Genomic DNA, 53283 nt, shown 5'->3' with positions numbered 1-53283 from the left:
TTTTTGTTCGCAGCGAAGATAGAGATTTCAATTATGAGCCAATTTTTGACTGCTTACATATCATTCCCATGTAAAACTTTTCCTAATGATATTTTTGAAAAGGCTGCACTAATCGTCAATATACCTAATAACAGATTAGCCAATAACGTAGTCCAATCATCCAAATGATACCCAGGCAAAGCATCAGCAAAATAGCAATATAAACCATAAATTAAAAACCAATAGCATATTTTCCCTTCTATAAACCATTTAATCTTACTCCAATTCAAAAACATCAATCCACCAAAAAGGAAAGCATATAAATAAGGAAAAATCGAAACTTCGATAAGTTTATCCAATATACTTTCTCCACTTTCACAAGCACTTGTCCACAAGAAATTGAACATTGCAGAAAACAAAAATAACGCGATAAACTTCACTTTTATTGATATGTGCTTAAGAAAAAGAAAAAAGACAGGTAATAAAATATAAAATTCTAATTCCACAGGAATCGTCCATAAACTACCATTAGGAGTACCAACTCCAAAATTTCTTAATAAATTAGGTGTGTAATATTGAAATATGGTTATCTGTCCAAAAAACCATGCCCACAAGTCTAAATTTAGAAAAGAAGTAAAACTGATAACTTTGAAAAGCAATAATAAAGCCATTGCTAAAATAAATGCAAACCATAATGCCGGAAAAATCCGAAGGCACCTATTTTTGATATGTTGTAAAATATATTTACCCCCCCCATAGACTTTTTAATACTACAATTAATATATGAACGGGTTATTAAAAAACCGCTTATTACAAAAAACACCATCACTCCTGGGAAAAACGATATAACATCCAAGATTTCGTCATATCCTAATATCTGTAAATGATTTATCCCATGACCCAACAAGACTTGTAATGCAGCAAAGAGCCTGATTAAATCAAAATTATTTTCACGAGAAATTTCATTCCCATTAATTAATTTCCATCCAATTTCACTATGACTATTTACACTTTTCATAAATTTCCAATAATTGTTCAGGAACTCGATTATCAATACTGATTCCTCCTTCGGAGGAATAATTAGAACCATTATAAAATCCTAAAACTTTTTCCTCCAAATCTTCGTAACTCCTATTTTTAAATAAAACAGCTTCACTAGGCCTTTTGCAAACGTCACTTGCTACAGCCGGAGTACCACAAAACAAAGCCTCCTTAACAGAAATACCTTCTATATCAGTATATGTAGGCCTAATAAACAAATCAGATAATTTCCAAATCTCAAATCCATTAGGTATTTCTCTTTGGACAACTAAAATATTATCGTCAATATTCATTTCTTTTATCGAAGAGAGGCATTTCTGATAATATTCCATATCTCCAATCATTGGTAAACAAAAAACAAGCCCTACATTAATTCCTTTCTCTTTCAAAGATTTCACTAACTGTATCAATAAATCAAAACCATATATATCAATGCCATTTTCATAACGTAGTTTATAAGCATTTGCTGAAAGTAAAAAAGAATGTTGTTTCCTAAAAAACAATATATCCTCACTCAATCCTATATATTCGGCTTGAGTTGGAGGTAAAAAAGCGGGCAATATATGAAAATTATTCCTCGAACAATGAAAATGTGAGCACAATTTCAACAAATAATTATCATCATTCAAAACAACAAAAGCTGCATGCCGAAGAAAGACTTGAATAATTTTCTTTTTTATGAAAGAAGTTTTTTTTATCAAATTTTGATTATGTAATGTAACACCGACTTTATGTCTTCCCCCAAACAATAAAAATAAAGCAAATGCAAAAATATTATTTGAATGAAGATGAATAATCCTTTTCTTTCTAAAAGGTAAAAGAAGAAACTCCATCCAAGGATAAGATACGTGTTTTACATAAGAAATATTAGACACCTGCTTTCCAAAATTACGCAATACAACAGAAGAATCTATTGTATGCAAACTATGAATTAATCTATATATATGAATAGAGACTCCTCCTATAGGAGGAGGATATGTTCCCCAAATTTCAATCTTCATATAACTCATCTAAATGCCCTTTCACGCAATAAATCTTTTTCTTTAGTAAAAATAGTATAATATGGATAATATTTTCTATATTCTGGTACACCTCGAAAAGATGTTGGTGTAAAATAAGAATTGATTGGTAGATATATAAAGATACATATTAAAAACAATAATAGCACTCCACGAAATTTTACAAAATAGCAATGCGATATTATTGCATAAATTGAATTTGTAAGCATCAATAAATAAACTAAAAGAATATAGTTATTAAAACGATAAAAAAATGGAATGCCAGTATTTAAAGTTTCAAATATGAAATACAAAATCCCCAATTGTATTTCCCATTTTCTACAACCATTATAATAACCTTTAATAACTGAAATCCAATAACTAACAGCCAAGACAAAAGAACTTTTAAACAAAAAAGATTTTTCCCATTCTACTTTGTATTTCTCACTCGCTAAGTACGAAGTTGCCTTTTCATCTAAAGCCGCCCATAATGATATATCCATATCTTTAAAAGTATCATGCAAATCGGGTAAAAAAAGAAAAGAGAAAAGAGATAATATGATTAAATATCCCCATATTGCTTTTTTATGAATCGGAAGTAATTTTAAAACAGGTAAGACCAATAAAAAAAAAGCAGATAAATGAAACAAAAAAGAGATACTTACTAATATATAATATTTAAACCACAAATTTCTTTTATACGCTTCTAAACTAAATAAGAAAAAACCAACAGCAAACGACTCTCTCATTACTTCAAAATTTAATTCTGTATACAAGTATACAAAATAAAACAAAGTGGCAGTAAAAATATATTTAGTGTTAAAAACGATTGTTCTACTTATTGCATAATTTATGAATATAGCCTGAACAAATTGAAATACAAAAAAATCATTTGAAAATGATTTTAAAATAGAAATTAAGAATATCCACCCAGGTTGTCTATTGGCATTATCAAATACATAGCTTACTGTCAATTTATTTAAAGGCAAATAATCACCATACTCCGACATATATACTAATATATCAGAACCAACTCTATACTTCAGAACCGAAACACAAGTCAGTAATATAAAAATATATGAAAAGACACCTAATTTGGCGTCAGTTCTACTCAAGAAATCATATCTATATATGCCACATAAAATAATGGCAAATATTATGATATAAACCATTTATTTATAGATTGACAAAAAATGTTCTTCTTGATTACTCCAATAATAATCTGTCGGAACAAAATTTTTCATGTTAAGTAAGGTAATTAGTCCTTTTCTGACTTCATCCACAGTAATACAATCACAACAAAAACCATTTTCTCCATGTTTAACAACCCTTGCAACACCTGCAGTATTATTCGTCAGTACTTTTACCCCTAAATTCAAGTATTCATACAATTTATTACTTGCACAAAAATAACTATTAAAATGTCTTTCATTATAAAAACACACACCAATATCAGAAGAATTTACTGCATGTAATACTTCCTTGTTAGGAATAGCTGGATACATAAAAACTTTTTTCTGAATTTTCAAATCCATTATCAAATTATTTAAGTGTTTTTTATAATTCTCTGTTCCGTTTCCTATAATAAAAAAAAGAATATTATCTATTTCCCTAACAGCCTTAAGAACAAGTTCTATCTCTCTTTCTGGCGTAATTGCACCAAGATATGTAACAACTTGTTTATGATTCACATCAATATTATATTTATTTTTAAAAAAATCTTTTGATAGATCCATCACTCTATTTGGGAAGTTTTCAATCAACATATATTTTGACAATGGTAATTTATATCGAAAATAAAAATAATACAATCTATCAATTTGAGGAACTATTACAAATTTTACTTTACGCAACAATGTCTTTTCTACAACGCTCCAAAAGGATTTGATTATTCCAGAGCGACTTTCTAAATACAATTCGTGAGCATCGTATACAATCTCTATATTTTGTGGTAAAGCATACGCAAACATTAAAGTATTTAAATCATTACAATGCAAAATATCCGGAGAAAGCCTTACAATTTCTTTCCTCATTTTGAAAAAATATATTAATGTAGAAAATAATTTCATTATAGGATTACTACTATAATTCCTACGCAATAATATTATATTAAAGTCATAATTTGATACATTATCATCTACATCAAAATCTGATAAGATCAAGGAAACCTTATATCCAGCCTTACATAACGTAGATATTTCTTTCAATACTCGACCATCATAACGAATATTGCCAATTAATAAAAATAATACATTTTTCATTTTATGCCCAATCTTACAAATAAAAAATTAACTATTGAGAGTCTATCCAAACTAATAAATCTATTTATCAAAATGATGTCCTTTTTATTGTAAACTAAACTTAATAGTACATATAGCAATAAGAATAAAATACCAATAATAACAAGCCCTATATATGAGTTTAATCGCATATAATGTATAAAAACTAATGGGGATAATATCAATGAAATAAATAAAGGAGTACTAAAACTCTTTATATACTGCGAACAAGAAATATTCAATAGAGGTTTGTAAATCAATAGAATTTCAGGAAAAAGATTTATAAAATTTAAGATAAAAATGACAAATACAAAAATTACAAAAGGACTCAAAGAAGCAAAATACAAAACTATCATAGTTACAATAATTCTATAAATTGTCCAATAAAATCCTATATCAGTTCTGCCTGTTGCAACAAGTAAAGCCCCTAGTGGATTTCCAATACTACATATTGAATAGTAAAGGCATAAGATACTGAATACTAATGAATACTCAACATATGAACTACCATATATTACACCCAATACATAAGACGAGCAATAACAAAGAAAAAAATAAATAGGCATATCAATAAAAGATAGCACCCTAATTACGTTAATATATTTTTCTCTAAGTAAAAACTGATTATCTTGGCATAATGCCAAACTAGGTGTTAGCACTTTAGTAACTATTGGATTTATGAATGAATAAACTTTAAATGCGAGTTGCTTACATACAGAATATACTCCCAATATTTCTAATGAATATGCTGTTCCTATAAGGAATATATCCATCTCTCTTGATAGATAATCCAATGTTGAAGAGCCAACTTGATATATCCCTATCTTTAAATAAGGCTTTGTTTCATAGAAATTAAAATGCAATCTTATTATTCTGTCCTTAAAAACAGAATACGACAGATAAATAATAGCTATAAAAAAACCATAAAATAAAGTGGAAAAAACAAGTGCATATACGCCCAAACCAATATACACTAAAACAATAGAAAATATGACCATTAAAACAGATGCAGTCATATCAATTTTTGCAATAACACTGAACTGCATTTGTTTTTGTTGAAAAGTACGTTGAAGTCGAGATATCGATGAAAAAATAACATTCAACGATAACAATGATATAATATTAACCAATTCCGGTTGGTTATAATATATAGCTACCCATGGTGCCAATATGCAAATAATTACAGATATTACAAATCCAGATATAATATTAAACCAATACAATGAACTATATTCATTTTTTGATATATCCTGTTTATGGAGTACTGCAGATGAAATACCCATATCCATAAATATCTCTGTAAATGAAATTACTAAAACAGCTATGGCAATAAGTCCAAAATCTTCTTTCCTCAAAAATCTTGTAAGAATAGATATTTGTCCCAATTTAGCACATGCATTTACTACAGCACTAAGCGAAGTCCATTTAACTCCATTTATTGCACTACCCATATTGACAGAGACAATCAGAAATTTGATTTTATCAAATAATATAAACGTTCCTTAGAATAAATATTATTTAATATTTTACGATTATTTGCAATTTCATTTGATGATAATTGATTAATTATACTACCTACGGTTAATTCATTCAATCCAAATATAACCAACCCTTTATCCTTATAAAATTTCAACAATGGATTCTTTTCATCCAAAAAGACTTTTCCGCCTATAAACAATGCTATAAGAATATTACCAACGGCTTCTTGTCTCCAATTTCCATATATAAAGACATCTGCAGATAGTAAAAATTTATTATATTCTTCCAATGGCATGAAATCACGAATTGCATTGAATTTTCGCCCAAAATATTGTTCTCCAACTTTGGATATATAATTAGCATAATTCATATTACCATAACTCAACGGAACAAATATTTTTTTATCATTCACACCTAACATTTTCAACCTTTCAAAAATTGATAAGTGATTTCCCGTCGGTGATGAAGAATTTCCAATAATAATATTATTTCCTTTCGTTATAGAACAATACAATTCATCAGATAAAATCTCATCAATTGGATAATAAAAGAAATCTTTATATTCTAGATGTGATAATTCCGGATAATACGATAACAATAGTGGATATTCATCATACATACTATCTGGAACAAAATAATGTACTTTCTTGACAGCATGCAATAGTTCGTGTGTTTTTTTGCATAACTTCATTTTATACAACAATTGATACAATCTATATGGAATCTTTTTCGTACTTATCCTCCATAATATTTTTCTGTCTGCATACAATTGATAACCTCTATTCTCTAATAAGCCACTATACAAATCTGCCCCCCATTCAATCCAGTATATTTTCGAATGATTTATTGAATTAACAAATCGAATACTATCTGTAGTGAAAAAATGGATTATTATAGCTGCATATTTATTTACATCACCAATAATATTCCAAAAAATACTACTACCAAATTTCACATAAAACACTTGATTTTTTTTTTGCACATATTGAGGTAAGGATTTCTCGTCATTAAGAAAAACGATAAAAACATTCTCATCAGGAAATACTGAATTAAATGCATCTATACACCTATTTATTACTTTTTCATCTGGAACAATGTGTAGCCGCATAAATTAAGAAAAAAAATCATGTATAAGAGTTATTATTTTAACAATATCATTATCTGTTAAAGAATAGTACAGAGGCAGTCTCAACAAACAATCTGTATACTTATCTGCCATTGGAAGATCAGGAATTTCTTTTGCATGTTTCTTATTAAACTCACTCTTATGAAGACTTAAATAATGAAATACCGCCTGAACATTGTTTTCTTTTAAAAACTCTATTAGTTGACTTCTTATCTCAAAAGAAGGACAGATCACATAAAACATATGTGCATTATTAGTTGCATATTGTGGTACAACAGGTAGCTTTAACTGATACACATTGCGCAAACCCTCATAATATTGATTCCATATATCAATTCTTCTTCTCTGGATTTTTTCTAATTCACACAATTGGGAATATAAAAAAGCAGCAGTATATTCAGATGGTAAAAAAGATGAACCTAAATCCACCCATCCATACTTATTTACTTCCCCTCTGTAAAATTCGGCTCGATTAGTTCCTTTTTCCCATATTATTTCAGAACGGCGGACAAGCCTTTCATTATTAATAATTAACAATCCTCCCTCACCACATTGTATATTCTTTGTTTCATGAAAAGAAAAAGCTGCCATATGAGCTATTCCTCCCAAACTAGTTTTTAAGCCAGTTTTGGGTGATGTAAAATATGAATCAATACCCTGAGCAGCATCTTCAACCACCAATAAATTATATTTACAAGCTATTCCCATAATAGCATCCATATCACAAGAAACTCCTGCATAATGTACAGGTACTATAACTTTTGTTTTCTTTGTTATCAATTTTTCTATAGTAGATGTATCAATATTGGGATTATCTGATTCACTATCAGCATATACTATTTTAGCTCCCTGCCTAACAAAAGCTAAAGCCGATGATACAAAAGTATAAGAAGGAACAATAACTTCATCTCCTTCTTTAATATTAGCTAATATTGCACACATTTCTAATGCATCTGTGCAAGACGATGTCAATAAACATTTTTTAAATCCAAACTTATTTTCAAAAAATTGTTGACATAAACGTGTATAATATCCATTACCACATATTTTTTTTGACTCTATTGCCAATTTTATATTGTGTAATTCCTTACCTGTACAATATGGGATATTAAAAGGTATCATTTTGTAAAAAATTTAGATAAATGCTATTATTCTTTCACAAGCCAATCCATCCCCATAAGGATTCACAGCTTTACTCATCTGGTTATAATAAACTCGATCGTCCAACAATGCAGAAACCTCATTTACAATCTTGTCACAATCTGTTCCTACCAATTTCACAGTTCCGGCTTCCAAAGCTTCTGGACGTTCTGTCGTATCACGCATCACAAGTACTGGTTTACCCAGTCCCGGAGCTTCCTCCTGAATACCACCACTATCAGTCAATACAATAGCAGACTTCTCCATCAGATAAACAAAAGAAAGATACTCTAAAGGCTCTATGAAGAACATATTCCCCAAATTAGACAAATCCTCACCAAATACTTCATGAATGGGTTTGCGAACATTAGGATTCAAATGCATCGGATAGACAAAGTCGACATCCGGATATTGTTTTGTAAGAGCCTGAATAGCCTTACACATAGACATGAATCCGTCACCGAAATTTTCACGACGATGACCTGTTATCAAAACTAATCTCTTTCCATCCTGCAAACGGTTAATGTCATAACCGGAAGTTCTCAAAACACCTTCCAATTCTTCATCAAGTTTTTTATCGCTCTTTATCTTATCCACAACCATGTAGAGTGCATCTATTACCGTATTTCCGGTCACAATAATAGAAGATTCCTTTACCCCTTCATCCAACAGATTCTGTCGGCTTAACGGTGTGGGAGAAAAATGATAAGTAGCAATGCGTCCTGTTATCAGCCGATTCATCTCCTCTGGCCAAGGACTATAAATATTATGAGTACGAAGTCCCGCCTCTACATGCCCCACCGGAATCTGCTGATAAAAAGCAGCCAATGCCGAAGCCGTAGAGGTGGTTGTATCACCATGAACCAAAACAACATCCGGCTGTGCCTCTTTCAAGACATCCCGCATCCCCGTCAAAACACGGGCTGTCACATCATATAAATCCTGCCCTTGTTTCATAATATTCAAATCATAGTCAGGAGTAATATCAAATATATGTAACACTTGATCAAGCATTTCGCGATGCTGACCGGTAACACATACGATTGTCTTGAACTCCTCCGGATATTTCTGAAATTCTTTCACCAGAGGAGCCATCTTTATGGCTTCGGGACGAGTCCCGAAAACCAACATAATCTTCTTCATGCTATAAGGTATTTATTATTTCTTGTAAATTCCGCAAAAGTCAAAAATTACTTTCCGATCATTATATGGCAGGGATTTAAATACAGAATGAGCAACCAGAAAAACGACGATATCAGCCTTCTCATAGGCTTCTTTATAATCTGTAAGTTTAAATACGTTGTGTTCCTGCACATTAGGTTCCACTACTAAAATATCTGCATTATTACAGCTTTGCATCACTTTAGTAGTAATATACTTGGCAGGAGCTTCACGCAAATCATCAATATCGGGTTTAAAAGCCAGCCCCATCATGGCGATAGTGGGCTTACGATGATGTTCCAACTCAAACTTCAACATGGCATTCTGCACCTTCTCTGTACACCAGAATGCTTTATAGTTGTTGATTTCACGGGCGGTAGATATAATCTTAGATTCCATGGGAAATTCTGCCGTAATGAAATAAGGGTCAACCGCGATACAGTGTCCTCCAACACCACAACCAGGTTGAAGGATATTAACACGAGGATGCTTGTTCGCCAATTTTATCAATTCCCAAACATTGATTCCTGCTTTATCACAAATCAAAGAAAGCTCATTAGCAAAAGCTATCTGTACATCACGGGAGGAATTTTCTGTCAATTTACACATTTCTGCCGTTTTGCAGTTGGTGCGATGAAGCATTCCCTGCACAAACCGGCTATAAAATTCGATAGCTTTATCTGTAGAAGCTTCATTCATACCGCCAATGACACGATCATTATGAACCAGTTCATAAATTACATTACCGGGAAGGACACGTTCAGGACAATAGGCTATATAAATTTTATCTTTTAATTCAGGACGTAAATCAAAAATCAACTCAGCCATCTTATCGGTAGTGCCAACTGGTGATGTAGATTCTATGACATACAAATCGCCTTCTTTCAACAAAGGTATCACAGCACGTGTAGCAGCCTCCACATAAGAGATATCGGGTTCATGATTCCCCTTAAAAGGAGTAGGTACAACCATAAAATAGGCATCACTCACTTCTGGAGTAATAGAAGCCTTCAACTGACCGGTAGTAACGACTTCTTGAAGAAGCTCCTGCATACCCGGTTCAATGATATGCAACTTACCTTGATTAGTCATTTCTACAACTTTGGGATTAATATCGACCCCGATAATCTGAATTCCGTGTTTAGCGGCAATAATTGCAGTGGGCAGGCCAATATAACCCAACCCCATAAAACATGCTTTCATATCAATAAAAGTTATCTATTTTTTATGATTTTCTTATTACACCCAAATCCTATTCCACTTCCTCAAACGGATATGGATTCTCTTCGATATTCTTCAATTCTTCGATGATTTCAGTTTGTTCCGAACTCAAATTATCTTTGTTCCAACCTTCAATAATCGCATAGGCTTCTTGAAACAAAACCTCTTCATAAACCTCCCCATATGTATAAGTCAGTAGTCGGACTTTAAGTAAAGAAGCAGGCAACTGCTCCAAAACAAGACAAATCCGATTCAATACCATTTGTTTCTTTTGCTCCTTATCCCCATCATCATAAATGGTAGCATTATACCCCATCAAAAGAGCCAGACACAAATTCGCCTCCTCTTCAACATCGGAACTCTGAGCAGAAAAAAGAGAATCGGACTTAACAAGCACTTCCTTATTCAACCGGCAAAAAGTGTCGGAATAGACCGGCTCACCGTCCATACCAAGATACATCAGCTCATGAGCTGCATGCTGAAGCTCAAGAGCACGGGAAGTTAAATCATTCATTATTATGATATATGATTAAAATATAAGATTATACCTATTTAGAAGTCACCCGATTATTTTCAGATAGGATTTGGGGACTTTGACACTTGCAGTCAAAAGGTCTTTAATGCGGATAACAACGTATGTTTTATTGGCTTCGATGGCAACCTCACCTTCAATACCGCTGAGTTCGCCTTTGATAACTTTTACTTTATGCCCAACAGTCAGAATTTCGCTATCAAGGCTGACACCGTCAGGATTCAGATCCATTACGAACATAAAGTCCTCCATTTGCTTATTTGGGACTACCAGCATAGAGTGCGTGGAAAGATCCTTCATATAAAAAAGGGGGACATTATAGATGTTGGATATATCGCAGGCTGTCTGCTTGGTGGAATGAACAAATACCAAATTGCGGATTACCGGAACTTCGCTACGCTTACGACGATACTTCAATTGAGAAATGACAAAGCGCGTGGGAAGATAATAGTCAAGCTCCAAATGTTCTTCCGATTTAAGTCGGTCCAAAGATTTCCGGACTGTGAATTCCTGCTTGTCACGGGTGCGAGCCGCAAACCAATATTTCTGTTGTTCAGTCACTTAGAAATTTTCTTTCGAATGAATTAGCTCAGTTCCGGGTGCGCTTCGCGGTTTGAACGAGACATTTTCCCACCCAAACCGTATTGTACACTTTTGCAATGATAATAAGCTATTAAAGAAGATATTAGACTCATAAAAGTGTCCAATAAACGTTCGTTTAATGGACGCAAAGATAAGCCGTATTTTTTGAACTAACAAAATGTTTAATAAAAATATTCCCAAAGTGATTTTTGTTTTATATTAATATATTGAATTGCAGCATTGTACGTCTAATATTTAACATCTTAAAGTTCTGTTCCTTTTTAACTTTTATACCTCTACTTATTTTCTTAAAAATAGACGTTTATTAAACGAACGTTTAAAAAACACCTCATCATTTCCAATATATCATTCTACATTCCAATATCTTACCCTCATAAATGCATTATTGAAGTTGCGTAAGTAAGTATGTCTACTGTTGCATAGGGAATTAATAACGCCTAACGGCCATGAACAGCTCTGCTTATGGCCGTCAAACGATTGCTTCATGGCCGTTAGCAGGGTTGTTCATGGCCGTTAGGCGTCACTAACTCCAAGGCTTTTACAGATGAAGTACGTAGCCCGCGCCTATTGCGCACAAGGTGCAAACGTATTGTACAGCAACTTAAAAGACATCAGACTCCACTATTCATAGTCGGGCAAACTCGAAAATGCAGGAAAACTACACTGACCGATTTATGTAACCCACGCGCGGTATTATATTAAAGAACAATAAGTTACGACAAAACTCAGACGTTTTCGGCAGGTGGAAGCAAATTTTGCTTCCACCTTTTCAGGTTGCTTCCACCGCAGAGTAAATGCCGATGGATAGGGAGATGCAGGAGGTGGGTGGAAGTGTGGAAGCAAAACAGATGCAAATTTATGTTTCAGCAACACGCCTCAAGTTTTAAAAAAGATGTAGTACAAAGGCATAAAACATAATAAGTGTTACAAATACACATTTTATGCCCCGACACTCTTGCAAATGTCGAAAAAGTCCGTACCTTTGCAATGTGTTTTTCATAGTATTAGATTTAAGGTTAACAAAGGTTGGAGTACAGCGGTACTCCTTTTTTTATGCCCATACGTACCGTCCCGGTTCTCCAATAAATTTTTCACGTAAAATGCAAGGCAACTTTTTATATCCATTTAGTTTTTGGCTATCTTTGCACTGCTTTCGGCGGGCATAGGCACGCATAAAGCAACTTAACTAACAATAAATCAATAATTAAAAACAGAAAATTATGGCAATGCATACATGGTTTGAATGTAAGATCCGTTACGAGAAAACAATGGAAAATGGAATGAACAAGAAGGTGACCGAACCGTACCTGGTGGATGCCCTCAGTTTTACGGAAGCGGAAGCACGCATCATCGAAGAGATGACGCCGTTCATTTCGGGAGAGTTCACCGTATCGGACATCAAACGTGCCAACTATAGCGAATTGTTCCCCAGCGAAGAGGAAGCTGCCGACCGCTGGTTTAAATGTAAACTGGTTTTCATCACACTGGACGAGAAAAGCGGTGCGGAAAAGAAAACCTCTACCCAGGTATTGGTGCAGGCTGCCGACCTGCGTGATGCAGTGAAGAAACTGGATGAGGGCATGAAAGGCACAATGGCCGACTATCAGATAGCATCTGTAGCGGAAACCGCCATTATGGATGTATATCCGTACAGTGCAGAGCCCGACGACAAACCGGAAGTTTAATTTAAGTGATGAGTTATAAGTTATGAATTATTATTGCGAGCCATAACTTATAACTCATAACTCATAACTCAAAAAAACGATGATTGCAGAGAATTTAAAACAAGTACTGAGCGAACTGCCTGAAAAGGTACGGCTGGTGGCTGTTTCCAAATTTCACCCCAACGAGGCGATAGAAGAAGCGTATCGTGCCGGCCAGCGTGTGTTCGGAGAAAGTAAGGTGCAGGAAATGACTGCCAAATACGAAAGTCTACCCAAAGACATAGAATGGCATTTCATCGGGCATCTGCAAACAAACAAAATAAAATATATCGTTCCTTACGTAGCGCTGATTCATGGCATAGACTCCTACAAGCTGTTGGCCGAAGTGGACAAGCAGGCTGCCAAAGCCGGAAAAACCGTCAACTGCCTACTGCAGTTGCACATTGCCCGAGAAGAGACCAAGTTTGGATTCAGCTTTGACGAATGCCGGGAAATGCTGGCAGCCGGTGAATGGAGAGAGCTCAAGCATATCCGGATATGCGGATTGATGGGCATGGCCACAAATACGGACAATGACGAACAAATCAAAACAGAGTTTTGTTCTTTAAATAGCTTCTTCAATGAAGTGAAAGCCAAGTGGTTTGCCGATGCAGAGTCATTCCGGGAACTGTCCATGGGGATGTCTCACGACTATCACGAGGCCATTGCAGCCGGGAGCACCTTGATACGTGTAGGAAGCAAGATTTTTGGAGAAAGAAACTATTAACCATAAAAAATCATTATCATGGCAACATTAGAAACTACTTTTGCAGGGCTGAAACTCAGAAACCCCATTATCGTCAGCAGCTCCGGACTGACAGACAGCGCCGCCAAGAACCAGAAACTATCTGAGGCCGGCGCAGGTGCCATTGTGCTAAAATCACTTTTTGAAGAGCAAATCATGATGGAGGCTGACTGGATGGGAGACCCGAACATGTACCCCGAAGGCAGTGACTACCTTGTAGGATATATCCGCGAACATAAGCTGGGTGAATATCTGAACCTGATTAAGGAAAGCAAAAAGGTTTGCAATATCCCCATCATAGCCAGCATCAACTGCTATCAGAATGCCGACTGGGTGGAATTTGCCGCCAAAATAGAAGAAGCCGGTGCAGACGCACTGGAAATCAATATCCTTGCACTGCAGACGGATGTACAATATGCTTACGGCAGTTTCGAGCAACGCCACATCGACATTCTGAGCCACATCAAGAAGACGGTCAAGATACCCGTCATCATGAAGCTGGGTGACAACCTGACCAATCCGATAGCTCTGATAGACCAGCTGTATGCCAACGGTGCCGCCGCAGTAGTGCTGTTCAACCGCTTCTACCAGCCGGACATCAACATTGAGAAAATGATACAAGTATCCGGCAACGTATTCAGCAATGAAGCCGATTTGTCCAAAGCCCTGCGCTGGATAGGCATCGCTTCGGCAGCCGTAAACAAACTCGATTATGCTGCTTCCGGTGGTATCCACTCGCCCGAAGGCGTTGTCAAGGCAATATTAGCAGGTGCTTCGGCCGTAGAGATATGCAGTGTGCTTTATCAGAATTCAGCTACCATCATTGAAGAATACATCCGCTTCCTCAACTTGTGGATGGACCGCAAAGGTATGGAAACCATCAGCCAGTTCAAAGGTATTCTGAACGTAAACGACCCGAAGGGAGTCAATACTTTCGAACGTACACAGTTCTTGAAATACTTCTCTTCACATGAATGAGACAAAAGGCTGACAAGAAGACAATAAAATTGAAAGGGTGATAACACTACAATGACGTTATCACCCTTTCATTTTATACTATACCGCTATCTTTTTATTTCTTCTTATCCAGCGCCTCAAAGCAGGAATTCTTGCTCACGAATTCCGGAACAATATCCTTCATGGCAGCAACAATTTTCATCTGGTCATAGGTGTAACTTACATCAATCAGCTTCTGGATACGCTCCTTCACCTCGTCATAGTCATACTCACGCACCGTGGCAATCATAATCTTCTCATGATAGGTGGGTTTTGTAAGCTCCTTCACATTCAAGAGTTCCTCGTAGAGCTTCTCGCCATGACGGAGACCGGTAAATTCAATCTTCACATCCGTACGTCCGGAAAGGCTAATCATACGCTTGGCAAGGTCCACAATCTTCACCGGCTTACCCATGTCGAAGATATAGATTTCACCGCCGTTGCCCATACTGCCGGCCTCAAGAACAAGGCGGCAAGCTTCGGGAATGGTCATGAAGTAACGGATTATCTCAGGATGGGTCACTGTCACCGGGCCGCCACGCTGAATCTGGTCGCGGAAACGGGGAATGACAGAACCGTTGGAACCCAGCACATTGCCGAAACGCGTAGTGATGAACTGAGTGGCATGGCCTCCCTCCTTCTGCAACTTCTTCGCAAGAGACTGCACATAAATCTCGCAAATACGCTTGGAACAGCCCATCACGTTTGTAGGGTTAACAGCCTTGTCCGTAGAAATCATCACAAACTTCTCGGCACCGTATTTCACGGCAAGATCGGCAACGGTGCGCGTGCCGAATACGTTCACCTGGATGGACTCGGAAACGTTGTCCTCCATCATCGGCACATGCTTGTAGGCGGCCGCATGGAAAATATACTGGGGCTTGAACTCCCTGAAGATATCCTCCATGCGCGTGGCATTGGAGATGTCGGCTATGATGGTCTCGGCATCGATGTCGCGCCAACGGTCCTGAAGTTCCAGACGGATGTCGTGCAGAGGGGTCTCGGCCTGGTCCACTAAAATAAGTTTATAGGGATTGAACGAAGCCACCTGGCGCATGATTTCACTGCCGATGGAGCCGGCGGCGCCCGTAATCATCACGCGCTTGCCCTCCAGATGAGAGGCAACCTTACGGATATCTATCTCGATGGGATTGCGCTGAAGCAGGTCCTCAATCTGAATTTCCTTCAGCTGCGTACGGCTCAGCGCCTGGCCGTTCCACTCGCTCAAGGGGGGTGCGGTCATCAGTTTGATGTTGTGCACCAGCAGGCGGTCAGCCATGTCGGACTTCTTCAATTCTTCCATCTTGGCGGGAGAAATGATAATGGTCTGCACATCGCGGTCGTTCAGCACATCAATCAGCGTATCATCGTTGGGGAACACCTTGACACCCATCATCACCTTATTGATAAGCTCAGGTTCGTCCGCAATGAATCCGCGCAGACGGTAGTGGTTGCGCAGATTGACACGTAATGCCTTGGCAATATTGACCCCGGCTTCCTTGGCACCGTAAATGAACACATTGGCACTATGGGTGCCGTCGAAGTTCAGCGCCTCGAAGAAAGTCTTGACAATCACACGGGAGCATGCCATCATGGCAAAGCTGATGATATAGGACATGAACAGCACGCTGACCGGAGCCAGGTTAAACTCCAAATAGCTTTCCGTCAGGACGCTCGTTATCATCAGCAGTGCATACGACACCGTCAATGACACAAAAATGCGCATGATATCCACAAAGGAGGAAAAGCGCAGTACATTGGAATACGTACGGAAAACACGGAAGAAAATCAGGTTGACAGCAACCGTCCATAAAATGGTCTTGTCAATGGTAGATGATTCCAGAAAAATGCTTCTGAAATCATATCGGAGAGCATAGGCCAACAGACTGGATATGACGATGATAAATACATCAATTAACAGAATAGTCCATATCGGAAGCACTTTCGCGGAAAGATACCGATGAAAAAAATTTCGCTTCATTTCGCTTGACAGTTTTGTTTTAGGCGAGGCAAAGATACACTATTTTAGTCAAAACAGACAATAAATCGATAAAAAAATGTTATAACAATTATTTATCGTCTATAAAGAAACCATCCCACCTCCCCCGTTTTAACAGTCAGAAAGCGGGATAGAAATAGTTTTGCCCCGGAAAATGCGGTATCCGCTACATCAGATTACTTGCCAACTCGCTCAACTGGCTGCGCTCCCCTTTCACCAGATTGACATGGGCAAACAAATTCTGGTCCCTCATGCGGTCTATCATATAAACAAGCCCATTGGACTGACTGTCCAGATAGGGTTGGTCTATCTGCTGAATATCACCGGTAAACACCATTTTTGTGCCTTCACCGGCACGGGTGATGATGGTCTTAATCTCATGCGGAGTCAGGTTTTGGGCTTCATCAATAATACAGTAGGTCTCGCTCAAACTGCGCCCACGGATAAAGGCTAATGCCTCGATGACCAATTGTTCACTTTTTTGCATATCCTCCAAGCGTTTCACTTCAGAGGAATTGGCAGCGAACTGATGCTTGATTACATTCAAATTATCGAACAAAGGCTGCATGTAAGGAGCCACTTTCTCATTGGCATCACCAGGAAGGAATCCAAGGTCTTTATTGGATAGGGCCACGATGGGACGTGCCAGGAGAATCTGCTTGTAGTCGGTAAGTTTTCCCAATGCGGCGGCCAATGCCAGCAGGGTCTTGCCGGTTCCCGCCTTGCCGGTCAGGGCAACCAGCTTGATGTTCGGGTCGTTCAGCACCTCAAAAGCAAAGCTCTGCTCGGCATTGCGCGGTTCAATGCCATAATTCTTTGTCTTGTGGACCCGGCAAATCGAATGGGCAAAGGGATTATAACGCGCAAGCACACTGCTGCGGTCACTCTTCAGCACAAAACATTCGTTGGGACGAATGATGTCCTTAAAATCGAACTCGTTGATGTCCAGTCCTTCTTTGGAAGAATAAATGCGATCTATCAGCGCAGGGTCAATACCCTCGAACACTTCATTCGACTTTTCGAATATATCCACATTGATTACCTTATCATTGATGTAGTCTTCGCACAGCAGACCGATGGAACGCGCCTTCATGCGCAGATTCACGTCTTTCGTGACAAGGATGGTTTTCATTTTAGGCTTTTTGGTGGAAAGCCAGTCCACTACCGACAGAATCTGATGGTCGGGGATGCGTTCGGGAAAGGAATCACGTACCCGGGGAGAGTCCACCATACCTGCCACCACAAACAGACGGCCCAAGCCCTCTCCCAATGGCGCCCCTTTGGTGAACAGATTATCATCGGTAATCAAATCTAGCTCACGGACGAACTCACGCGCATTGAAATTAATCTGCTCATTACCTTTCTTGAATTTGTCCAGTTCTTCAAGGACTACGATGGGAAGATAAATGTCATTCTCTTGAAAATTCTTCAAACAGTTATAATCGTGAAGAATCACATTCGTATCAATCACAAAATTTTTCTTAGCTCCCATACACGTTAGATTTAAATTGTTAATACCTTTGCATAAGCTTAAGATAAGCTACACTGCAAGCAATTTCAAGCAAGCTTGATTGCGTCCGGTTTGCATTATCTTTGTCGCTTTTAAAGATAACAAATTAATAGGGAGAAAGGATTGCTTCTCCGTTAAATATTATAAAAGATGGATTATCAGGACACTTTAACTTACTTATATAACAGTGTGCCCATGTTTCAGCAAGTGGGCGGCTCAGCATACAAGGAAGGATTGGAAAACACTCTGACCCTGGACGCACACTTCGAACATCCCCACCGCAGTTTCCGCAGCATTCATGTGGCTGGTACCAATGGAAAGGGTTCCTGCTCGCATACGCTTGCCGCCATACTGCAAGAGGCAGGATACAGGGTCGGGCTCTATACCTCGCCCCATCTGGTGGATTTCCGGGAGCGCATCCGGATTAACGGACAGCCTATACCCGAGGAATACGTCATCCGTTTTGTAGAGCAGGAACGTGGCTTCTTCGAACCCCTCCATCCCTCTTTCTTTGAGCTGACCACCGCCATGGCCTTCCGCTACTTTGCCGATGAAAAGGTGGATGTAGCCGTAATCGAGGTGGGACTAGGCGGACGCCTGGACTGTACCAATATCATCCGTCCGGATGTATGCATCATCACCAACATCAGTTTTGACCATACCCAATTCCTGGGGGACACCTTGGCAAAAATCGCAGGAGAGAAGGCAGGAATCATTAAAAGCGGTATCCCCGTTGTAATCGGCGAGACCACTCCCGAAACGAAACCGGTATTTCTGGAAAAAGCACAGACAACGGGTGCTCCCATCTACTTTGCCGAGGAGAATGACCGTGAAGACTATCCCGGAATAGAATACGAACTGAAAGGGCTCTACCAGCAGAAAAATGCCCGGACCATCCTCACCGCCCTCCCGCTACTGAAAGAAGCCGGCTACCGGCTGGACGGACAAGCAGTGCGCAGTGGCTTTGCCCGTGTGGTGGAACTGACGGGCTTGATGGGACGCTGGCAAAAACTGCAGGACTTGCCCACCCTGATTTGTGACACCGGCCACAATGTGGGAGGCATCACCTACATTACAGAACAACTGAAACAGCAGGCTTACCGCCAGCTACACATCATCATAGGCATGGTGAATGACAAGGATATACGGGGGGTACTGGCCCTGCTGCCCCGGGAAGCGACCTACTACTTCACCAAAGCCAGCGTGAAACGAGCATTGCCCGAAAGCGAACTACAGGAGCTTGCCGAAGCAGCAGGTCTGGAAGGACATTGCTATCCTGATGTACCCACCGCCGTGCGGGCCGCACAAGAAAAAAGCCTCCCGGAAGATTTCATCTTCGTGGGAGGCAGCAGTTTCATTGTGGCCGACTTGTTAGCGAACCGCGATGCACTCAATCTCTACTAAGGCATCTTTGGGCAGCGCCTTCACTGCCACAGCCGAACGTGCCGGGAAAGCACCGTCAAAATAAGTGGCATATACCTTGTTCATATCAGCGAACAAGGACATGTCTGCCAGGAAAACAGTTGTCTTCACAATATTCGCCATACCCAGCCCTGCCTCTTCCAGGATATGCTTTATATTCTCCAAGGACTGGCAGGCTTGCGCTTCCGCACCTTCAGCCATCACTCCGGTAGCTGCATCAATAGGCAACTGACCTGATACAAATACCATTCCACTGGCTTCGATAGCCTGGCTATAAGGGCCTATGGCGCCCGGTGCCTTCTGGCTGCAAATCACTTTCTTCATGATTGTCAAAGTTTGTTTTTATTAATAATCGAGTCTATTTTCTTTTTTGAAATAAAAAAAATCCGAAGTATATGCAGTATTCCGGAAATCCACGCATTTTATAAATAAAACAACGTAATTTCACTCATAACCTGTTATACCTAGACTTAACTCATTTAACACGGGGGAGTTCCCCAAAACAGAGGCTCTGCTTGCGAAAGCAGAGCCTTTATTCTTTCCCATCCCTTTACTTGCAATGCTTCTCAATCAAAGCATCCACATTGGGGTCACCCAATTCCTTTGCCTTGGCAAAGCTGGCACAAGCTTCCTTGTCCTTCTTCATCTGCAGCTGGGCGATACCCATCAGACGGTAGGCCTCGGCATACTTAGGGTCTTTCTCCAGAGCAGCCTTCAGCACATTCAACGCCTCTTCGTAACGTCCCACGCGAAGATTCACCACTGCCAGTTCGGCACGGTAAGTCAAATCCTCCGGATTCAGTTCGATGGCTTTCGCCATATCGTCCAGCGCACGCTGGTACTGCTTGGCCTTCAAAGCAGCCTGCTCACGGTAATAGTAGAACATGTCGTTCACTTTACCGTTCACGGCATTGTAATAGGCGTCATAATCCAGCATGGCATTACGCGCCTGGTCTGCATTCATACGGGCTTGGGCACGCTCCAGCAAGTAAGGGGCGGCTTCCTCCGTATAGGGCTGGGTAAAGCGGGCCACACAACTGTCCATCAGAGCCAGTACCTCCTCGGCAGGCGCCTGCATCAATTCCTTGGTCTTGGCGGCACTGAAGAAGGTAGCCGGAGAGGCCAGAATGGTCTTATTCACTTTATCATAGCTGGTAAATGCCGACGGATAGTCCTGCTTGGCAAACTGGATGTCACCCTCCAACTGGACATAAACCGGAAGCTCGTCAATGGCTATCGCTTTCCGTACCTCGTCCAGAGCCTTGTCGAGCGACCAATCCTTATAAACTTTCTCGGGCTTGCCCAATGCATAATTATAGATTATCTTGGCCCGGTTGTAATACACATCATCTTTCTTTGCCGCAACCTCCAAAGCCTTATCCATATCTGCGGCGACCTTATCCATGGAAGCATCTTCACGGGACATGAACAGATGCTGGGAAGCGCGGCGCAGATAACCGTCGGCACTGGCAGGATATTGTGCAATGAAATCGTTCAGAGTCTCCATATACTTCTCCGGAGACAGTTGGGAAGAAGCCATGTAGAGGAACACCAAAGCCTGCTCTTCGGTATCGGGCAATGCCTTCTTGATACCGATGCCCTTCAATGACATATCTCCATAAGACAATGCGGAGATATTCTGCGACATGGCGAAATTGGCATCAATGGCATAGCAGATGGTAGCCGTGTCTTGTCCGGAGGACTTCTGCGCAAGGCCGAAGACCTGCCCGTCCACAGTCATCAGCGGACAACTCACCATCTTGTCCTTCAGACGCATATCGAGCGTATAATAGGAATAGTTGCCGGAAATCTTATCAGCTTCCTTTACTTTCCCGGCAGTGAAGGAACGGTCCTTCTGGGTGGAATAAGGCAGCAGATATACATCCGCACCGACGGCCGGAGCCACAGCAGCCAAAGTGAGTGCCGTGACTTTCTTTCCGGGGATGCCGACACGGAACTTGACAACATCGTACATGTCATCAGCTCCCATAATGGCCTCCACCGGCATCTGTGCCCCGTCCGAGCTCATCACAACGGCGCGCCGGGCACCTTTGAACAAGGTGTAGTCAGAAAGCGCAACGCCATCTTCAGTGACAAAAAAGCCGTTTCCAGTATTCAGTATCTTATCGTCCTGGTCGTAGGTCACCACCGAAAAAACGGCACGTTTGGCTTTGTCTACCCACTTCGGGGCTTGTGCCACACTCCACTGAGCCAATAAACAGAGAGTGAGCATCAACAGCAATTTCTTTTTCATATCTTAGTTGGTTCTTTGTTTTACCGCTTCATAAATCAAAATGCCGGCTGCAACGGAAACATTGAGGGACTCGATGGTTCCCAACATGGGAATTTTCACCCACTCGTCACACAACGCCAGATTGTCATAGGACACCCCCTTGTCTTCGGCACCCATAATGATGCACATCGGACCGGTATAGTCGGCTTTGGTATAGTCGTAATCGCCTTTCTCCGTGGCTGCCACGATATGGAAACCACTATTCTTGAGGAATTGCAGGGTCTCTTTCAGGCTGTGTTCGCGGCAAACGGGCAAAGTGTGCAAGGCTCCTGCCGAAGTTTTCATGGCATCTGCGTTGACTGATACACTGTTCCGTGCAGGGATAATCACGGCATCTACCGCCGCACACTCGCAAGTACGGGCAATGGCGCCGAAATTGCGGACATCCGTGATGCCGTCAAGCATCACAAACAGAGGATTCTTGCCCTGCTCGAAAAGGAAAGGTACCAAGTCCTCCGTCTTCTGGTAAGTGACTGAAGAGATGAAGGCAATCACTCCCTGGTGATTCTTACGCGTCACGCGGTTGATGCGTTCCACCGGAACGCGCTGTACCGGTATCAAAGTCCCTTTCAAGACAGCGAACAGCTCTTTTGACAAATCACTCTGAATGTCCTTCTTTACCAATATCTTGTCTATCTCTTTTCCTGCCTGAATGGCTTCTATCACGGCACGGACGCCGAAAATCATTTCACTGTTATCAACCATATATGGGTATTTACTATTTGACGATTTACTATTTACTATTTGATACTTCCAGCAATGCTCTGGCATTGTTCAGTGCGGCTTCGGTCAGCTTAGCGCCACTCAGCATATGGGCTATTTCTTCCACACGTTCATCGTCGGTCAGACGACGGATGTGACTGTTTGTTTCCGTCTCGTTGTCCTGCTTGTACACCTTATAATGGGCGCGTCCGCGGGCAGCAATCTGGGGCAGATGGGTGATACTGATTACCTGGCGGTCCTGCTCGCCCATCTCCTGCATGATATCCGCCATGCGGTCGGCTATCTCGCCGGAGACTCCGGTATCTATTTCGTCGAATACAATGGTAGGAAGCTTGACGGCACCGGCTATCATTGCTTTGATGGAGAGCATGACGCGGGCTATTTCACCACCCGAAGCTACGGAGGAGACGCTTTGCAATGCCCCGTTCTTATTCGCGGAAAACAAGAAGTTCACAGTATCCGCCCCATGTATGCCCGGCTCTTTGCGGGCACCTATCTCTACCTGGAAACGGACATTGGGCATGCCCAACGGAACCAGCCGCGCAGCCATCTGCTTCTCCACTTCACGGGCAGCGGCAGTACGCGCCTTGGTGAGGACGGCAGCCTGCTTTTTCACCTTATTACATAAAGCGTCGCAACGCGCTTTCAGTTCCTCGATGTGCTCGTCGGACGAAGTGATGGCTGAGAGTTTGGCGGCGTATTCATCCGTCAGCGCCAGAAGTTCACCGACAGTGGAAACGCGGTGCTTCTGTTGGAGCGTATAAATCAAGTTCAGACGTTCGTTCACTTCATCCAGACGTTCGGGGTTGAACTCTATTTCATCCTCCTTACCCGACACTTCCTGCGAAATATCCTTCAACTCGATATAAGTGCTTTCCATGCGTTCGGCAAGTTCCCCGGCAACCGGATAAACCCTCTGCAGGCCGAGCATCGTATTCAGGCATTCCTTCAGCCCGGACAACAAGCCTCCTTCGTCCGAGTAGAGCATCTGCCCTACCCGATAGAGTCCGGCCTTTATCTCTTCCGCATGGCTCAGCGTATCTGCCTCTTGCTCCAGCTCCTCCTGCTCACCGGCAGACAAGTGTGCCTCTTCCAACTGTTCCAGTTGGAAACGGATATAGTCTTCGTCCGACTTATCCTGATTGGCACGGGCAACAAGGGCCTCCAAATCCTGCTGTGCCTGCTTCCATGCTCCGAAGATATGCTGGTAAGCAAACAAGGCCTCTTCGTTATGCGACAAGATGTCCAATACATTCAACTGAAACCCCTCCTTGTTCAGCAAAAGGTTCTGATGCTGGGAATGCACGTCAATCAGCTGTTCTCCCAACTCCTTCATCTGAGCCAATGAAGCAGGCGTGTCATTGATGAATGCCCGGCTCTTGCCCGAAGCGGACACCTCGCGGCGCAGGATGCATTCTTCCTCGTACTCCAACTCATTCTCCTCAAAGAAAGGCTGCATACCGTAAGCGGAAATATCAAAACGGGCCTCGATAATGCACTTCGAAGCTCCTACACGAATGGCTTTCACATCGGCACGCTGTCCCAGCAGCAGACCGATGGCACCCAGAATAATGGATTTTCCAGCACCGGTCTCACCCGTTATCACCGAGAAACCGCTGCTGAAGCTGATATCGAGCTTTTCAATAAGCGCATAATTCTGTATGTAAAGCGAACGCAACATAAGGATATTGACGATTTGACTATTTACTATTTAAATCTTTCACCAGACGGTCTACGATGTCGGTAGCCACTTCGGCTTTGGACTTCAAGGGGTAGTCCGTCTTTCCCTGGTGGTCTATGATACTGATTTTATTGGTATCGCAACGAAAACCGGCTCCCTTGTCGTTCAGGGAGTTCAGCACGATGAAGTCCAGATTCTTGCGGTTGAGCTTGTCTTCCGCATTCATCTGCTCGTTATGAGTCTCAAGGGCAAAGCCTACGAGGAGGCGCCGTTGGTGCTCCGTATCGTTCTTCAGATTGCCTAAGAAAGCGGCTATGTCGCGGGTAGGTTTCAAGTTCAAACTCATCTCCCCGGTCTTTTCGCGCTTGATTTTCTCATCCGCCACTTGTTCGGGGGTGTAGTCTGCCACGGCAGCCGTCAAGATGGCGGCATCGGCATGGACAAAGGCGGCAGATGCAGCCTCGAACATCTCCTGCGCCGACTCTACCGCATGGTACTGGTGCATCGGGAAGTAAGTGCCTTGCTGCACCGGACCGGCAATCAGTATCACCTTGGCCCCTCTGGCGGTACATTCATCTGCCAGGGCAAGTCCCATCTTGCCGGAAGAATAGTTGCCGATGAAGCGCACCGGGTCTATCTTCTCATAAGTAGGTCCTGCGGTTATCATCACTGTCTTGCCCACCAGGTCGCCATCTTTGGCAGCAAAGTACATTTCCAGGTGGCGGATGATATTCTCCGGCTCCTCCATACGGCCTTTCCCCACCAGATGGCTGGCGAGTTCTCCCGTAGCAGGTTCTATGATGTGGTTTCCATAAGAGCGGAGTGTATCCAGATTCTTTTGGGTGGAAGGATGGGCATACATGTCCAGGTCCATGGCAGGCGCCACAAACACCGGAGCTTTGGCGGAAAGATAGGTGGTAATCAGCATATTGTCTGCCACGCCATTCGCCATCTTGCCGATGGTGGAAGCCGTAGCCGGGGCTATCAGCATGGCATCTGCCCACAGACCGAGGTCCACATGGCTGTTCCAAGTGCCATCGCGTTGGGCAAAGAACTCACTGATAACCGGTTTGCTGGTCAGGGCAGAGAGCGTGATAGGGGTAATAAATTCTTTTCCGGCAGGCGTAATGACCACCTGCACCTCTGCACCACGCTTAATCAGTCCGCGAATAATATAGCATGCTTTATAGGCGGCAATGCTGCCCGTAATGCCCAATACTATTTTCTTCCCTTTCAGTATATTTGCCATTTATTTCTGAGTCATTTCACGCAGACGTATCTTGGTCAGCGTGGCTTTGGTATTCAGGGTAAAATCACTGTTCAGAATCCAGCTGTAATAGCCGGGATCGCGCTTCAGGACATCGGATACCGACATGCCCTTGTACTTGCCGAAGTTGAATACTTCCACACCTTTGTCATCGTAGACCATACGACCGGCAAAGTCCACATTCTTGTTGAAGCTGGAATAGTCGGCAAGGAAAGCCACGTCATTCTGCAACTCCGGATAGCGGTCCAACTGCGACATCAGCACTTCGTAGGTGGCACGTGTATCAGCCTCTGCCGTATGGGCGTCTTCCAAATTTTTGCCGCAATAGAATTTATAGGCAGCAGATAGCGTGCGTTGCTCCATCTTGTGGAAAATGACCTGCACGTCCACAAACTTGCGGCGGCTCATGTCAATGTCCACACCGGCACGAAGGAACTCTTCCGCCAGGACGGGGATATCAAAACGGTTGGAGTTGAAGCCCGCCAAGTCGCATCCTTCAATGTCATTGGCAATGTTGCGCGCCACTTCCTTGAATGTGGGGCAGTCGGCTATATCGGCATCGTAGATGCCATGAACGGCAGATGCTTCGGCAGGAATGGGCATTTCGGGGTTGATACGCATGGTTTTGGACTCCTCATTCCCGTTGGGATATACCTTGAGGTAACAGATTTCGACAATTCGGTCTGAGTTGATATTGGTACCCGTAGTCTCCAAATCAAAAAAGACTATCGGATTTTTCAGATTCAATTTCATTGTTTTTTCGTTTTATAAGCTCTGGCTATGAGCTATAAATTATAAGTTTAACTTACAAGCCACGAGCTACAAGTACCGTGCGGCATAATTGCGCAGCCACTTGTAGCTCGTAGCTCATAATCCGATTGCTAATATTCATCAGTCATTCAGCATCATCGGCATCAGCAACATCAGCAAGTCTTCGTTCTCTTCCTGCTCTACCGGAATAATGACACCTGCACGTGAAGGATCTGCCAGTTCGATAACGATTTCATCGGCAGAAATGTTATTCAGAATGTCAATCAGGAAAGTGGACTTGAAACCGATGCTCATCGGATTGCCCGCATATTGGCAAACCAGTGTTTCTTCGGCCGATGTAGAGAAGTCGATGTCCTGTGCGGAGATGACAATCAGATTCTCCTGCATACGGAGCTTGATAAGGCTGCTTGCCTGCGAGGAGAAGATGGACACGCGGCGCAAAGCACCGAGCAGTTGCAGGCGGTCTACCGTCACTTTATAAGGGTTGTTCTGCGGAATCACAGAGTTGTAGTTGGGATAGCGTCCTTCGATAAGACGGCACACCATGCGGTAGCTTTCCAGTGTGAACACAGCGTTGCGTTCGTCGAACTCGATAGTCACCATGCCTTGCTCTTTCGGCAGCAGATTCTTCATCAGCGAAGCCGGCTTCTTGGGCAGGATAAAGGCGGCACGTTCGTTACCTTTGGCGGCCAGTGTCTTGCAGCGCACCAGCTTATGACCGTCTGATGCCACCATCGTGATGTCCTCCGTTGTGATATCGAAATAGATACCGTTCATCACGGGACGAAGCTCGTCATCAGCCGTAGCAAACACGGCACGGTTGATACCACCCAGCAACACTTGTGCATCCATTTCCACACGTACGGCATTGTCACCCAACATGGCAGACTGCGGGAACTCGTCCGCATTCTGCCCCATCAGGCTGTATTTACCGTTCTGATACTGTACCGTGATTTCAAGGGAATCCGTATTGATTTCAAAAGTCAACGGTTGTTCGGGAATTTCCTTCAAAGCGTCCAAAAGGGTTTTGGCTGTGACGGCAAAACGGCCGTCCATATCACTTTCATTCACTTCGACCGTAGTGACCATCGTCGTTTCACTGTCGGAAACAGTTGCAGACAAGGTTCCGTCTTGCAGTTCAAAGAGGAAACAATCCAAAATAGGCAACGCATTCTTCGAATTAATCACACGGCTGATAGCCTGCAAATGACTGGAGAGCGCAGTACTCGAAACGATAAATTTCATATCTTCTGTATATTTAAGTTTTTTATTTTGCTAACGTCTTAGAAACCGTTTTTATCTTTTTCAAACTGACGGACAAAGTTAAAAAAAGAATTCCCTACGACAAAGAAATAGCAAGAAAAAACAGCCGAATATTCGTCTCATATTCCTAAAAAATTGTAACTTCGCCGCATCATTTAAAAAGAAAACAATGGAATTTACAGGAAAAATCATCGCTATACTCCAGCCCAGAGGCGGAGTTTCCAAGTCAGGTAACGAATGGAAATCACAAGAATATGTGATTGAAGACCATGGCCAATATCCGCGCAAAATGTGTTTTGACGTATTTGGAGCGGACAAAATCGAACAGTTCAATATTCAGATGGGCGAAGAGCTGACAGTATCTTTTGATGTAGACGCACGCCAATGGCAAGACCGTTGGTTCAACAGTATTCGCGCATGGAAGGTAGAACGCGTAAGCACTGCCGCACCCGCTCCGGGCGCTCCCGTTCCGCCGCCGGCTCCCACTGCCGCACCGGAATTCCTCGCAGGGGATGCAAAGGATGACCTGCCGTTCTAAGAATATGTTATAATTCACCACAGATTGCACAGATTAACACAGCTAAAAATTCTTGATTATCAAAATTCTAGAATAAACTGTGTTAATCTGTGCAATCTGTGGTGAGTGTGTATTTTGACTTTCCTCGTGCTTATTTTCCCTCAGCACTCTACAGAATGACCGATTAATCACCCTTTATAAAGCAATACGATATTCGGATAAACCACCCCTTCTGTACAAGTGAATTGTACTGCAAGCATGAAATGACGGAAGAAGTTGGATTGACGGAAGAAGAAGTTCGGTATCAGACGCACATACGTTTCAGGCTGGCTCAGCATCATCTCCATATCCACCATCATCACAAAATTATATATGGGTGAAAGACTGCCTATACCCTCTTCGTACACCGGTGTTCCGTCTAACACATCTCCACTCTCCACCGCCTCAATATAGGCCGAAAGGCTCAGTGCATCGGGAGCCAGCAACAGACTACCCCGATAGAAACAGGCAAAGGTATAAAGGGCAGACTCCGTGATGCCCGTCAGTTGGGTGAGCAGCGTGTTACGGGGCAACACATATTTAGGGAACTTCCTTGCTTTGGGATACAACGAATTATTTGAAACCATTTTCGGCATAAGCGGAGCATCCTCTTCCTTGGGGGTACTGTAAAGCAGATACTGCAAGCGGCGTTCCGCTGCCAGTTCATCCTTGAGAGGGATACACATCACGGCGCAAGGCAGCTTGTCCAACGTGTCTTTAGACTGGAACAAGCAAGACATCACGCTCTCGCCCGCATGCTCATTCAAGTAAGCAATCCACTCTTCGTCACGCTGCTTGATATAGTCTGAATAGGTGGCCTTGGCATACTCCTGACTGGCAGTAAAGCCAAACCAGGAATTTCTATCAGACATTGCCCAGCGATCGTAAAAGAAAGTGGAAGACGGAAGCAGAGCCCCGGAAAATCCGTCCTCTACCGGCTGCTGCACCCGCAAGGCATTGATAAACGTCTGTGTGGAATCCGACCCATGGCTGATGCCGGAGCAATAAATGGCATCTTCATTGAACTTCATGTCAAACTCTGCCCAACTGCCCAGCTGCGTCTGCGAACGGATACCATCCGTAGGCTTCCCCATATCCACTCCTTTCATACGCACATAGACCGTGGCAGCCACGTTACTCTGCTTGCCCGCGTACATAGTGCGGAAAGAAGGGAGGTTCATCAGGGACTTTTTGCTGCGCCGCGCATCAATCACATGTTCTATCAAACGCTTCTGGAAACTTACAACCAGAAAATCGGGAGTGAAGTAGGCAGCCAGGAAACGACCGTCTGCCATGGGATAGATACGTATCTCCTCTCCCTTGTAATCGAAATACTTGGAAGGAAACGAACTGGAGCAGTACTTCTCCACAAAAGATTCCACCAACTCATAATCACCCGAACCCAAACTGCAATACAATACTTGGTTCATCGGTGTATCCGGCTCGTGAAAGCTAATCAGCATCTTGTTCATCTGTTTACTCAGTCCATGCGGAGTATCCTCCACCAAAGTATACAAATACTTCTTCAAGTAAACAAAAAGCTCCGATACGTATAGAAAATGATTGTCTTTGCTGCAATTCAGTTCATTGATATCCTCCACGAGGTCTGCCATACGGTCGGTTTCGAGTATGGCTGTGGCATCTTGCGGCACCAAAGTATAAAGATTGAAATCCTGCCGGTTCTCCACCGAATTCAACCGCAGGAAAGAATACACACCAAAACCGGTACATAGCAGCACTATGGACACAACGACAGCTATCTGTATGAGGAGTCGGAGTTTCATGGCATTTATTCATCAACTTTTGGCAAAAATAGCATTTTCTACTAATAAAACAAAACAAATGTTTCAAAAAGTTTAGAAATCTATTTCAAGTCCATCGTAGGCAAAGTGTACATGGGGTGGCAGCTGCTTTTCGATATCGGCATGAAGCCCTGCATGATGGCTCATATGGATGAAATAGGTCTCTTTGGCACCAATACGTCCGGCAGCCTCCAACGCCTCCGAAATACTCTGGTGCGTAGGATGCGGCTTTGGCCGTAAAGCATTCATTACCAAAACGTCCAAGCCCTTCAATTGTTCATAAGATTCCTCAGGCATCATGTGCATATCCGTGATATATCCCAGCCGGCCGCCAATGCGGTAGCCCAGGATGGGAAGCCTGCCATGCATCACCCGTAAAGGCAGCACTTCCGTCCGGTTGATGTGGAACACCTGCCCCGCCTCCACTTCCTGCAGATAGATACGCGGAACTCCCGGATATACCTTATCGACAAAGCAGTAAGGCATCCTTGCCCGCAGATGGGCAGCAGTGTAGGCATCGGAATAGATAGGGATATCGGCAAAACGACCGAACGGGCGCAAATCATCCAGACCACCCACATGGTCATAGTGTTCGTGTGTCACCAGTACGCCGTCTATCTTCTCAAAAGAAGAAGCACGCAGCATCTGTTCCCTGAAGTCAGGACCACAATCTATCAATATCACCGCATCATCCGTATGCAGCAGGGATGACGCACGCAAGCGGTTGTCCCGCGGGTCAGTGGAAGTGCAGACCGGACAAGTACAGCCTATCTCAGGCACACCGGTCGAAGTTCCACTTCCTAATATTCTGAGTTTTCCCATTGACTAAATCAAATAAATTTCTAAAATCAGGTTATATACAACAATGTTTGGGTGTGTCAAAACTCTCTTACTATTTTATCAAACAAACTTCCGGGTGAATATCAATGCCGAATTTCTCGCGGACAGAAGCCCGCACGGCATCCGAAAGAGCGACAATATCCGCTCCCGTGGCACCACCCGAGTTCACCAGTACCAACGCCTGCCGGCCGTGCACCGCAGCAGGCCCCAGCGCCTTACCTTTCCAGCCACACCGGTCTATCATCCAGGCAGCCGGTATCTTTACCCGGCCGGCATCCACATCATAGTGGGGCATATCCGGATATTCCCGTTGCAAAGACTCGAACTGCCGACGCGGCACGATGGGGTTCATAAAAAAACTACCCGCATTGCCCAGCACCTTCGGGTCGGGCAACTTGCTTTGACGGATGTCTATAATCACGCGGCGCAAAGTTTCCAGATTCAGCACCGGATATTTCTCCAGCTCCTGCCGGATAGTACCGTAATCCAATGTATAATGTTCCCGTTTACTCAAGCAGAAGTTCACGTAAGTCACAAACACGGCCTTCATCTCCGGTTGCTTAAACAAGCTCCTTCTGTAGGAGTAGCCGCATTCATCCACCCCGTAGATACGCTTCTCCCTTGCCATATTTATGGTTTCCACGGATGTTATCAGGTCCTTTACTTCCACACCATAAGCACCGATATTCTGTACTGCACTTGCCCCGACCTCACCCGGTATCAGCGAAAGGTTCTCGGCACCATACCAATGTCGTTTCACACACCAAGCCACAAAATCGTCCCATACCACACCAGCACCCACACGCACCCACACGTGCTCCTCATCCTCTGACGTCACCTCCAGGCCACCGATACGTGAATGCAGCACCGTGCCTTCATAATCCTTAATAAAGAGCAGGTTGCTCCCTCCACCGATATGCAGCCAGGGCGCAACGACCTGTCCTGCTGCAATCAGCTCCCGCAGTTCATCCTCCGAACCGTATTCCAGAAATCTTGCAGCAGTAACGTCAATTCCAAATGTATTGGGTATCTTCCTCAAACCTTTCCTCCTTTATTTTAAATGCTCGTGTCTTCATATTTGTACAGCTCCCATCCCTTACTGCGTTTGCGGAAATAGAAGATATTGGAGTATCCGTTGCCTATGCCATTTACCTTCAGTATTTTGGTATCCGACAAGTCCTCATTCTTCTGTCCGTAATTGATATTAGACAATCTGTCGGTAGGCATTACCGGACGAAAGGCATACCACTGGTCCACATCCAAAGTAGTTTCCAGAATAGAAAACTCGTCGTCAGGGTCTATGGTGATGAATTGTAGCGGATGCCTGATATGCTTGCTCTGATAGACACTGTCCGTCACAAAACGGGTATAGAATTCCACGAAGTCCTCATTTTCACCTTTCTCCATCTCGCGCAGGTTAATGGCCTCGAGCATCCACATTCCCCGCTTCCGCTCAAAATAATAACGCTTCACCATACGCGTTTTCAAGAAAATCCACTCCACTTGCACCGATGTCAGCGTAGTATCGCCCACCATGTCCATATCCTCTTCCTTATCAAAAAGCAAGGTGTAATAGTTCTGCTTGGTAAACAGATAATCATGCTTCCAAAACTCTTCCTCTATCTTTGACGGCGTGTCACGATTGTAATAGGGCAAAGGAAATACCGTCCTCTGCCTTTGCAGGGCATCATCCGAAGCATAATTGAAGATAAAATCATCAAACAGCTCGTCTGCCTCCATCGGCTTCGGTTCTTCCTTCACTTCTGCTTCCAGCAGCGTATCGGCCTTGTGACCGGCCGAATCCACCATTTCCGTAATGGTAGCAAAGGGATCCATTTTCGCCTTTTTGTTTCCGCACGAAATCAAAAAGGTGAACAACAAAAATCCCAATAAAAGTTTTTTCATTCTTTACGGACCGCTTACGGTCACTTGTTTAATTTAGCTCTTAATTTCTCAAGCATGTCTACGGTCATGGACTCCAGGTCGTACTGCGGCATCCAGTCCCATTCCTCGCGTGCACAAGAGTCATCCAGAGAGTCGGGCCAGCTGTCGGCAATGGCCTGCTTCAGCGGATCAATCTCGTATGCCATCTCAAAATCAGGCATATGCTTCTTAATTTCCTGATAAATCTGTTCCGGGTCAAAACTCATGGAGGCGATGTTGAAAGCGTTGCGGTGCTTCAGCCTTGCCGGTGCCGCTTCCATCAGCGAGATGGCCGCGTTCAGTGCGTCGGGCATATACATCATATCCATATACGTGCCGGCCTTCACCGGACATACGAATTTTTCTCCCTTCACGGCAGAGTAGAAAATATCCACCGCATAGTCCGTAGTGCCGCCACCCGGAGGGGTCACGTTCGAAATGATTCCCGGAAAACGTACCGAGCGTGTATCCACACCATATTTTGTATAGTAATAGTCACTCAACAATTCAGTCGTCACTTTTGTCACCCCATACATGGTACGCGGACGCTGGATAGTGTCCTGCGGTGTCTTCACATGAGGCGTAGCTTCGCCGAACGAACCGATGGAACTCGGAGTAAACACGGCACAATTGTACTCACGTGCCACTTCCAGTACATTCCACAACCCGTCGATACCGATTTTCCAAGCCATGGCCGGACGGCTTTCGGCAACTACCGAGAGCAAGGCAGCCAGGTTGTAGATAGTATCAATCTTGAACTGACGTGCCACCACCTCGATGGACTGACGGTCTGTCACGTCGGCAATGGCCGAAGGGCCGGATGCTTTCAATTCTCCCTTGGGCATAGCACTCGGAATGTATCCTGCCACAACATGGTCATCGCCATAACGTTTGCGCAACTCCAGCGTGAGTTCCGACCCAATCTGTCCGGTAGCTCCAATTACCAAAATATTCTTCATACGAGTTATTTATAAGGTTTCGTTATTATATATGGTGCAAATATACATACTTTTTTTTCATATTTCTGCCATATTGATATTGTTTATTCCAAGAAAAATGATGTTCTTTGTGGGAAATGTAATGACAACGTATTACCTAAAAAATAAAATGCTATGTACGGTAAAATGAAAGACCATCTCAGCAAGACACTTGCTGAAATAAAAGAAGCCGGACTCTACAAGGAAGAGCGACTGATTGAGAGTGCACAACAAGCTGCCATCAGCGTAAAAGGCAAAGAGGTGCTGAACTTCTGTGCCAACAATTACCTGGGACTGTCCAACCACCCGCGGCTGATTGCCGCCGCCCAGCAGATTATGGAACGCCGCGGATACGGCATGTCGTCCGTACGCTTCATCTGCGGAACGCAGGACATCCACAAGGAACTGGAAGCAGCCATCTCCGACTACTTCAAGACTGAAGACACCATTCTCTACGCCGCTTGTTTCGACGCCAATGGCGGTGTGTTCGAGCCCCTCTTCACCGAGGAAGACGCCATCATCTCGGACTCCCTGAACCATGCTTCCATCATTGACGGCGTACGCCTCTGCAAAGCCAAACGCTATCGCTACGCCAATGCCGACATGGCCGACCTGGAAAGATGCCTGCAGGAAGCCCAGGCACAGCGTTTCCGTATCGTGGTTACAGACGGGGTATTTTCCATGGACGGCAACGTTGCCCCGATAGACCGGATTTGCGACCTTGCCGAGAAATACGACGCGCTGGTCATGGTGGACGAATCACACTCCGCCGGCGTGGTAGGCCCTACGGGACACGGCGTAAGCGAACAATACGGCACCTACGGACGCGTGGACATCTATACCGGAACCTTGGGCAAAGCCTTTGGCGGCGCTTTGGGAGGATTCACTACCGGACGCAAGGAAATCATCGACCTGCTGCGCCAACGCAGCCGTCCGTACCTCTTCTCCAACTCATTGGCTCCGGGCATCATCGGCGCCAGCCTCGAGGTATTCAAGATGCTCAAAGAGAGCAATGCCCTGCATGACAAACTGCTGGAAAACGTGAACTACTTCCGCGACAAGATGACCGCCGCCGGTTTCGACATCAAGCCGACACAAAGCGCCATCTGCGCCGTCATGCTGTATGATGCCAAACTCTCCCAGATTTATGCCACCCGCATGCAGGAAGAAGGCATCTACGTCACCGGCTTCTACTACCCCGTAGTGCCCAAAGACCAGGCACGCATCCGCGTACAAATCTCTGCCGGACACGAAAAGGAGCATCTGGACAAATGTATCGCTGCATTTATTAAGGTGGGGAAAGAGCTGGGAGTACTGAAATGAGTGATGAGTTATGAGTTATAAGTTATTTGCTTGTGCTTTCCCTTGCGGATATAAGCCCTTCATCAACAAATAACTCACAACTCATAACTCATAACTAAAAAAAATCCCGCGACTAAAATTAGCCGCGGGATTTTTTTAGTTTCTCTCTTATCTGCGTTCTCCCAGTTTTGAGTCAACGAAGAAGATTCCGGCATCACCGGCTTTCTTTATCATATCTACAATGCTGTCGGCAGTAGCTTCTTCTTCTACCTGCTCGCGCACGAATCCCCAAAGGAAGTCTTGTGTAGCCTTATCTTTTTCGGCAGAGGCAACATCTACCAATTCATCAATCATTTTGGAAACACGGCGTTCGTGCTGGGCCACCTGCTCGAACACTTCCAGTGGAGTACCGAAGTCATTGGGAACAACATCAATCTTGTCCAGTTTGGCCTTACCGCCACGCTTGATGATATAAGAAGCCATTTCGCAAGCATGAGCTTTTTCTTCAGAAGCCTGCTTCTTCAACCAGGAAGCCATGCCGTTATAACCTTCTTTCTCCATATAGAAAGACATTGCCAGATAAAGGTTGGAAGACCACATCTCAGCCGTAATCTGCTCATTAATTGCATTCTGTAATTTTTCTGTAATCATAATCGTATTTATTTAAATTGAAATCATTACAAAAGTAACAAGAAACCTTAAAAGTTGTTCACGCAATAACATTTTTTATATAAAACAGAAGCCTTGGTATAATAAATGCTTCGCCATTCATGCAACGCATCTCCAGCCTCTCTATACCAGCTCGTCCGACGTATATCCTTGAGGCAGCTCACGGCAGTTATAGCCCGAAGCCATAATTTCGCCATAAGCCCCTGCCGAACGGAGGGCGATAAGGTCGCCACGCTTCACCCCATTCAAATCAATAGCCTTACCGAATACATCAGAAGACTCGCAGATGGGCCCTACGACATCATAAGCCTGAACCGGCGCATCCGAAGTGATATTCTCTATCTTATGGAACGCTTGGTAGAGTGCCGGACGAATCAAATCCGTCATGCCGGCATCCAGGATGGCAAACTGCTTGTTGGTGCCCTGCTTCACATAAAGCACCTGCGAAATCAATGAACCGCATTGTCCCACTACCGCACGTCCCAGCTCGAAGTGAAGCGTCTGGTGGGGACGGAGTTTCAGATGGCTGTTGTAAGTCTCGAAGTAGCTTTTGAAGTCGGGTATCGGCTGACGGTTGGGGTGACCGTAGTCAATGCCGAGTCCGCCCCCCACATTGACGTGCTCGATGCGGATATGGCGAGCTTCCAGCTTATCCTGCAATTCGTTGACGCGGTTACACAAAGCCACGAAATCGCCCATATCCAATATTTGGGAACCGATGTGGAAATGCAGTCCGATGAATCTCAGGTTCTTCATATTCTGCGCAATGTCTATCACATGGTCCATATCCTGCATGCTGATACCAAACTTGTTTTCGGCCAGCCCAGTGGTAATATTGGCATGGGTATGGGCACCTACATTGGGATTGATACGGAAAGCCACATTGGCCACCTTACCTTTAGCGGCAGCCAGCTCGTTGATAATCTCCAGCTCGGGGACAGACTCCACATTAAAGCAGAAAATGTCATAATCCAGCCCCAGATTGATTTCCCAATCAGCCTTGCCCACCCCTGCAAAAACAATCTTGCCAGTGGGAAAACCTGCCTTGATGGCTGCACGGATTTCACCGCCACTTACACAGTCGGCACCCAAGCCGTTCTCGCGGATAATGGCAAGCACCTTGGGATTGGCATTGGCCTTCACAGCATAATGCACCGAATAGTTGCCATATCGGGCAGCTTCCGTACGGATGCACGAAAGTGTGTCGCGCAAGACCTTTGTGTCGTAGTAATAGAAGGGAGTACGCAATTCGCGGAATTTATGGATAGGGAATGTTCCTTTCATATAATAATCGTAATCTTTGTTTAGTTTAAAAAAAGGAAGATGAAAGAGGTGTCTACAAATAATTTTTCAGACGCAGATGACGCAGATTACACAAATAGGAAGCAAAAAGAATCTGCGTCATCTGTGTAATCTGCGTCTGAAAAATATCAAGAGTTATTCCTCATTGAACAGCGCATCACTGAGTGACTGCAACGCTGCCTTCTTGTCGCACTCGCGGATGAGGAAAGAAATATTATAGTTGCTACCACCGAAAGAAATCATACGTACCGGTATGTCGCGCATGGCATCCAATGCCTTGGCTTCGAAACCGACGTTTTCCCATTCGAGGTCGCCCACCACGCAGATGATGCACATGTCCTTGTCCACCGTCACTGTGCCATACTTCTTCAAGTCATCCAGAATTTCATTGAGATGCTTCACATTATCGATAGATACGGACACACCCACTTCTGAAGTACAAATCATATCGATGGAAGTCTGGTAGCTCTCGAATATCTCGAAAACCTTACGCAAGAATCCGTGAGCAAGCAACATGCGGCTGGATTTTATCTTGATGGCCGTAATGTTGTCCTTGGCAGCCACCGCCTTAATCTTACCCTTCTCCGTATCATTGGAAATCAGCGTACCCGGAGCAGTGGGGTCCATCGTATTGAGCAGACGGACGGGGATATTGGCATACTTGGCAGGCTGGATGCAGGTAGGGTGCAGAATCTTGGCACCGAAGTATGCCAGCTCGGCGGCCTCTTCGAAATGCAGATGACGCACCGGCGCAGTCTTGTCCACAATACGGGGGTCGTTGTTGTGCATGCCGTCGATATCCGTCCAAATCTGGATTTCGGAAGCGTTGATGGCAGCACCAATCAGCGAAGCCGTATAGTCGCTTCCGCCACGCTGCAGATTGTCTATCTCGCCGTAGGCGTTGCGGCAGATGTACCCCTGAGTGATATAAATCTCAGCATCCGGATGCAGTTCCAGCTGAACCTGGAGCTTGTCCTTGATATAGACCGGATCGGGCTCGGCATTCTTGTCCGTACGCATGTATTCTAAAGCCGGAAGCAACACAGACTTCACGCCGCATTCCTGCAGATAGTAGTTCATCATGGCGGTGGAAATCAACTCGCCCTGAGCCAACACCACTTTCTCCTCAAACAGAGTGAAGAGGTCTTTGGTATAAGAACGGATATAGTCAAAATGTGATTTGATGAGTTCCAGGCCTTTCTGTTTATACTCCGGAGTAGCAAAGAGTTCATCAATGTGCTGGCGATATTTACTTTCCAGCTTGTTGATAATCTCGTTGGCACCTTCCGGATTCTTCTTGTACAGATAGTCCGAAATCTCAACCAATGTGTTTGTGGTACCCGACATGGCAGAGAGAACCACAATCTTACGTTCACCATCGGTAATCAATTTGGCCACTTCCTTCATTCGCTGAGCCGAACCTACTGAAGTACCTCCAAACTTTAAAACTTTCATTTTCGTTCCTGTATTAATTAGTTTATAGTTACAAGCTACGAGCTACAAGTAGGCAGCTGCGGAGCTTTATCGTTAATTTCTGTTCTTTATAAGAATCAGTAGTTAGAGATAACTACTTAACTACTAATCATTGGTTATTGCAGGGGCGTATTCTGCTGTAACATCAGTCATCAGATGGTCTGCGCACCGGTACACCTTGCCGGGAAACTCTCGCAGCAGCTGCAGGTTGTGCGTGGTCATCACCACCAGTGCGCCGGCTTCACTGATGCCGTGCAGAAGTTCTGCAATGGCATGTCCGGTTTCCGAATCCAGGTTTCCGGTAGGCTCATCCGCAAGGATTATCTCCGGAGAGTTGAGCACTGCACGCGCAATCACAATGCGCTGTTGCTCACCACCCGACAGTTCATTAGGCAGCTTATATCCTTTGTTGCTCATCCCCACCAGGTTCAACACCTCTTCTATTTTGTCCTTAATCTCCCCTTTGCTCTTCCAACCGGTAGCACGGAGAACAAATTCAAGGTTGTCGTACACCGTACGGTCTGTCAGCAACTGGAAGTCCTGGAATACGATTCCCAGCTTGCGGCGCAACTGCGGGATGTGCTTACGCTTAATATGGAGCATGTCATACCCCAATACTTCAGCCTCGCCCGATGCAATATCCAGTTCGCCATAGAAAGTCTTGAGCAGGCTCGTCTTGCCGGAGCCCACTTTACCTACCAGGTACACGAACTCCCCTTTGTGAAGTTCCAAATTCACATCGTTCAGTACGCACAACTCCTGCTGGTGTATCTCTACGTCCGTATATCTTATCAGCGCCTCGCCCACCCCCATTTTAATTATTAATTTTTAATTACTTAATGTTTCTTCCACGTCGCACTGTGACGTTCCTCCAATTCACGCGCAAGGTCTTCAATGCGGTATCCTTTGGATGTGAGCAGCACGATGAGGTGATACAACAAATCAGCTCCTTCATAAATCAGGCGTTCGTCCGTACCGTTGCAAGCCTCAATGACGGTTTCCACAGCCTCTTCGCCTACCTTCTGTGCCATTTTGTTGATACCGGACTGGAAAAGACTGGTCGTATAGGAACCTTCGGGCATTTCATCATAACGCTTACAGATGAAATCCTGAAGAAGCTTTAGAAACATAACCGGCTGTTCGTTCTTCTCACCCCAGCAAGTATCTGTACCGGTATGGCAAACCGGGCCTACGGGATGTACCTGCACCAGTAACGTATCCCGGTCACAGTCTTCCTTCATGGAAACCACATTCAGGAAGTTGCCACTCTCCTCGCCTTTCGTCCAAAGGCGGTTCTTGGTACGGCTGAAGAAAGTCACCTTTCCAGTTTCCACCGTCTTGTCATAAGCCTCCTTGTTCATGAAGCCAAGCATCAGCACCTTAGCGGTATCTGCATCTTGTATAATCGCCGGAACGAGTCCGTTCATCTTGTCAAAATCCATTCTATTTACGATTTAGCTATTTACTATTTACGATTGATATTACTTTAAGTGACTGGAGACTTATGATTTGCTTGAGTAATCCCAATCGTAAATCGTAAATCGTCCAATCGTAAACTCACCTTCATCTTCTCATCGCAATTCCTTGGGCACAAAGATACGATTTTAATTCGGGAATTTTGATTTCTCCGAAATGAAAAACACTGGCTGCCAGGGCAGCATCTGCTTTTCCCTGCAAAAAGACGTCACGAAAATGTTCTTTGGCACCTGCCCCTCCCGATGCAATGATGGGGATGGACAATCCGTCGGCAAGGCTGGAAAGCGCTTCATTGGCATAACCGGTCTTGACACCGTCGTGATTCATGCTGGTGAACAATATCTCGCCCGCACCACGTTCCTGGGCTTCTTTTGTCCACGCAAACAGTTCCTTATCCGTTTCCACACGACCACCGTTCAAGTAGCACCGCCATCCCTTCTCTGTCTGTTTGGCATCAACTGCCAGTACACAAACCTGAGAACCGAAGTTCTTCGCAATCTCGTCTATCAATCCGGGACGGCGGATAGCTGAGGAATTGATGGAGATTTTATCGGCACCTGCATTCAGTAGCCTATCCACGTCACCCAGTTCATGAATGCCTCCACCTACAGTAAAAGGAATGCTGATATTCGCAGCTATGCGTTTCACCAATTCAGTGAAAGTCTTACGGCCTTCAAAACTGGCTGTGATGTCGAGAAAAACCAGTTCGTCGGCACCCTGCTCACTATAAGCACGCGCCAGTTCTACCGGGTCGCCCGCCTGGCGGAGGTTCACGAAATTGGTACCTTTCACGGTCTGCCCATCTTTAATGTCGAGGCAAGGAATGATTCTTTTTGCTAACACGGCGGTTTGAGTTATAAGTTATAAGTTATAAGTGATTAATTTTCACCTTTCAACTAACAAAGTTTTCCAACTCTTTGAAGGTGATGCGGCCTTCGTACAGAGCCTTACCGAAAATAACGGCAGGTATGCCGGCGGCTTCCAGCTGGCGTATATCATCGGCACAGCTTACGCCTCCACTGGCTATCAGATAGAGTTCTGGATGATGCTCCAGTATCTCCTTATACAGCGCTATCGATGGTCCTTGCAGCATTCCGTCACAACTGATATCAGTACAGATAACCTTACAGACCCCCTTCTCTACATAGTCTTTCAAGAACGGAAACAGTTCGCAGCCACTCTCATCCTTCCAACCATTGACGGCTATTTTATGCTCTTTCACATCAGCACCAAGAATAATCTTCTCGGAGCCATACATTTGAAGCCACTTACAGAACAATTCGGGATTCTTCACAGCAATGCTGCCGCCGGTCACCATCTGCGCACCGTTCTCAAAAGCTATCACCAAATCTTCATCACTCTTCACCCCACCTCCAAAATCAATAATAAGAGACGTACGCACAGCTATCTGTTCCAACGTGCGGTAGTTTACCACATGATGGGAAGCCGCACCGTCCAAATCGACCACATGAAGTCTACGGATACCATGAGCCTCCAGCTCCAGAGCCACTTCCACGGGATTTTCGTTGTACACCTTCTTGCTGTCATAATCGCCTTGGGAAAGGCGTACACATTTTCCGTCAATAATGTCAATAGCGGGAATCAGTTCTATCATTTTATTTACAATTTGACGATTTACAGTTCCAGGAAATTCCGCAAAATACGCTCTCCCACACTTCCACTCTTTTCCGGATGGAACTGTGTGGCGTAGTAATTGCTTTTATGCAAAGCGGCACTGAACGGATGAATGTAATCCGTCACGGCTGCCGTACAATCATTGACTGGCACATAGAAACTATGTACGAAATAAACAAACTCTTCTTTAGTAAAGCCTTTAAAAAGTCCGCTATTCGTCCGGGCAATGGTATTCCATCCCATATGAGGTACTTTATCCTCGTGCCTCTGCGAAATGAAACGTTTCACATCAGTATCAAAAATACCCAGGCAATCCACATCCCCCTCTTCAGAGTGGCGGCACATCAACTGCATGCCCAGGCAAATGCCCAATACCGGCTGGCGTAACTCCTTTATCAGCCTATCCATACCACCGGCACGCAAAAAGTCCATAGTGGTTTCCGCCTCTCCCACACCGGGAAAGATAACCTTATCGGCAGCACGTAGCACAGCCTCATCTGCCGTAATCACTGCCTCTACTCCCAGACGCTTCAAAGCATAATCCACCGAACGGATATTGCCTGCATTATATTTGACAACTGCAACTTTCATTTTTTTAATTGAGAATTGACCATTGAAAGGTAATAATTGAAAGGTAATGACAAGTTCCCCACCATCAACTATCAATTATCAACTATCAACTAATTAAATATTACCGTTTTGTTCTTATATGCCAACACCTTGCGTTCAATATGCTTCTGAACAGCACGAGAAAGCACAATCTTTTCCAAGTCCTTACCCTTGTTCACCAAATCCTGCACAGTGTCCTTGTGTGTAATACGCACCACATCCTGCTCTATGATGGGACCGGCATCCAACTCTGTGGTAACATAGTGGCTGGTAGCTCCAATAATCTTCACTCCACGTTCAAACGCAGCATGATAGGGCTTCGCTCCCACAAATGCCGGAAGGAAAGAGTGATGAATGTTGATTATCCTATTGGGATAAGCGTTTATCATTTGCTCGGAAATGACCTGCATGTAGCGCGCCAGCACTATGAAAGTTATCTTATGCTTTGCCAGTAACTCCATTTCCTTCTTCTCTTGTTCCTCCTTTGTCTCTTTGGTAATGGGGAAAAGATGGAAAGGAATACCGAAACGCTCGGCCACGTGCTGCAAATCGGGATGATTGCTTATAATAAGAGGTATCTCCACATTCCACTCACCAGCGGTGTAACGCGCCAACAAGTCGAACAAGCAATGGGACATCTTTGAAACAAAGATAGCCATACGCGGTTTTGTATCGGAGAAATAGAGACGGAAATTCATCTCATATTTCTGTGCATACAAAGTGGCAAAATAATCCTCAATCTTTTCCTGAGGCACCAGAAAATCTTTCAATTCCCATTCAATACGCATAAAAAAGATATTCTCTACATGGTCTACATACTGATCCAGATAGATAATATTACCTTTATTCACCGTTATAAAGTCTGTTACTTCTGCCAATATGCCTGGTTTGTCAGGGCAGTGTAGCAACAGTTTGGCTGTTTTCATCATCCTAAAATGTTTTTTATCATTTTTCAAATTACAACATTCTCTTTTTGAGTTCGCAAAAATAACGATTTATTGCAAAACAACGAACTTTTCGAGCAAGAAGTTTAAAACAAGCTCCGAAATGTTTCGTTTTCTCCAGGAAAGGTTTTCATATCAAGAATAAAACAGTGCATAAACGTATTTCTAAACAGTTGTTAAATTTACTTTTCTCTTATTTTTCCAATCTTCTCAATATGAGGATATAAAGCAAATACAGCACAAAACGCTTGGAAAAAAGTTCGCCATAGCTATTGCAGATATCAAAGAAATGCCTACCTTTGCAACCGCAATCAAGAGAGATAGCAACGAAAGAATGAAATAATGGTGCGTTAGTTCAGTTGGTTAGAATACATGCCTGTCACGCATGGGGTCACGGGTTCGAGTCCCGTACGCACCGCAGTAAATATTGAAAACCAATAAATTACAAATAAAACACCCAATTTTACACCCTATAATGTAAAATTGGGTGTTTTATTTTATTTGATGTTTGAAGTCGCAAGGCTAGTTCACCGAAAACATAATTCTATTTTTCCTTAAAAAGAGAATTAGACATTCGTTCAATTATTCTGAAAAGTATGCCTTTTTTCTTATGAGGTTTTATTTTCCGAGGCTTTACTCCCAATATCGCTTGTATTAAATCTTCCATATTTCGTGCTTCCATACCTGCTTTGTCATCATACAAATGAGTATTGTCTATTTCATATTGATCAACGACAAAGCCTTTTTCAATCTTTATAAAGAGTTCTGTTTCATACAAAGAAGCATATCCTTGATGTATATATTTCATCATTTTGCCATGAGGAATACGTATTTCCCCAGAAAACCATTCTGCAAATACTTTCTTTTTATCAGGAAATAAATAATCTAGACCAACCTCCTGAAAATTCTCAATATAAGCCTTTAAATCCGTTAAATAGAGCTTGTTCTTTTCTATACTCCAATAGCCCACATACCCCCTCCAGCAGTTGGTTGTACAGCACTTGAAAGAAATATTGTTATCTTTCAGATATAAATGCAAAGGTTCCGTTGTAAGATAATATTCTTTATTATTATAAACTAAATGTTCTCTTCTTTGTGCAGTCATAAGGTTCTAAATCTGTTTCTTATAAAGGATTTATTTGGTTTTATAATTGCGATATTTGTCAATAAGGGGTTTTACATCCATCCTTCCTAATTCGTAGGCTCTTTCTAAATGGGAGCAAGCATCTGATACTTTATTAACTTTTATTTCTTGAAGTGCTAAATTTACAAGAGTTGACTGTAAATCAAAACCTAATAGCATCGCCTTATTATAAAAGTTGATTGATTGTTCATGATTATCTAGTTGTTCATAAATATATCCAAGATTGTAATATGCTGCTCCAAAATTAGGATTGATTTCTATACACTTTTGGAAAATACTTACTGCATCCTTAAATTGCAACATTTCTATTAATATAGCTCCTTTCATATTATAATATTCAACCTCTTGCGGATTGATTGCAATAGCTTTAGATATTGCATCTATTGCTTCTTTATTCTTCTTCATATCAGATAAAATATGTGCATAATTATATTGAAATTCATCATTGTTAGGTATCAATTCAACAGCTTTTTCTGCATATTGGCATGCTTTTTTAGGGTTTCCAGCTTGATTTTCCATTATTGCTAGATTGATGTAAGCAGATGCGCTTTGAGTTGATTGTGATTCCAACTTAATTGTTCTTTCAAAATACTTCATAGCTGAATCCGGATTATTCAAATGATGAGCATATATTTGACCTATATTAAAATTATTAGATGCATTATATGGATCTATATAGAATGATTTCTTTGAATCGGAAATAGCCTTCTCTATATCCCCCTGTTCTAAATAAATCGTCGCTCTATTTGCTAAAACCAAAGCATTATTTCCATCTATTTTTAAAGCCTTATCCAATAGTTCCAATGCATCTTGCGAATTATCCGCCAAATTAGAGAGACCTACATATATCAAAACTTTATCTTCGTTAGTAGCATTAAACAATGCCTTAGAATAAAAATATTTGGCTTCATCCTTATTATTTAGTTGATACAAAATTGATGCTTTATTAATATAAGCCCCAGTTAAATCAACATTTAAAACTTTTTGCCGTGAGATAAAGTAATTGATGTCCACTAATGCTTCCTTAAATAATCCTAATTTTGATTTCACTGTTGCTCTTTGATAGTATGCAATCATAACCTCTTCTCTATTTTGGTTAAGTTGTATAATTCTATCTAAATCTTTCAGTTCTTCATCGTATCTTGACATTATTTCGTAGATTCTCATTCGTAAGAAATAGAGGCTACTGCTATCGGGATATAACTCTATCGCATTACAGATTTCATTCAAAGCGAGTTGGAATTGATTATTATCCCAATATTCTAACGCTTTTTCTTTTGACGCTTGATGTTGACACGATGCTAATAAAAAAATACTCCAAATAACTAAATATCGTTTCATTACATGTACTCTAATTTGTGATTAATTAATCAAGATGAAATCAATCTAACATGAATTTAATTACGTGCCTTTCCACCACCAGCAACAATGCCTAATAATACCCAAATAAACGTAATCCACCACCAAACATTATAACCCGTAGTGTAGTAATTGGCTTTACAAAGCACATCACTATAAAAAAAGGATCTAATCCAATTGGGTATGCAAAACAAACCATGCCATATCCCTGAATACCAAGTATAGGTTTTATCAGGTTCAATATCACATAGCCACGCCGCTAAAGCACAAGTTATAGCCACAGGAATAGCGAAACAAATAACAATAGATAAGCATCCAAGTAAATTTTTCATAATTAACTGTAGTAACTTTCTAGTTCCTTGAAAGTGATTATAATAAAACATGAAAGCGTGGAACTGCAATGCTCACATCTTCAATCGGAGGCCCTAGGAAAGCCTATACAAACAGATGTACCAATAGCAGCCCACGCTATAGCGTGAGAACCACTATGCTATCATCGTTTGTATGTCTGGGAAATTTCCTAGGTTTCCGACTGAACGATAAGCATAACGCTTCTAAAAATTCTAATATGTTTTGGAGAGAGTTTTGCTCAATCCGATGCAAAAATATGAAAAATAATTAAATAACCCCAACTAAATATATTTGAATTTTCTCATTTTCTTGTGTTTTATAACCTGAATCCCCTTTTTGGGGTGTCCTCTTCTTTTTGGGTGTGGATTACACTCAGTTTTTCTTTGAGTTCCTGAAACTTCATCCTGAACCATTCGAGTATGGGCATATCGTCAATGCACAGCCGGAACTTTCCTTTCTCCTGCGGATTTCTCTCTACGGTTGCTGTCGAGTGGTCTGTCTTGAACTTTTCCCGGTGCTCTTTCGAATAGAGCCTTCCCTTGAACTCTACGGGTTGTAGGGTGACGATTCGCCTTGTCAGTTCCTCGGTGAACCCCACTTCCCGGCATTGTTCGGCTATGGGCAGCAGTTCCGTTACGATAGGGAAATAGGTGTCTATCTGTTCCAGTCTGTTGTCGTATTCCCTGATTTTTTGCTGGTAGTTCAGGTCTATCTTGTTTATCTCGCTGTTGTGGCGGTGCTCCATTTTTGTCTGTTCCCTTTGTTCGGCTTGTACTTGTCTTTGCAGATTGGCTATATTCTGCTTTAAGCCCTCATTCTCCGCTTCCAGCCTCTTGACCTTACTGCCGCCCAAAAGAGAACTCACCCCGTCCGCTATGGCTGTGGTTGCGTGCACCGCCGCACCCTTCATCTTCTGCACGTTGATTTCCCCCTTGACCTTTTTCAGTTTCTTCTGTGCCTCCTCTTCCAGCCCCAGCAGGGCTTCTATGTTCTCCTGCAGGCTGTCCTGCCGTTCCACCAGTTCCTTGTAATATTGTGAGGTCGGTATATGTTTTGCCAGTGAACCGTCTATTCCTCTTTGCAAGCCGTATTTGCTCATGGCTTGTGCGTAGGTGTCCTGATAGTGTTTCAACTTGTGCCTTGCCATGACGTCATCGGCACACAGCCGCACATCCTGCGTGTTCTTCTTGCGGTATTTCTTTTTCCCGTTCTGTTCTTCCTTTCTGGCTTTCCTGCGCTCCCCGGTCACTATCGGTATGATAGTGGCGTGTATGTGCGGCGTCTTCTCGTCCATGTGCAGGACTGCCGACACGAGGTTCCGCTCCCCGTATGTTTCCCGGAGCCATTTCAGGTTGTCGTTGCACCAGCCGTCAAGTCGCCCGTCCGTTTCCATTTGTTTCATGTCCTTGTTGCTTCCGGTGAGCAGCACCCGGATTGCCTTCACCTGGTTGGTGCCCACCTTGCGTTTGATGCCCGCCGTCTCTATCCGGTGCGCTATCGCCTGCGTGCGGTTCCTCACCCCTTCGGGAAACTGCACCAGTTCCCGGTTCAGGTGCGTGCGCTTTCTGTCCGCGTTCTTCGGATGGACGGTGCGCTCTATGTGTGTGGACATTGCGCCGTCCGCACCCTTTGCCTTTTCCAAATGCAAAACTGCATATCCCATAACTGTAATACATTTTTTCGGTTAATACTTCCCCTGCCTTGCTTCCATGCCGTATGGCTGCGGGGTTTCAAAAGGGGCGGCGTCCCTTTTGCTCATTGGGGCTTTTTTAGCGATGCGTGCATTGCGTGAAGAAAAAGCCCTAATGAGCTATGGCTTTTTTCAAAGCCTTCCGTTGGCTGTACGGTTACATCCTGATACCTTTGCCTTTCCTCTCCGGTTGCTCTGTCTTCTGTTGGCTTTTCTCCGGTTCCGGTTTCTGCTGCTGATGTTCGGATTGTCCGTTCTGTTTATCCCGCAGGAAATCGTTCAGGTCGTTGTAGCCTCCGTATATGTGAGATGCGTCCCGGACGCGCAGCCCGTATTCCTCCCGCAGTTCCTGAACAGCTTCTATTCCCGCCTTGTCGTTGTCGAGGAAACAGTGGATGCGCCCGTAACCGCCCAATGGTCGGATTGCCTTGGAGAGGTTGGAAGTCGAGTTCAGTACGATGTAATCCTGCCCGTCAAGGTCGGGACGGTCAGGACACCTTTCCAGCCGCAGGGTGAGGAAGGAGAGGTAGTCCATGAAGCCCTCGAAGAGGTAGCAGGTCTCCTTCGGCTGTTCCTGCCGTATGTGGGTGATGTCCTTCGGTGCTATGCAGCCCTTGAAGAGCTTGTTGCGTATCTCGTAGCCTCCCGAACGGTTGGGAAAACCAACGGTAAAGTAGGGTTTGCCGCCGGTCAGATAGCGCACCTCCCTGCATTCTCTTTTTGCCAGTTCCGTATTTATCCCCCTCTGCCGCAGATAGGACAATAGGGCGGGGGAAGAAAGCGGCACCACTTCCAACTGCTGGAAGCTCGGTTTTGAGAGTGGTTGCCCGCCAAAAGAGAAGGAGACCGGGCGCACGCCGGGTGCCTGCTCCGCTATCCGTTCCAAGAGGTAGGGCAGGCTGTCGGATGCGTAGAGTTCCCGCGCCAGTGCGATGATGTTCCCGCCCCTGCCCGCGCCAAAATCGTACCATAGGTTGCGTTCCATGTTCACCTTGAAGGACGGTTCCTGCTCGTCCCTGAACGGTGACTTGTACCATAGGCTGTCTCCCTGCCGTCTTACCGGGTTGTAGCCAAGACTGTGCAGATATTCCTCTATGCGTATCTGCTTCGCTTCATTCGTATTCATGTAGATTTCTGTTTAAGTGGATATTGTTTTTTCTTTTCGCCCGTACATGTTTGCGGTACGGTCTGTATATATCCGCTTCACTTCACTTCCGTATATATAGGTACGGGAATGAAGTGAAGCGGTTTTTACCATATTCCGGAATATTCCACTTCACTTCACCATATATATACCCCGGTTGACGTGAAGCGGTTTCCAGTCTGCGCCGCTAATAGTGGAAGTCCGGCTTGAAGGTGTATTTCCTTCCGTTCTCCTGCACTATCATCCGCTTGTTTTTCAATACGGTGATGAGGTCACGCAGTCTGTGGTCACTGAGTTTGACACCGACAGAGGCGTATGCTTCCCGCAAAGCCCCTTCAAGTTCCTTGTAGCCGTATTCGTCTTTCAGGGTGAATGCCGCTTCCAGTGCGATGCGGTGCTGCTGTTCAGTGATGTCCCTATACGGGTCGAACTTCCCTCTATTCCCTTTTGTCTCGTCCTTGTCCTTGAACTGGTAGTCCTCCAGCAGTTCGGGCAATGCCTCCCCGTTGATGCGAAAAGCAAATGGCTCGAAGTCCACTGCCCTGATATGTGCGGTTTTGACTGTGCTTACACCGGGGTTCTTCTCGTCCTTTTCTACTTGCAGCACCGTTTCCGCCTTGTTGCTGAGTTCGGTTCCGATGTGCCCCCTTGCATGCTCGTCCCCCTTGTTCTGGTGCAGTATGGTGTGAATGTGGATATTCCTTTCACCCGTCCATGTCATCAGCAGGGAGATTACCTTCGTGGACTCGCCGGAACTGTTGATGTCATACACCATGTCCCGTATTCCGTCGATGACTACCAGCCCAACATTCTCGGTACGGTAGATTGCCTCCTTCACGATTGCTATGCGCTCTTCGGGCGTGTACTTCCGCAGGACGAGGAACTCGAGGTTCTCATGGTTACTGTCGGTCGGCAGCCCCGCCATGCGAAGGCTGCGCCTTGCCACTATCTCACAGTGATAGGTGCTCTGCTCGGTGTCCACATAGAGTATTTTCCGTTTGTTTTCGGGCAGTTCCGCCGTATAGTTCAGTACCGTCCCGTTTTTCAGCGCAGCCGCCACGATTGCGGAGACGTTGAACGTCTTCTTGCTTTTGGCTTTTCCGATTGACGCGCTGAAATTTCCCAGTGTGCCGATGACGGAGCCCTGCACTTTCAGGATTTCAGGCGCCTGCTCGTGGCTTTTCGAGAGGTCAAGCCGCGAGGCATGCCATAGGATTACCGCCTCTTCGGGTGTGATGTTTCTTTCCTTGTTTTCCATACCGCACCTCCCTATCCGCGTCCCCCGCTTTTGCGTCCTGCCAGTTCCAGCGCCATGTCCGCATCGACGATGATTTTGCGCCCTATCTGCGTAATGGCTCTGTCTATCCTCCCGCTTTTCTTGATGCGGTTTGCTGTGGGTATACTGCACCCGAACAGCCGGGCTATGCCGCCTATCCCGTACACGTATTTTTTGTCCTTGTCGGCTGCGGGTTGCACCGTTCTCACTTCATTTTCCTGCAAGGCGTGGCGGTTCAGGAGTATAAATTCCTCGCCCGTCATCTGCCATACGGGTTTTGACAATAGGTTTTTCACTTCCATTTTCTTGATAAGATTAAGTTTACACTGCAAGCCCTGCGCATGGGCTTTTTACCTCGTTCGAACAGTGCAAAGTTACTTCCGGGTACGGGTGGTAAGGATGTGGATAGCGCGATTTGAATATCACGCTATCTTGTTAAATATCAGCAAGTAATAAAGAGTGGTGAGAATTATTTTGAGTGGTAAAAGTGGTGGTATCGTGGAATGTCGGGACATATCACCGGCTATCGGAATACTGACCGCATTTCCCTTGCAAATTCCCGGTTGCTGTCACTGGGGAAATCGGAAACGGGCTCTTTGTATTTTGACTTGTAGTATGCATCGTCTATTCCCAGCAGGTTCATGATGTCCTCTTTCCATTTCTCTCTGTCCGGTTTGGGCAGCGTTTCACTCATTAGGAAAATGAGATAGCATACACGTGCCTTCTCCCTCGGTCTTATTTTCAGTCTGCCTTCGCATGGTTGCAGGTTTAGGTTGGCGTAGAAGTCCAGTTCGGAAACGGTTTCAAACTGTTCACCGTTGCATTTCTCATAAATGGCTGACAGCAGCCGCATGGGGAAATAGGCGGGCGGGCTTGCCGGGGTGGTACCGGATGCGGACATTCCCTTTTCTTCCCCTTCCTTTTTCTTTTGGTCGGTCAGGTATTTTTCAAGGATTGCCAATAGTGAGCCGCCCAGCCTGCAAATGTCCCCGCAACGGTTTTGCAGGCATTGCAGGGCTTCCCGCCTTGTCTGCTCCTTCTGCCTGTACAGTTCATCCAGTTTGGCTTTCTCCTTGTCGTATTCCCGTTTGCACCGTTCGTACCTTCTTTCCAGCAGTTCCTCTTCCTGACGGTCATGTTCCCTGAAACCTACCGCCTCCAAAGAGCCGTTGGCTTCCATAAGCTCCCGGTAATATCCGTTTGTGACTTCCATCTGTCTGTCAATACCCCAATCAAAACGGCTTTCATGCTGTCGGCAGACATATCCGGTATCGAGACAGTTGAAAAACTCCTTGCAGGTGTTGTAAGTCGAGATGTTGCTTTCAATCTCACGTTTCAGGCTGTTCAGCAATATGGAGAAGTGCGCGGCGTTCATTTCAAGCATGAGGCTGATAAGTGCCGTCTCAAAGGTCTGCGTGTCCCCGTACTCTCTGTAAAAATCAGAGATGAACTGCTGCTTCTCAAAAGAGAAACTTCCGCCGGACATTATTTCGGTGTATATCTTGTTGAGCTTCCCGTAGCGGGGTATCATTGATGTTATTCTTTCTTCCATAGTGTGATAGTTACAGTTGGTTGAATTTGCTCATTGCGTTTGCCTTCACGTCATCGGCTATGTCTATGTAGGGCTTCATCGCCTTGTAGTCGCTGTGCCCCGTCCATTTCATCACCACTTGTGCGGGGATGCCCAATGCCAAAGCGTTACAGATGAATGTCCGTCTTCCGGCATGGGTGCCCAGCAGCGCGTATTTGGGTGTAATGGTGTGTATACGCTCACTGCCCTTGTAGTAGGTCTCGCTTACCGGCTCGTTGATTTCCGCAAGTTCTCCCAGTTCTTTCAGGTAGTTGTTCATCTTTTGGTTGCTGATGACCGGGAGCGCCTTGTGTCCTTCAAACTCCACGTCCTTGTATTTGTCAAGTATCGCCCTGCTGTGGTTGTTCAGTTCGATGACAAGGCGGTCAGCAGTCTTTACGGTGGTGATTTCTATATACCCGTCCCGAATGTCGCTCCGTTTGAGGTTGTACACGTCCGAATAGCGCAGCCCACTGAAACAGCAGAACAGAAAGACGTCCCTTACCCGTTCGAGATATTGCTTGGTCGGGGGTATCTTGTAATCTTTCAGTTTGTTCAGTTCTTCCCATGTGAGGAATATCACCTTCTTTTGGACGCTTTTCAGCTTCGGGTTGAAGCTCTCGTAGGCGTTGTTCATGCAGTACCCTTTCTTGGTGCACCACCGCAGGAACCATTTCAGGTAGGCTATCTGCTTCATGGTGGACGTGTTGCGCAAGCCTTCCACGTCCTTGAGGAAATTCACGTAGCTTGTCAGCTTGGGTTCGTCCAGTGCCTCGAAGGTCAGTTCCTTGTCGAACTTCTCAAGGTGTTTTCTCACTGCGGCGAACTTCTCATAAGTGGCGTCAGACCAGCCGTTCTGTGTCCCACATTCCTTGATGAACTCCCCGAACACCTCCATAGGTGCGAACGTCAAGGGCTTCTGCTGTTCCTCCTCCCTCTTTTCGCTATGCAGGTTGTTGAAAGCCTCCTTTACTTGTGCGGTGGTAGGCATGGTTCCCTGAACCTCGAACTCCTTGAAGATGTTCTGTATTTCCGTATAGTAGCGCAGCAGGTCGGTGTTGATTTCGGATGCGCTCTGTTTCAGCTTGTTGGTGCAGCCCGGCTTTACACGCTGTTTGTCGGTGTCCCATTTGGCTGCATCGATGCGGTAGCCCGTTGTAAACTCGATGCGCTGGCTGGCAAATATCACACGCATACGGATAGGCACATTCTCTACGATTGGTACGCCGTTCTTCTTCCGGCTTTCCAAATGGAAAATCCAGTGTAAGCTGCCCCCTAAAACCAAGCGATTCTGCCCCCTTAAAACATT

50 protein-coding genes and 1 tRNA gene are annotated in these 53283 nt (G+C 44.0%); 7 read left to right on the top strand and 44 right to left on the bottom strand.

Annotation, left to right across the window (positions count from 1 at the left end; translation table 11 throughout):
• Nucleotides 1-53 precede the first annotated feature (53 nt).
• Genes DWY55_RS17985 through DWY55_RS17930 form a run of 12 tightly spaced genes read right to left on the bottom strand, consistent with a single transcriptional unit; the run spans nt 54 to nt 11517 of the window.
• Nucleotides 54-659 carry a hypothetical protein gene (locus DWY55_RS17985; protein ID WP_347765272.1) on the bottom strand — a complete coding sequence of 202 codons (606 nt, stop codon included), beginning with the start codon at nt 657-659 and terminating at the stop codon, nt 54-56.
• Nucleotides 653-997, bottom strand: coding sequence for a hypothetical protein (locus DWY55_RS17980; RefSeq protein ID WP_034532894.1), 345 nt, complete (start codon nt 995-997; stop codon nt 653-655). The genes DWY55_RS17985 and DWY55_RS17980 overlap by 7 nt, the downstream gene beginning before the upstream one ends.
• The gene (locus DWY55_RS17975; RefSeq protein WP_157132535.1) at nt 981-2021 is read right to left on the bottom strand and encodes a glycosyltransferase; all 1041 of its coding nucleotides are present in this window, start codon (nt 2019-2021) and stop codon (nt 981-983) included. The genes DWY55_RS17980 and DWY55_RS17975 overlap by 17 nt, the downstream gene beginning before the upstream one ends.
• Before the next feature lie 5 nt (nt 2022-2026).
• Nucleotides 2027-3190: an EpsG family protein gene (locus tag DWY55_RS17970; RefSeq protein ID WP_008664840.1), complete on the bottom strand. Its 1164-nt coding sequence runs from the start codon at nt 3188-3190 to the stop codon at nt 2027-2029.
• On the bottom strand, nt 3191-4279 hold the full coding sequence (locus DWY55_RS17965) for a glycosyltransferase (protein WP_008664842.1): 1089 nt from the start codon (nt 4277-4279) through the stop codon (nt 3191-3193).
• Entirely contained in the window at nt 4276-5748 is a 1473-nt protein-coding gene (locus DWY55_RS17960; RefSeq protein ID WP_008664844.1) for an MOP flippase family protein, read from the bottom strand. The genes DWY55_RS17965 and DWY55_RS17960 overlap by 4 nt, the downstream gene beginning before the upstream one ends.
• Nucleotides 5749-5762: 14 nt before the next feature.
• Complete coding sequence (locus tag DWY55_RS17955; protein WP_008664846.1) at nt 5763-6884, bottom strand: TDP-N-acetylfucosamine:lipid II N-acetylfucosaminyltransferase; 1122 nt, start codon at nt 6882-6884, stop codon at nt 5763-5765.
• 3 nt (nt 6885-6887) lie between these two features.
• Nucleotides 6888-8024, bottom strand: coding sequence for a dTDP-4-amino-4,6-dideoxygalactose transaminase (gene rffA, locus DWY55_RS17950; protein ID WP_117878487.1), 1137 nt, complete (start codon nt 8022-8024; stop codon nt 6888-6890).
• A 12-nt stretch (nt 8025-8036) separates the two neighbouring features.
• Entirely contained in the window at nt 8037-9185 is a 1149-nt protein-coding gene (gene wecB, locus DWY55_RS17945) for a non-hydrolyzing UDP-N-acetylglucosamine 2-epimerase (protein WP_035448816.1), read from the bottom strand.
• A gap of 15 nt (nt 9186-9200) precedes the next feature.
• Nucleotides 9201-10406, bottom strand: coding sequence for a UDP-N-acetyl-D-mannosamine dehydrogenase (gene wecC, locus DWY55_RS17940; RefSeq protein ID WP_008664852.1), 1206 nt, complete (start codon nt 10404-10406; stop codon nt 9201-9203).
• A 49-nt stretch (nt 10407-10455) separates the two neighbouring features.
• The gene (locus DWY55_RS17935) at nt 10456-10938 is read right to left on the bottom strand and encodes a UpxZ family transcription anti-terminator antagonist (RefSeq protein ID WP_008664854.1); all 483 of its coding nucleotides are present in this window, start codon (nt 10936-10938) and stop codon (nt 10456-10458) included.
• Nucleotides 10939-10983: 45 nt separating this feature from the next.
• Nucleotides 10984-11517, bottom strand: a complete 534-nt coding sequence (locus DWY55_RS17930) for a UpxY family transcription antiterminator (protein ID WP_061412201.1) — start codon at nt 11515-11517, stop codon at nt 10984-10986.
• Between the two features lie 1262 nt (nt 11518-12779).
• Between DWY55_RS17930 and DWY55_RS17920 the strand changes: the two genes are divergently transcribed.
• The 3 genes from DWY55_RS17920 to DWY55_RS17910 all read left to right on the top strand — a co-directional run bounded on the left by DWY55_RS17920 (nt 12780) and on the right by DWY55_RS17910 (nt 14985).
• On the top strand, nt 12780-13244 hold the full coding sequence (locus tag DWY55_RS17920; protein ID WP_005831367.1) for a DUF4494 domain-containing protein: 465 nt from the start codon (nt 12780-12782) through the stop codon (nt 13242-13244).
• Between the two features lie 79 nt (nt 13245-13323).
• On the top strand, nt 13324-13989 hold the full coding sequence (locus DWY55_RS17915; protein ID WP_057256432.1) for a YggS family pyridoxal phosphate-dependent enzyme: 666 nt from the start codon (nt 13324-13326) through the stop codon (nt 13987-13989).
• An 18-nt stretch (nt 13990-14007) separates the two neighbouring features.
• Nucleotides 14008-14985 carry a dihydroorotate dehydrogenase-like protein gene (locus DWY55_RS17910; RefSeq protein WP_117652580.1) on the top strand — a complete coding sequence of 326 codons (978 nt, stop codon included), beginning with the start codon at nt 14008-14010 and terminating at the stop codon, nt 14983-14985.
• A gap of 94 nt (nt 14986-15079) precedes the next feature.
• Here the strand turns inward: DWY55_RS17910 and DWY55_RS17905 are convergent, their stop codons facing one another.
• Together DWY55_RS17905 and DWY55_RS17900 are read right to left on the bottom strand one after the other, a co-directional pair.
• On the bottom strand, nt 15080-16984 hold the full coding sequence (locus DWY55_RS17905; RefSeq protein ID WP_057256434.1) for a polysaccharide biosynthesis protein: 1905 nt from the start codon (nt 16982-16984) through the stop codon (nt 15080-15082).
• Nucleotides 16985-17168: 184 nt separating this feature from the next.
• Nucleotides 17169-18494, bottom strand: a complete 1326-nt coding sequence (locus DWY55_RS17900; RefSeq protein WP_005831374.1) for a PhoH family protein — start codon at nt 18492-18494, stop codon at nt 17169-17171.
• 168 nt (nt 18495-18662) lie between these two features.
• Between DWY55_RS17900 and DWY55_RS17895 the strand changes: the two genes are divergently transcribed.
• Nucleotides 18663-19916: a bifunctional folylpolyglutamate synthase/dihydrofolate synthase gene (locus DWY55_RS17895; RefSeq protein WP_044467983.1), complete on the top strand. Its 1254-nt coding sequence runs from the start codon at nt 18663-18665 to the stop codon at nt 19914-19916.
• On the opposite strand, the gene DWY55_RS17890 is transcribed toward DWY55_RS17895, so the two are convergent.
• The 7 genes from DWY55_RS17890 to dnaN all read right to left on the bottom strand — a co-directional run bounded on the left by DWY55_RS17890 (nt 19884) and on the right by dnaN (nt 27914).
• Complete coding sequence (locus tag DWY55_RS17890) at nt 19884-20258, bottom strand: RidA family protein (protein ID WP_044467984.1); 375 nt, start codon at nt 20256-20258, stop codon at nt 19884-19886. The genes DWY55_RS17895 and DWY55_RS17890 overlap by 33 nt on opposite strands.
• A 226-nt stretch (nt 20259-20484) precedes the next feature.
• Nucleotides 20485-22188, bottom strand: coding sequence for a serine protease (locus tag DWY55_RS17885; protein WP_057256435.1), 1704 nt, complete (start codon nt 22186-22188; stop codon nt 20485-20487).
• Nucleotides 22189-22191: 3 nt separating this feature from the next.
• Entirely contained in the window at nt 22192-22932 is a 741-nt protein-coding gene (rlmB, locus tag DWY55_RS17880; protein WP_005831382.1) for a 23S rRNA (guanosine(2251)-2'-O)-methyltransferase RlmB, read from the bottom strand.
• A 28-nt stretch (nt 22933-22960) separates the two neighbouring features.
• Nucleotides 22961-24631: a DNA repair protein RecN gene (gene recN / locus DWY55_RS17875; RefSeq protein ID WP_057256436.1), complete on the bottom strand. Its 1671-nt coding sequence runs from the start codon at nt 24629-24631 to the stop codon at nt 22961-22963.
• A 19-nt stretch (nt 24632-24650) separates the two neighbouring features.
• Entirely contained in the window at nt 24651-25880 is a 1230-nt protein-coding gene (coaBC, locus tag DWY55_RS17870) for a bifunctional phosphopantothenoylcysteine decarboxylase/phosphopantothenate--cysteine ligase CoaBC (protein ID WP_057256437.1), read from the bottom strand.
• Nucleotides 25881-26651, bottom strand: a complete 771-nt coding sequence (locus DWY55_RS17865; RefSeq protein ID WP_005831385.1) for a 3'-5' exonuclease — start codon at nt 26649-26651, stop codon at nt 25881-25883.
• Nucleotides 26652-26789: 138 nt separating this feature from the next.
• Complete coding sequence (dnaN, locus tag DWY55_RS17860; protein ID WP_005831387.1) at nt 26790-27914, bottom strand: DNA polymerase III subunit beta; 1125 nt, start codon at nt 27912-27914, stop codon at nt 26790-26792.
• Between the two features lie 187 nt (nt 27915-28101).
• On the opposite strand from dnaN, the gene DWY55_RS17855 reads away from it, so the two are divergent.
• Entirely contained in the window at nt 28102-28470 is a 369-nt protein-coding gene (locus tag DWY55_RS17855) for a DUF3127 domain-containing protein (RefSeq protein ID WP_005831391.1), read from the top strand.
• 167 nt (nt 28471-28637) lie between these two features.
• Here the strand turns inward: DWY55_RS17855 and DWY55_RS17850 are convergent, their stop codons facing one another.
• The 5 genes from DWY55_RS17850 to DWY55_RS17830 form a co-directional block, all read right to left on the bottom strand.
• Complete coding sequence (locus tag DWY55_RS17850; protein ID WP_005832363.1) at nt 28638-30272, bottom strand: DUF3352 domain-containing protein; 1635 nt, start codon at nt 30270-30272, stop codon at nt 28638-28640.
• A 72-nt stretch (nt 30273-30344) separates the two neighbouring features.
• Nucleotides 30345-31112: an MBL fold metallo-hydrolase gene (locus DWY55_RS17845; RefSeq protein ID WP_005832365.1), complete on the bottom strand. Its 768-nt coding sequence runs from the start codon at nt 31110-31112 to the stop codon at nt 30345-30347.
• Between the two features lie 70 nt (nt 31113-31182).
• The gene (gene murB / locus DWY55_RS17840; RefSeq protein WP_022402032.1) at nt 31183-32169 is read right to left on the bottom strand and encodes a UDP-N-acetylmuramate dehydrogenase; all 987 of its coding nucleotides are present in this window, start codon (nt 32167-32169) and stop codon (nt 31183-31185) included.
• Between the two features lie 17 nt (nt 32170-32186).
• Nucleotides 32187-33035 carry a DUF4348 domain-containing protein gene (locus DWY55_RS17835; RefSeq protein ID WP_005831399.1) on the bottom strand — a complete coding sequence of 283 codons (849 nt, stop codon included), beginning with the start codon at nt 33033-33035 and terminating at the stop codon, nt 32187-32189.
• Nucleotides 33036-33055: 20 nt separating this feature from the next.
• On the bottom strand, nt 33056-34012 hold the full coding sequence (locus tag DWY55_RS17830; RefSeq protein WP_005831407.1) for an NAD-dependent epimerase/dehydratase family protein: 957 nt from the start codon (nt 34010-34012) through the stop codon (nt 33056-33058).
• Nucleotides 34013-34165: 153 nt separating this feature from the next.
• On the opposite strand from DWY55_RS17830, the gene kbl reads away from it, so the two are divergent.
• The gene (gene kbl, locus DWY55_RS17825; RefSeq protein WP_022402031.1) at nt 34166-35353 is read left to right on the top strand and encodes a glycine C-acetyltransferase; all 1188 of its coding nucleotides are present in this window, start codon (nt 34166-34168) and stop codon (nt 35351-35353) included.
• Nucleotides 35354-35500: 147 nt separating this feature from the next.
• On the opposite strand, the gene DWY55_RS17820 is transcribed toward kbl, so the two are convergent.
• The 9 genes from DWY55_RS17820 to purU all read right to left on the bottom strand — a co-directional run bounded on the left by DWY55_RS17820 (nt 35501) and on the right by purU (nt 43425).
• Nucleotides 35501-35983 carry a ferritin gene (locus tag DWY55_RS17820; RefSeq protein ID WP_022402030.1) on the bottom strand — a complete coding sequence of 161 codons (483 nt, stop codon included), beginning with the start codon at nt 35981-35983 and terminating at the stop codon, nt 35501-35503.
• Nucleotides 35984-36124: 141 nt separating this feature from the next.
• Nucleotides 36125-37285 (bottom strand): diaminopimelate decarboxylase, encoded by a 1161-nt coding sequence (gene lysA, locus DWY55_RS17815; RefSeq protein ID WP_005831416.1) that lies wholly within the window; start codon nt 37283-37285, stop codon nt 36125-36127.
• Between the two features lie 153 nt (nt 37286-37438).
• On the bottom strand, nt 37439-38758 hold the full coding sequence (locus DWY55_RS17810) for an aspartate kinase (protein WP_005831418.1): 1320 nt from the start codon (nt 38756-38758) through the stop codon (nt 37439-37441).
• Between the two features lie 123 nt (nt 38759-38881).
• On the bottom strand, nt 38882-39589 hold the full coding sequence (locus DWY55_RS17805) for a cell division ATP-binding protein FtsE (protein WP_005831420.1): 708 nt from the start codon (nt 39587-39589) through the stop codon (nt 38882-38884).
• A 23-nt stretch (nt 39590-39612) separates the two neighbouring features.
• Nucleotides 39613-40218 carry a bifunctional phosphoribosyl-AMP cyclohydrolase/phosphoribosyl-ATP diphosphatase HisIE gene (gene hisIE / locus DWY55_RS17800; protein WP_009038209.1) on the bottom strand — a complete coding sequence of 202 codons (606 nt, stop codon included), beginning with the start codon at nt 40216-40218 and terminating at the stop codon, nt 39613-39615.
• Between the two features lie 121 nt (nt 40219-40339).
• Entirely contained in the window at nt 40340-41095 is a 756-nt protein-coding gene (hisF, locus tag DWY55_RS17795; RefSeq protein ID WP_022402028.1) for an imidazole glycerol phosphate synthase subunit HisF, read from the bottom strand.
• A 49-nt stretch (nt 41096-41144) separates the two neighbouring features.
• Nucleotides 41145-41867: a 1-(5-phosphoribosyl)-5-[(5-phosphoribosylamino)methylideneamino]imidazole-4-carboxamide isomerase gene (gene hisA / locus DWY55_RS17790; RefSeq protein ID WP_022402027.1), complete on the bottom strand. Its 723-nt coding sequence runs from the start codon at nt 41865-41867 to the stop codon at nt 41145-41147.
• A gap of 20 nt (nt 41868-41887) precedes the next feature.
• On the bottom strand, nt 41888-42478 hold the full coding sequence (gene hisH, locus DWY55_RS17785; protein WP_022402026.1) for an imidazole glycerol phosphate synthase subunit HisH: 591 nt from the start codon (nt 42476-42478) through the stop codon (nt 41888-41890).
• Nucleotides 42479-42567: 89 nt separating this feature from the next.
• Nucleotides 42568-43425, bottom strand: coding sequence for a formyltetrahydrofolate deformylase (gene purU, locus DWY55_RS17780; protein ID WP_005831431.1), 858 nt, complete (start codon nt 43423-43425; stop codon nt 42568-42570).
• A gap of 359 nt (nt 43426-43784) precedes the next feature.
• Between purU and DWY55_RS17775 the strand changes: the two genes are divergently transcribed.
• Nucleotides 43785-43858, top strand: a tRNA-Asp gene (locus DWY55_RS17775).
• Nucleotides 43859-43984: 126 nt separating this feature from the next.
• On the opposite strand, the gene DWY55_RS17770 is transcribed toward DWY55_RS17775, so the two are convergent.
• The 9 genes from DWY55_RS17770 to DWY55_RS17730 form a co-directional block, all read right to left on the bottom strand.
• Nucleotides 43985-44545 carry a hypothetical protein gene (locus DWY55_RS17770; protein WP_120175768.1) on the bottom strand — a complete coding sequence of 187 codons (561 nt, stop codon included), beginning with the start codon at nt 44543-44545 and terminating at the stop codon, nt 43985-43987.
• Nucleotides 44546-44575: 30 nt separating this feature from the next.
• Nucleotides 44576-45925: a tetratricopeptide repeat protein gene (locus DWY55_RS17765; protein ID WP_120178229.1), complete on the bottom strand. Its 1350-nt coding sequence runs from the start codon at nt 45923-45925 to the stop codon at nt 44576-44578.
• A gap of 56 nt (nt 45926-45981) precedes the next feature.
• Nucleotides 45982-46275: a hypothetical protein gene (locus tag DWY55_RS17760; protein WP_133303490.1), complete on the bottom strand. Its 294-nt coding sequence runs from the start codon at nt 46273-46275 to the stop codon at nt 45982-45984.
• A gap of 335 nt (nt 46276-46610) precedes the next feature.
• A complete protein-coding gene (mobV, locus tag DWY55_RS17755) occupies nt 46611-47957 on the bottom strand; it encodes a MobV family relaxase (RefSeq protein ID WP_120178227.1) in 1347 nt (448 codons plus the stop codon).
• Nucleotides 47958-48141: 184 nt separating this feature from the next.
• Nucleotides 48142-49110 (bottom strand): toprim domain-containing protein, encoded by a 969-nt coding sequence (locus tag DWY55_RS17750; protein WP_120178225.1) that lies wholly within the window; start codon nt 49108-49110, stop codon nt 48142-48144.
• 205 nt (nt 49111-49315) lie between these two features.
• A complete protein-coding gene (locus tag DWY55_RS17745) occupies nt 49316-50386 on the bottom strand; it encodes an AAA family ATPase (RefSeq protein WP_120178223.1) in 1071 nt (356 codons plus the stop codon).
• 11 nt (nt 50387-50397) lie between these two features.
• On the bottom strand, nt 50398-50706 hold the full coding sequence (locus DWY55_RS17740; RefSeq protein WP_120178221.1) for a DUF3853 family protein: 309 nt from the start codon (nt 50704-50706) through the stop codon (nt 50398-50400).
• Nucleotides 50707-50927: 221 nt separating this feature from the next.
• Nucleotides 50928-51956, bottom strand: coding sequence for a hypothetical protein (locus tag DWY55_RS17735; RefSeq protein WP_120178219.1), 1029 nt, complete (start codon nt 51954-51956; stop codon nt 50928-50930).
• A gap of 10 nt (nt 51957-51966) precedes the next feature.
• Nucleotides 51967-53232 (bottom strand): site-specific integrase, encoded by a 1266-nt coding sequence (locus DWY55_RS17730; RefSeq protein ID WP_120178233.1) that lies wholly within the window; start codon nt 53230-53232, stop codon nt 51967-51969.
• Between the last annotated feature and the right edge of the window lie 51 nt (nt 53233-53283).

Source organism: Bacteroides sp. AF25-38AC, from assembly GCF_003602995.1.
GTDB lineage: Bacteria > Bacteroidota > Bacteroidia > Bacteroidales > Bacteroidaceae > Bacteroides > Bacteroides uniformis.
Note: the sequence above shows the minus strand (reverse complement) of the source record. Positions and strands in the feature narration are given on the sequence as shown.

What these genes read in the sequence shown, in the direction of transcription:
- purU (WP_005831431.1), bottom strand. Translation starts at nt 43,425, where the DNA reads ATGATGAAAACAGCCAAACTGTTGCTACACTGCCCTGACAAACCAGGC.
- rffA (WP_117878487.1), bottom strand. Translation starts at nt 8,024, where the DNA reads ATGATACCTTTTAATATCCCATATTGTACAGGTAAGGAATTACACAAT.
- wecC (WP_008664852.1), bottom strand. Translation starts at nt 10,406, where the DNA reads ATGAAAGCATGTTTTATGGGGTTGGGTTATATTGGCCTGCCCACTGCA.
- DWY55_RS17855 (WP_005831391.1), top strand. Translation starts at nt 28,102, where the DNA reads ATGGAATTTACAGGAAAAATCATCGCTATACTCCAGCCCAGAGGCGGA.
- hisH (WP_022402026.1), bottom strand. Translation starts at nt 42,478, where the DNA reads ATGAAAGTTGCAGTTGTCAAATATAATGCAGGCAATATCCGTTCGGTG.
- DWY55_RS17760 (WP_133303490.1), bottom strand. Translation starts at nt 46,275, where the DNA reads ATGAAAAATTTACTTGGATGCTTATCTATTGTTATTTGTTTCGCTATT.
- kbl (WP_022402031.1), top strand. Translation starts at nt 34,166, where the DNA reads ATGTACGGTAAAATGAAAGACCATCTCAGCAAGACACTTGCTGAAATA.
- DWY55_RS17885 (WP_057256435.1), bottom strand. Translation starts at nt 22,188, where the DNA reads ATGAAAAAGAAATTGCTGTTGATGCTCACTCTCTGTTTATTGGCTCAG.
- DWY55_RS17850 (WP_005832363.1), bottom strand. Translation starts at nt 30,272, where the DNA reads ATGAAACTCCGACTCCTCATACAGATAGCTGTCGTTGTGTCCATAGTG.
- recN (WP_057256436.1), bottom strand. Translation starts at nt 24,631, where the DNA reads ATGTTGCGTTCGCTTTACATACAGAATTATGCGCTTATTGAAAAGCTC.
- DWY55_RS17890 (WP_044467984.1), bottom strand. Translation starts at nt 20,258, where the DNA reads ATGAAGAAAGTGATTTGCAGCCAGAAGGCACCGGGCGCCATAGGCCCT.
- mobV (WP_120178227.1), bottom strand. Translation starts at nt 47,957, where the DNA reads ATGGGATATGCAGTTTTGCATTTGGAAAAGGCAAAGGGTGCGGACGGC.
- DWY55_RS17835 (WP_005831399.1), bottom strand. Translation starts at nt 33,035, where the DNA reads ATGAAAAAACTTTTATTGGGATTTTTGTTGTTCACCTTTTTGATTTCG.
- DWY55_RS17960 (WP_008664844.1), bottom strand. Translation starts at nt 5,748, where the DNA reads ATGGGTAGTGCAATAAATGGAGTTAAATGGACTTCGCTTAGTGCTGTA.
- DWY55_RS17910 (WP_117652580.1), top strand. Translation starts at nt 14,008, where the DNA reads ATGGCAACATTAGAAACTACTTTTGCAGGGCTGAAACTCAGAAACCCC.
- DWY55_RS17745 (WP_120178223.1), bottom strand. Translation starts at nt 50,386, where the DNA reads ATGGAAAACAAGGAAAGAAACATCACACCCGAAGAGGCGGTAATCCTA.
- dnaN (WP_005831387.1), bottom strand. Translation starts at nt 27,914, where the DNA reads ATGAAATTTATCGTTTCGAGTACTGCGCTCTCCAGTCATTTGCAGGCT.
- DWY55_RS17965 (WP_008664842.1), bottom strand. Translation starts at nt 4,279, where the DNA reads ATGAAAAATGTATTATTTTTATTAATTGGCAATATTCGTTATGATGGT.
- wecB (WP_035448816.1), bottom strand. Translation starts at nt 9,185, where the DNA reads ATGAAGAAGATTATGTTGGTTTTCGGGACTCGTCCCGAAGCCATAAAG.
- DWY55_RS17750 (WP_120178225.1), bottom strand. Translation starts at nt 49,110, where the DNA reads ATGAATACGAATGAAGCGAAGCAGATACGCATAGAGGAATATCTGCAC.
- DWY55_RS17770 (WP_120175768.1), bottom strand. Translation starts at nt 44,545, where the DNA reads ATGACTGCACAAAGAAGAGAACATTTAGTTTATAATAATAAAGAATAT.
- DWY55_RS17905 (WP_057256434.1), bottom strand. Translation starts at nt 16,984, where the DNA reads ATGAAGCGAAATTTTTTTCATCGGTATCTTTCCGCGAAAGTGCTTCCG.
- DWY55_RS17975 (WP_157132535.1), bottom strand. Translation starts at nt 2,021, where the DNA reads ATGAAGATTGAAATTTGGGGAACATATCCTCCTCCTATAGGAGGAGTC.
- DWY55_RS17935 (WP_008664854.1), bottom strand. Translation starts at nt 10,938, where the DNA reads ATGAATGATTTAACTTCCCGTGCTCTTGAGCTTCAGCATGCAGCTCAT.
- DWY55_RS17920 (WP_005831367.1), top strand. Translation starts at nt 12,780, where the DNA reads ATGGCAATGCATACATGGTTTGAATGTAAGATCCGTTACGAGAAAACA.
- DWY55_RS17735 (WP_120178219.1), bottom strand. Translation starts at nt 51,956, where the DNA reads ATGGAAGAAAGAATAACATCAATGATACCCCGCTACGGGAAGCTCAAC.
- lysA (WP_005831416.1), bottom strand. Translation starts at nt 37,285, where the DNA reads ATGAAAGGAACATTCCCTATCCATAAATTCCGCGAATTGCGTACTCCC.
- DWY55_RS17830 (WP_005831407.1), bottom strand. Translation starts at nt 34,012, where the DNA reads ATGAAGAATATTTTGGTAATTGGAGCTACCGGACAGATTGGGTCGGAA.
- DWY55_RS17865 (WP_005831385.1), bottom strand. Translation starts at nt 26,651, where the DNA reads ATGAAATTGAATCTGAAAAATCCGATAGTCTTTTTTGATTTGGAGACT.
- DWY55_RS17810 (WP_005831418.1), bottom strand. Translation starts at nt 38,758, where the DNA reads ATGAAAGTTTTAAAGTTTGGAGGTACTTCAGTAGGTTCGGCTCAGCGA.
- DWY55_RS17955 (WP_008664846.1), bottom strand. Translation starts at nt 6,884, where the DNA reads ATGCGGCTACACATTGTTCCAGATGAAAAAGTAATAAATAGGTGTATA.
- rlmB (WP_005831382.1), bottom strand. Translation starts at nt 22,932, where the DNA reads ATGGTTGATAACAGTGAAATGATTTTCGGCGTCCGTGCCGTGATAGAA.
- DWY55_RS17820 (WP_022402030.1), bottom strand. Translation starts at nt 35,983, where the DNA reads ATGATTACAGAAAAATTACAGAATGCAATTAATGAGCAGATTACGGCT.
- DWY55_RS17915 (WP_057256432.1), top strand. Translation starts at nt 13,324, where the DNA reads ATGATTGCAGAGAATTTAAAACAAGTACTGAGCGAACTGCCTGAAAAG.
- DWY55_RS17895 (WP_044467983.1), top strand. Translation starts at nt 18,663, where the DNA reads ATGGATTATCAGGACACTTTAACTTACTTATATAACAGTGTGCCCATG.
- hisIE (WP_009038209.1), bottom strand. Translation starts at nt 40,218, where the DNA reads ATGGATTTTGACAAGATGAACGGACTCGTTCCGGCGATTATACAAGAT.
- DWY55_RS17970 (WP_008664840.1), bottom strand. Translation starts at nt 3,190, where the DNA reads ATGGTTTATATCATAATATTTGCCATTATTTTATGTGGCATATATAGA.
- DWY55_RS17805 (WP_005831420.1), bottom strand. Translation starts at nt 39,589, where the DNA reads ATGGGGGTGGGCGAGGCGCTGATAAGATATACGGACGTAGAGATACAC.
- hisA (WP_022402027.1), bottom strand. Translation starts at nt 41,867, where the DNA reads ATGATAGAACTGATTCCCGCTATTGACATTATTGACGGAAAATGTGTA.
- DWY55_RS17900 (WP_005831374.1), bottom strand. Translation starts at nt 18,494, where the DNA reads ATGGGAGCTAAGAAAAATTTTGTGATTGATACGAATGTGATTCTTCAC.
- DWY55_RS17740 (WP_120178221.1), bottom strand. Translation starts at nt 50,706, where the DNA reads ATGGAAGTGAAAAACCTATTGTCAAAACCCGTATGGCAGATGACGGGC.
- DWY55_RS17765 (WP_120178229.1), bottom strand. Translation starts at nt 45,925, where the DNA reads ATGAAACGATATTTAGTTATTTGGAGTATTTTTTTATTAGCATCGTGT.
- coaBC (WP_057256437.1), bottom strand. Translation starts at nt 25,880, where the DNA reads ATGGCAAATATACTGAAAGGGAAGAAAATAGTATTGGGCATTACGGGC.
- DWY55_RS17980 (WP_034532894.1), bottom strand. Translation starts at nt 997, where the DNA reads ATGAAAAGTGTAAATAGTCATAGTGAAATTGGATGGAAATTAATTAAT.
- DWY55_RS17845 (WP_005832365.1), bottom strand. Translation starts at nt 31,112, where the DNA reads ATGGGAAAACTCAGAATATTAGGAAGTGGAACTTCGACCGGTGTGCCT.